Raw genomic sequence first — 57671 nt, 5'->3', positions numbered from 1 at the left:
TTAATTAACGGTTGTGGAATGGTGTAGATTTATGAGAAAGAAAATTCTAGAGTAAATTGAAGAAGATTAACAAGAAAGGATTCTAACTTAATCGGAAAAACATAAATCTCAATAACTTAAGTGATTAAATATAAAATTTGGGAGGAAAAAACTTGAAGAATCATTTATTATACAGGGCGACATCCATGTTAATTATTTTTTCTTAACAGCAATACATTATAATTAAAGGTCTGAAATATTGGCAACTTATCATGGGTGATGCAATTGTGGCTGTAACGTAGAGGAATTACTATATGACTATTATTGATGCAAGACCTACCTGTTTTTATCATCCGATAAAAGTCATTTTTTTAGATGATAACAGAGCATTTTTGGATGCGTTAGATTTAGAATTTGGCCAAAAGTTTAATATACTAACACTTACAAGCTCAGATATGGCTTTTCATCTTATTGATAACGATTGTCAAGATATCACCCAATCAATTTTCAAATTAATGAATGATGTGAATTTAGATACTACTAATGATCGAGTTATTGGCTTTGATGTTAGTAACATGTTAAATCAGCTTTATCATAAAGCAAGGTTTGAGAATGCACCATTGTTAGTTGTGGACTATCAAATGCCCGGTATTAACGGAATTGAATTTTGCAAAAAAATTAAAGAGAAAAAAATCTTTAAAATTATGCTAACGGCTGAAGCAGATAAAGATACTGCGATAAAAGCTTTCAATCACGGTTTAATTGATAAATTTATACTCAAGACAAGTGAAAATCTATATCCAGAAATTACATTAGCTGTGGATGACCTAACTCAGCGCTATTTCAGAGAGTTAACAAAAAATATAGTTAATGCGTATGAAAACTCCATTAATAATTTATTTGATAATGAATTATATCAAAAATTATTTGCTAGTGTTCTAATACAAGCACAGGCTGTTGAGTATTATCTAGTTGATAACTCAGGTAGTTTTTTATTTCTTGACAAAGACGCCAAACCTACATGGCTTATCCTTAGACACGTAAAAGAGCTGTCAGATCAATTAGATTTAATGCGGGGATATGAGCTACCCGAACAGACCATGGCCGCTGTTACAAAAAAAGAGAAAATATTATTCTTGTTATCAGAAAAAGAATATAAAAAACCAATAGCTGAGTGGATTAACTATTTATTTGATGCGCAAAAGCTAGATAACAATTACTACTACAGTATTACCAAAGATCATTTAACTGATTCTATAGATTGGGGAAGGGTGGTTTCATATTCCTCATATCTAGCAGAGAGATAATTTGTCACAATTATTCATTAAAAAGAGATAAAAAATAATTTTCAATCTTTGAAGTTTGCTCACGTATAGCGCTCATAGAATATAAAAATTTTTCCATCTGCTTTTGGTTAATATCGACGGTATCCATTGACTGTGAAATTGTATTCATGAAACTCGAAGCAGATTTTGTCATGCTGTTGATGATAACAATTGAGTTTAAAAAATCGTGTTTTAATTTATCTTTATCCGTAGAGTTCATGTTGAATTCCCGTGTGCAAATTGAAAAGGTGGCTCTTTACCAACAATTGTTTTAATCCATGGCACTTGGCGAAATCGATCTCGCGAATGGCCAGTGGCAAGATGAACGTCAATAAACCCCTTATCAAAAAGGAGTTTTGCGCAATCCTCGCCTCTAACATTGTTTCCTAGATCTGAGTCAATATAAATAAGAGTATTCTTACAATAATTATTTATTTCATTTACGAACTCATCAAATGACGAATAGGTTGAAATACTTTGTCCAGCCTCTTCAGCCGCAAAGATCCAAGTCATTCGCATCATTTCATCATCATCAATAAAAACCACCGTATTTATAAGTTCTTTCTCTGGAGTCTCAATAATTTTAATATAAGGTACATAAGATTTTGGTATGATTTTAACGCCAATATTTTCACATCGATTTCGTATAGCAATATCTTCAAAGCAACTGGTAACTAAAATAGCTTTACCATTTAAATTAAGCTCTTCAATCACATCTAAACCATTTTTAATATCAGCGAGCAACTCATAATCCACTAAATATAATATTGGAGTTTTTGGATCAACTTTATACTGAACTAAGTCGATCGCGTTATAAAAATGAAACATTTTAACGTGTGAAATATTTGAAAACCGTTCATTCCATGCGTCATGGATGGATATATCGTCATCTAATACGACAATATTAGTACCATACCTAATATTCATTGAGTCACAGAACCAACTAGGGGGGTTAGACCTAATTAGAGTGATATGAATTTTTGTCCCAACTTTTTCTTCAGAGTGAATATGCATTGAACCATTGATCTGCTCTAAATATTGTTTAGCATAAGATAAACCAAAACCAGCACCAGTTTTCTTATTAAAGCTAAATCCTTGCTCTGTAACCTTTGGCAAGATATCGGGAGGAATGCCGCAGCCATTATCTTCAATAATAATTTCGACATGCGTAGTATTGCATGTTAGAGAGATAATAATAGAGCCATTAGAATTAACTGCCTCAATACCATTATTAATGAGATTAGATAGAACGCGCTTAAAAGAATCAGGGTGTATCTTAGAAAAACAATTATATGAGTGGTCGGACCCAAGTAAGTTGATTTGGATTTTGGTTGCGTAATATTCATATCTTTTTTCTGCAACGATATTATCTAAAACTACAAATATTAATTCTGGAGAATTATTCATATATATTTCACTACTTTTACAGTCAAGCAAATTATTTTTAGATTGTAAGAGTAGGTTATTAGCAATATCATTGATTCTTTTAGCTGCATTTCTGATCATAATGCGTTTATTTTCAGGAATCGATGTTACATCTGATAGTGCGGTGTTTATTGCCGCTAATGGTGATCGGATATCGTGAGCAACAAGCTCAGCAATATTTTTTCTTACCTCGTAATAGGCTTTTTCTTTCTGTAAATTGATTATTTCTCGATGTTCATCAATAAATTTATTAGCAATTTGTCTATATTCATTAATTTCAACTTTTGCAAAATCAACAGCATTATTACTTTGATGTGATGAAATAAAATCAAGCAAGTATTCGGTATTGTTTGCTATTTTTTTTCTCATAGAAAGGAATAGAAATAAGAAATTAAAAAGAAATATTCCAAGTACGATCAATAAAATTAACAAAAGCCCATAGGACACTGGCAAAGTATAGATAGAATTATATTGCTTACTTGCAACCACCGAGCCCAATATCTTTTCATCATTTTTAATTAATGTTATACCGGAAATTTGCCCATTATCTTTTTTGCATAGAAGGTAATTATTTTTGCTGTTTTCTTCGCAAGTACCTACATCTTCAATTTTATTTTTTAAAGGAACAAATTTTATTGAGTCTAGTTTGCGTTCATTACCTAAATTGTATAGGACTAAATCAAGAGCATCCTTATTATTAAGAAGCTGATATCTACCAATTTCATCAGTGGTAAATGAGTCATTAATAATTAAATTTCTGGAAAAGACACTCATCTGATTATGAAAATAATCTTTTGCAAGCATGAGTATAAATCCAAAAATAATAAATTGGATTAGAGCAGAATATGCCATTTTCTTGATAAAAATTGCTTTGATTGAAGAGCTTTTATTTTTCATAAGCATATCCATTGCTATTAACTGATAAAATAACGTAATTGGTCGATCGATAAAATTGACCATTATTTAAATAAGCCCCGGTAATGCCAATATAATCAGTACTTAATATGCTGTTTGTATTGACGATACCGGTTCTATTCAATGCTTTCAAAATAATCTTCATCGAATCATAAGTGTATGCTGCCAATACAGTGGGTTTTTCATGGAATTTTTGAATATAAATATTTTCAAATTTAGTTAAAGCATCATAGGGCTGTATAAAATCTAAATTGCGGATAAAATGAGAGTGAATTACTTTATCATTTAGTCGCATAAAAAATGTTTGACTAACTGAAGAACCAAAGTTTTCTGTGCCAATAAAAACAGTGCTATGGTTATTCATAATATTGGCAATTTTTGCTGATGCTATTGCACCTGACAATAAAAAAACATATTGATATTTTCGTTCATTCAAAAAAATGCTCAATTTTCCCTCTATATCGCTGTCATTTTCTAGAAAATCAAATGTAGAATATTGTACGTGTTCCTTTTTTAGAATGCTGGAATACACTTCCTTATACTTTAGCATCTCATCACGGTTAATTTCCGTTATAAGCAACACGTTGTTTATATTTTTATAGCGCTCATGTAAGTAGCTCATCATTTTTTCAGCTTGGTAATTATAGCTTGGCATAAAGATAAAAATATTCTTAGGTAATTGATCAGAGTTGGTGGTGCTAGCGTAGGAAGTAAAAATAGGAATGGTGTCATTTTTCTGTTCTTTTACAGCTAATAACAAGTCTGATAGATATTCAAACCCAATAATTGCAGAGCAAGAGTCATTTACCATTTGATTATAAATATGCATTGGCTCCAATGGTCTGTTATTATAAAAATAACTCTTAATCACAACTTTGTTAGAGAGATCATTTTCTTCTTTGGCAAGATATGCTGCATTTAAAAAAGACTGACCATATGATTTTAAATTTTCTACAATCCTACCGGTCAAACATATTTTAATTTTAGATTGTGCGTGAACAACAGGGGATATTAGTATAGAAAACAATAAGATGATTGCCTTAGAGCTATTTAATAAATTCATTTAAAAGCTCACTAAAACGATCATTCTCTTCTAGATGTGGGTAGTGAGACGATTTATTGAAAGTTATAATTTCATGAATGTTCGACAATGCTATTTGGTGTCCGTTCATGACAAAATCGTGAAAACCATTTATCCATAATTTACGTATTTTAAGCTCATTAATATTAACAGAAAAATTGGCTTCTTTTGAATAAAGATCTTTTCTTACACTGATAAACGTGTTCATATCCAATGGTAGATTGATCTTTTTCTGTGCATTTTGAACCAAATTATAATATTCTAAATTGGCCCAATATAAATAAGGTCTGTCTTTATTTTCTTGGAAAACTGGAGTTAATTGTTCTGATAGTTCCCAGATTTTATTAAGGTCAAGATTATTAATTTCATTTAATATTTTGTTATATAACTCTAAATTACTTTTTTTCAGATAGGATAGGTCTAGCATTAAATTATTCAAACGAGGTGTTAGTATTGATTGAGCGGTAGAAACAAAAACACCAGGGATGGTCGACTCATAATTTTTGTAGTAATCAAAAAGAAGTTTTGCACCATAACTATGTCCAATCAAAGCATGGATGTTAAGATTAAAATGGTCATCAAGGTATAGAATTATTTTTTGCAAATCATTTATATTATCTTGCTGTAATACTAACTTTTTAATTTTATTAGATTTACCGCAATTTCGTTGATCATACAGAATAATATTGCACTGGAGAGAATTAAATAAATTATGATGATCAATAAGATACTCTATGGTTCCACAATTGAGACCAGGGCCACCATGAATGAAAAGAGCATAAGGTAGACTCGAGCTTTTAGTAAATCTGATTATATAAAATTCTTGATGTGGCAAAATATCTTTTTTGTAAGCTTTCATTAGTAATTATTTTCTCGAAATATTCTGCGGATCCATACAATTGGGGCTGCAAATTTAATGGCGGTATTTTTTATTTCTTTTTTCACTAATGTAGTTTTTTCATTTAAACAAACTAAGTCATAGCGAGCTGGTTCTTGTCCATGCCTTAAGATCCTGACAAATACTTCATCATTGTCCGCAATAATAATACAATCTTTGCCAATGGCACTCTCAATGTTGTTGACTATTATACCGCCAACATAATTCCCAGGGTATAAGAGAGGGATCATGCCATCATCTTTTATAACGGTGTCAATAGAGTGTTGTAGTTCTCTGAATAGTAGTAATTCTTTAGCTATGTGGCTTTCGTCACCCTCTTGGATATCTAAATCTTTTGTGATTTTTGTGGCATTTTTACCAATGCCATGCATTAACCATGATTCTGTGCAATAAATATTTAACTCTTTAGCTCGTTTAACGATTTTTACAGCCCCCTGCTGGGATAAACCTCCTCCCCATGCTAATTCCCATCCTTTTAATGATTGAGCAGTAAAATTAGAATCGCGACAAAAATCTTCTCGTGTAAAAGACAGGAGATGCTCGCGTATGAATCTTATTCTCTTGCCCCGAGACTCGGGGGATGAAACATTGTCTATTACAGGATTGCTCATATTTAAATAATTCAGTCAGGTGCATGTTTATTCTATGATATACCAAAATGGTTAATAAATCTTCGTAAGAATTTACCAAAAAAATAGTATAAAAAACATCAAAATACAATGCGTTATAGCATATTAGGTATGACAAATCATTATAAATTTACCTTAATGGTAAAAAAATTATTGTAATTTTTACCATTGGCTGATAGTCTTATCTAATAAATTAGATAAATAAAAGGATTTGTTGATGAAGTTTGATGTTGAGTTATACATTAATGCTAGGAAACAAATAGAAAAAAAGTTTCAATTATTACCCTATGGTCCTAGATTAATTATTTATGAACTATTAAATCTTGCAAATCCTCTTACGGGAATTGTATCTGACATTAGTTATCGTGATCTATCAAGATCCTTAGAGATTAAAACCGCTCCAGGTCGAATCAACAGTGGTGTTCCATCTAAGCAAACCATCAGAAATTTCATAAAGTCTATAGAACATGAGTGTAGCGAATACTTTCAAGTTATAACTGAAGGGCAAAATTTAAAATTTATATTCCCAGAGGTCCCTAAGATCTATAATCAATTGATTATAAAGAAAGAAGTTAACACAGATCTTAATTCACCTAAATCCCTTATAGATTCTGATAGAGAAGGAGATTCAGAGGGAAAATCTAACATAGAAGTTAACAGAGAAGCTAACACACTAAAGAGCTCTGCAAAGAATATTAATATATTTAATATAACTAACTCAAACAAACAAACTGAAATTGCGAGCAATGATTTTTGTTGCAGCAAAAAACCAATTTGCGATGACTTTTACCCAAACACAAAAACCATCGAAATGGCATTTTCCATGGGACTAACCAAAGTAACTGACAAAGAAGAAATTCAGGCGTTTATCAAGCACAACAAAAAACAAAACACTCTATGGGCTGACTTTAATCCAGTATTCATTAACTGGCTTGAGCGAGATGCCCAATACATGCAAAAACAACTACAAAAGGCACAAGGACAATTAAGGAGTCATCACAATGAGCGTGGTACAAATCAAAGCACTCTTAACCAAACAGCACTTGAGCGAGTCAGCGAACATCATGGCATTTCAATCGACTCACTCTGGGACACCTCAGGCAATGAACTCAACTCCGGTTCATTTATCGAAGGAACACTTGTCCAGCCTCTGGATGAAGCTGACTGCAATATACGGGCAACTTTTTATCAGTAAGCATGGAGTGAATGATACAGGAGTTTGGTTTGCTGCACTTAAAGATTTAACTCCAAAAGCATTAGACAGTGGTGTGGAGCGATTAATGACATTGAGTAAAGGCGACAAGTTTTGTGAATTTCCACCCAATTGCCTGCAGTTTCGAGCTTTGTGTCTTGGCTTTTATAGTGATTTGCGCCTGCCTTCTGCTGCCGAGGCGCATAGGGAGGTTTTAAACAGCGCTTATTCAACGAACCCAAACTGGAGTCATGCAGTGGTTAAATTTACTGCCAAAAGACTGGGGCTTAAATTTCTGGAAATTGATAATGAAGGCCATTCTTTTGCAGTATTTAAAGAGGCATATGAACGGGTATGTCATTTAATGAGACAAGGACACCAGATCCCGGAAATTAAAGAGAAGGTGCTGTGCACTTTGCCTCAATCAAAAGACATTGCAACAACACACCTTGCGAAAATTCGCCAGTTATTGGGAGTTGCATGATGAAACAAATTCCATGTTTAAAACTGTTTACAAAGGAAGAGCTGTACTGTCTTTTAAACGCCTGCTCTGAGTCATTAGCTCTGGCCTATCAGGAAATCCCTGAATGCGATTTCTGGCACATTGCAATGGAGGCACGATTGGCATGCGAAGCGCTTCGATTCGAGATTGATTCACAAAAAAAAGAATATTCAATTCACTAACCAATAAAAGGAACACAGCATGTTAATACTTACACGTAGAATAGGCGAAACCGTACTAATCAATGATGACATTTATATCACCGTGCTCGGTGTTAAGGGTAATCAAGTCCGCTTAGGGTTCGATGCACCACAAGATGTAATTATTCATCGTCAGGAAATACATCAAAAAATTAAAAAAGAACAATCTCTGTTTTTAAATAAGCCTGGTCAGTGGAAGGAAGCACGGGGCGTACAGACTCATTAACCATTCAAATCACCATACTAACGAGTTAAGGGAATAATATGAAACCATGCATTAACCAGATACAAAAGGCAATTACCACTTTAGCTTTAACTGGATCTTTTGCCCTGTTGGTGAGCTGTGCTGCAACATCAACAGTGATCGAACATCGTAACTTAGAAACAGATACAAAACTCAGCCAAACGATTTTTCTTGATCCTGTGGCTCAAAGTCAAAAAACGATTTACATCACAATTAAGAATACTTCTCAAGAGTCATTATCCATTGATAAGTCACTAAAGCAGGCATTAGAAGAACATGGCTATAAAGTGGTTGGAAATCCATCCAAAGCCCATTACCTGCTGCAGGCCAATATTCTTAAGGTGGGAAAAATGAGCGCGTCTGCAAGCCAATCCGCGCTAGGTGGCGGGTATGGCAGTGCATTGGCAGGGGCAGCAACAGGAACTGCACTGGGTGCATTAAGCGGTCATTCAAGCACCATGATTGGTGCAGGTATTGGTGGGGGAATTATTGGTTTGGCTGCAGATTCTCTAGTCAAGGCAGTGAATTACACGATGATTACCGATGTACAAATTTCTGAGCGCGTTGGAAAAGGTACTGTTCATGAGCAGTTTAATTCCAACCTTCAAAATGGCACTGCATCTGGAACCACACAGACATTGAGCAAACACAGTGATTACCAACGCTATAGAACGCGGGTGGTATCCAATGCCGATAAAGTCAATCTGAGTTTTGCAGAAGCACGACCCGCATTGGAACAAGGTCTGGTAAAAACATTAGCGGGCATTTTTTGATGCAGCCTGATTAGAGCTTCATGAAAAAAGTGCATAGGATTTAAAAAACAATAATGAGTTAAAGAGGGAATAGTAATGAGAATCAATGTAATAGCAGGACTTATCATCACCGCACTGGGTTCACCCTGTGCTGTTGCAACCAGTTCGAATCACTACGATTTAGAAAGACCAATTTTTGATACGTCTTATCAACTCAACCAGATTGCCAAAGAAAACAATTCCGATTTATGTTCTGGAGATGTCGCAATTGCTGCAGCCTACCTGGAATCAGCAGGAGCCCAATTGCAGCATCATAAAAAAGACAGTGCAGTTGTTTCTATGGCTTATGGATACAATGAATTAAAAGCAATCAGCAATGTAAGAAGCTACTGTACACATTTATCACCGAAGGTAAAACCCTATCTTGCACGAGTTATTGTGATGAAAAGTGAACTTGAGAACATCAACATACCAGAAACAGACCAAACATCGGACTAATTTTAAAAGCTTAAGTTCATAACAAAAATAAAAGGAGCGCTCAATGAACCCAATTAAAACACTCATGCTGTCGATGACCCTCATCGTTGTGAGTGGAGTTATTCATGCAGAGCCCACAACACTGCCTGAAAACAATTTTAAGATTAATCAGAATCTGACTGCCGTTTCAACTGAAAATGATGAACAGGATGTCGAATATTTTAAACACATTCTTTCCAGTGGAGCGCTTTTTACGCTTTTGCTAGCAATGGATAAGGAGGTTCCTGACATAGCAAAAGCAGTTGAGTATGTGGCTTTGTTCAAAAAACTGGATTCTGCAAATCACCTACTGACGCAAATTTTAGTTGAACTTAAAAAGAACAACCACCTATTAAGTCAAAGCATGCTTGATAAAGGAGTAACCATGGATGGATAAGCGCTCTTTATAAAACCACAAAAACACGATTCATTAAATAAAAAGAATAAAAAATGAGCACAAATTGGGGCTCAGGGGGATTTTTTTAACCAAAAAAGGAGAATGTGATGAACTATAGAACAGCAATGAACGATTTGAGCATTAAAGGATATCTGTATGCCAGGCAGCTGCTCCCTTTTTTAATGATTGGTTTGGCACTGTTGTGTTTGATGCCAGACTCCTGTTTTGCTGCTGAGAATCGGCTTTCTGGATTAAAAGAGGAAGTAAAGGCAACCTTTGGAGCGGATTCAGATCTCCCTTATTTTCTTTTGTTAGCAGAAGGGCTTGCAGGGGCTTATGCCTACATCAAAACCAAAAATATCGCAGTCCTTGCGGGTGTTCCTGTATTGATGGTGTTTACTCACTGGGCATTGAAATAATGGCTCGCAACTACCAAACCTTTATGCTCTCTGATGAGCCTAAAATTGCGGGTATTCCTGTTACCACAGGCCTGCCCATTTTTTTACTCACGGGAATTGGGCTTTTAACAGGACTTGCCTATCAGCTTTTTATGATAGGCGCAGCCCTAAGCGTTGCGATGCATATCAAGTATGGAGGACTGCCTCTGCGGAGTCTGTTTGCCATCGTATACTGGTCGCTGCCTCACAGGTTAACGTCCCTTGTATTTCGAGCTTTTCCCGATTCTGCCAACCGAATTTATATCAGGTGATTTAATGGATACTTCATTTCGTGATAATGCGATTGCAAAAAACAGACTGTTATTCAAGCTGACACTGATTTGGGCGCTATCGAGTACGTTTGCAATTATTGTCCTTTGCGCCTTAAATTTTTATACCTTACTGCATAAGCAGGTTCACTGGCTTCCAGTGTGTACTGGTCTAGAGTTTAGCATTGGTGATAAAGGCTATTCACCCGAATACCTGAAAGAAATGACGCAGAAAGCTGCTGACTTACGCCTGACCTACAATCCTGAGACCATTGATGCACGCTACACCATGCTGTCTCATCTGATTCCAGCGAAATACCAGGAATCGTTTTCCAAACTATTGGATGCCGAGCGAAAAACAGTACATGAAAAAAATGTAAGCTCAGTTTTTTATGTTGAAAAAGTATCCGTGGATGTCTCTAAAAATCAAGGTCAAATCGAAGGGCAATTGTATCGCACAAGCCATGGGCTTCAATTAAAGCCACAACACAAAATGTATCGAGTGCAGTTTTCACATCAATCAGGCCTTTTAAATCTTGTGTCCATTCAGGAGATACACCATGACTAACTCAATTTATGATCAAGTTAAAAAAAACATTCTTCTTATAAGTTGTTTGTGCTCAGGAATTGTTTGTGCAAGCACAGCTCCTTCGGTCATCGCTTTTGAAGAAGGAGAGCAGTTTAATCTGACCTTATCGAGTATTAACTTTAATCGTGTGTTTGTTGAAGGGGAATCGATCACTAAATTAAGTTACCCAGAGCATGCTATTACAGTAGATAAAAGTGAGATGGATAACCCTGAAAGCACGGATTCTTCGGTGTATATAAAGCCCAATTTTCAAGTTCCCATTACCCTGTTCCTAACTACAGATAAAGGACATCACGTATCACTTACCCTGACACCTGATGAATCGGTTGGAAAAACCTTAAGGCTTGTGCCGCGCGCTCAAACAAAATTGAAATTTGTGAAACTGGATACCCCTGATGCCAGTGAAGTAGATGAGGCAATCGCTGCCATGAAAGCAGGGGAGACCCCCAAAGAATTTAATGAGAAACGAATTACTCCACGTTCTTTTTACATTAAAAAAAACATTAAGGTAACTCTTGAAAAACAATATCAGGGGAAGCGTTTCACCGGCTTTATCTATCGGTTAGAAAATACATCAAATCATGAGCTGGCGCTTACAACCGCCTTATTTGCCCATAAGGACGCAGAATCCCTGTCATTAAGTGATGAGGCGCTCCCACCTAAAAAAATCGCTTATTTATATGGGTTATACAGCAATCAGGGATAAACCAGAAGCTGCTTAAAATGAGTTGGAAGGAGAGTAGGTAATGTTTAAAAAAATAAAACAATGGTTGACGCTAAAACCTCAAAACGCCAATAAACTGGCCAAAAAGGAACAATTGAAGCACGCAGCCATTTTATTACTGGTGGGTGGGGCATCCTATGGATTTTATTGTTACTCATCAGCTGAGAAAAAAAAACCAGTCCACCAGGAAGAAGCTCCGTTCGAGAGTATTTTTGAAAGTACTTTTAATCAGGGCAGTGACGAAGCACTCCTTCTGCAACAGCAGCAACAAATTGATTCTTTAAAAGAGTTAGTGGCAGAACATCATAAAAAACAGCAGGAAGCAGCACCTGTGAAAACAGAAAATTCGGAAACAAAAGCTTTGATCCAGGCCATGAAAGAACAGCTTTCACACCTTGAAGAAGAAAATAAAAAAATGAACGAACAATTACAGGTTGCACTGGTTTCTACCCGTCAGGCAAGCCTGGTCACCGTTAGGCCGCCAACTCGTGAAGAAATGGAAGCACAGCAAAAGAAAAAGCATCAGGCAGAGCGCGAACTGCTCGCAAAATCAGGACTGGAAACAGTGCAATTTAACAACCGGAAGAAAAAAAACAAGGAAGTGCGAACCTCTAAAAATTATGTTTGGGCGGGAACCTTTGTTGAAGGGGTGTTGCTGACTGGGGTTTTAGGTGATGCAGGAATAAACGGCTCAAAAAACATGGGAACTGCTTTAATCCGCCTTACCAGCGGAGGAATCATGCCCAACAATCAGCGTTCTCATCTGGAAGACTGTGTCGCCCTGGTATCCACTTATGGTGATTTATCAGGAAGTTCCGTGGTGATGCATTTAGAAACACTGTCTTGCGCAGGAAACAACATCAATTTTGAACAAAAGGCCTACGGCTCTGTATTTGATTTGGATGCCATGCAGGATTTACGCGGAACATCCATTCTAAAAACAAAGCCGCTCTTAACCTATTCGGCAGCGGCAGGCATGCTGGCAGGATTTGGTGATGGCTTAAAGAATTTAAATACCGCTCAAACAATCAATCCGGGGGCTGGCACCATTACGACCTACGGGCAGGCATCAACCCTTGCTCAATCGGCTGCTGGTGGTGCGCTTAGTAATCCTGCCAATCGTATTTCAGACTATGTAATGCGCATTGCTGATATTTATCATCCACTGGTTGTGGCACGTGCTGGTCGTCGTGTGTCCGTTTTATTTACTAAAGGCTTTTGGATAGACAAAGAACATCAGGTGTACGAGTCAGGACGCGCTATCAATGAAGGACATGCCCAAAACGAGTCTGGGGTTACAACCACTGTAAGCCGTGCCTATGAATTAAATACACACCCTGTGAATGGCGCTTCATTGATGCAGTCCAATAATCAAGAGCCCATGGTTCAAACCGTTAATCCTGTTGAGAATCCCCTCTTAAATCAACCAGGACAACCCTCTACCCCATTATTTTCAACCGTACAAAATGAGGAGCCACTTCATGACTAAACCTCTATTTTTATTGAGTACCCTTTTCTTAGTGTCGCAGTTATGTGCCTGCTCGAAATCCATCCTCGACAATCAGGATGCAAGATGTCCTTTTTCTGACAGGGGTGGTTGTCAAAGTATGGAAATGGTGAATCGTATGGTGCAGGAAAAACGCTATACACCCGATGGTCAATTCGTGCAGCAGGCAAGAATTCAAGATCTGTATTCAGATTATAAATAGGCGCTGGCACGAATACAGGAGAGAAGCAATGCTTACAAACGCTATAGAATGGGTTCAAGATACTTATCAGTTGCTAAAGGAGACCTGGAATGACAAAGGGCTAGCCGATAACGGAGCCGCTTTTGACCTCAAGGCGCATCAATATCCTTCTTTTACTGAGGAGCTATTACCTTATCAATATTTTGATGAGGAATCGAAGCTGTTTTTTAATGAACACAATGCGGGTTTAATTTATCGCATTGTCCCTTTAACGGGTGCGAATGAACACATAGCAGAGCAGCTGGATGCGCTGCTTCAATCTAAAGTGTCTCATGAGTTCACCTTGCAGTTGATTTGCGTCAAACACAATCAGGTAGGGAAAGATATTGAGGCATTTACTTCGCAGTTCACAAAAAGCGAATTTGAAAATTTAAGCCTGTTAGGAGAGAACCTTAAGGCATTTTATCAAAAAGCCGCCATACACGGTTTTAAAACCAACACGATGCTTGCACCTCGATTAACGCATACGGATTGCTATATCGTCATTGATAAAATCAAAAAAGAATCTGAGAACGATTTAAAAGCCTGTTTTGGCCAGTTTCGCGTTTCATTTGAAGCATCCTTAAGTGCTGCAAAAATTGGATTTAAGCAAGCAGATGCGACTGATTTTTTGCATTTGCTTCAGTTTTATCTGGATAATTGCCCTGATGCAATTACCCCACGCCCTGTTATATACGACAAAACCAAATTACTTAAAGAGCAGGCACTGTCTCATGACTTTGATATTGAAATTAAAAACAATGAAGTAGTAATTCAAGGGGCTAATGAAACTGGACATGCTTATGAAACAGCTGTATCTGTTCTGACCATTGATCGCCTCCCTCGTCAGTATTGTTTATGGGAGAACATCAATAATACCAGCAACATTTTTCATCCTGATAAAAGAATATCCTGTAATCACATCATCTCGGTCATCTATCTGGTTGAAGAGCAGGGACGTGCTCAGGGTAGAGCGAACCGCAAGACCCGTGATTTGGATAAAAAATCTAAAAGTGATTATGCCTTGAATGTAGCGGGAACTGAGGAGCAGGCAAGAGTATGGCGTACTTTTCGAGATGATTTATCCTCACAGAAGACTCGTTCTGTAAAGATGCTTTATAACGTGGTTCTTTTTTCAAGACCTCATGAAAAAGAGCGTGATGTGGAGGCTGCTCGCACGGTATTTGCGTTCAATGACATTAAATTGGCATTGTGTAAACGTATGCAATGTCCGTATTTTTTAGTCTCGATGCCGTTTTTTTTCACAGGAAATCTGGCTAAGGATTTTTCTCTTCCAACCATGATGTGGCCAATTTCTTCATGGAATGCAACCCAATACATGCCAATTCTTTCTGACTGGCGCGGGGTGGGCAAGGGTATTTTGTTGCCCACCATGCGCGATCAGTTTGCCTGCATCGATCCTTTCTCGGGTGCATTTGGCAGCAATTACAATATGGCTGTAACCGGAACATCGGGCGGTGGTAAAAGTTTTTTCATTCAGATGCTGATGCTCAATATTTTATTTAATGGCGGGGATATTTTTATTATTGATGTAGGTGGAAGCTACAGAAAACTGTGTGAGGCGCTTGGTGGGACTTATCTTGAATACAGCAATTTGGCGATGAATCCCTTTACCCATGTTACGGACATTTTACGAGAGATTGATGACATTATTGCCTTGTTTGAATTATTAACTTGCCCGACCAGCGGTGCTACAGATGACGACAGAGGCACTTTAAGAGAAGCCATTTTAACCGCTTTTGGAACAACTCAGAATCAAACGCGCATTGATGAGGTTGCAGGAGTCTTATTGTCATTGTACGAGCACGACCGCGAAACCTATCCTACAGCGCGCATTTTGTCTAAAAACCTTCAGCGTTACTGTTCTGCCTCAGAGCATGGAAAGGCGTTTAATGAACCATCCCAGTTATCGCCTGATGCCCGCATAATTGTAGTTGATTTGAAGGAAATTGAAGACAATCAAAGCATTCGCGCACCGGTTCTCCTGTCCGTTATTTCTCAGTTTCAAAGACGTATGTTCAACTCGGACAGGAACAAACAAAAGATGTGCATCATTGATGAAGCCTGGTCTTTTTTTACAGGGGATTTAATTGCAGTGAACTTTATTACCAAAGGCTTTCGTACTGGTCGGCGGCATAAAGCATCATTTGTCACGATTACTCAGGGGATTGAGGATTATTTTGAATTTTCAGAAGCTCGTGCCGCATGGGAGAACTCCGCTTTAAAGCTTGTTTTTTTACAAGAAGAATCACCGCTTTTAGAGCATCAAAAAAAGCATGAGACTTTTTCGGACTACGAGATGACTATTCTGAAATCATTCCCAATAGCGAAAGAAGCTGGTTTTTCGCAAGTTTTGTTGCGCGCCAACGGTATTTCCTCCTTTCATCGCTTGTTCGTTGATCCATTTACTCGCGTGCTTTTATCTTCTGATGGAGATGATTATCAGGCGGTCATTAATTATGTGGCACAAGGGATTGCATTTCTTGATGCGGTATCGCATGTCGCAGAACTGCATTATGGGAGGGGTTATGCCATTTAATCGCTTAAACACCACATATTGGGTCATTGCAGGAGTTTGTGGGTTCATTGGAGTCCTGGCGGGTATGTTTATGATGTGGCCTAAGCCGTTACCTCTTTTGGTGGTTGATATGAATCGTGCCATAGAGGCACCTTCGGTGCTGCTTGCCCGTTCTAAACTGACTCATGAAGAACAATTAAACATTATGGATCGCTTTTCACGAGCCCTTCCAGAAGTCATCAAGGACTATGGAAGGTCTCACCGGGTAACCTTAGTCAGTGCACCTGTATTGACTGGTTACAAACCCTCCCAAGTGGATGTAACAGACGAGCTCATTGCTTTGACCATAGCAAGGATAAAGCATGAAGCGCACTAACAAACGGTTTTTAGCCCTGATTCTTGGTCTGGCCTTCTTATTAGAGCCTGTAAGTCATGCAAAAAATATTGGTCAGTATGGCCAGACATTCCCTGTTAGAGAAGAGGATATAAGAAAAGTCATTATGAACAAACTCAATGCATTACAGCAAAGTGGTGATTTAGAGCATGTTCAGCGTGATTTAGAGCAGAAAGCAGCGCGTCAGGCGATGAGACCACACCCTTTGGCATTGAGCACGACTCGCACGCCTAAGACGTTTCGCATCTCACCGGCAGTGACTGTATCTCATGATATCTGGACTCCTGATGGGTATTTAATTGCAAAAGCAGGAACGCGGATAAACCCATTTGAGCGCGTTCACTTCCTCAAAACCCTGATTTTCTTTAATGCGGATGATGCAAGACAGGTTGCCTGGGTTAAGAACCATTACACCGATTTTAAGCACGTTAAGTTCATTTTAACCGGTGGTGATGTTCGAGTTGCTGCAGAGCTTTTTGGTCGAATTTATTTTGATGTGAACGGCATCATTTCATCTCGGCTGCAGCTTCAACACGTTCCAAGCATAGTCAGTCAGGTAGGTCTTGATTGGCAAATTAAAGAAATTGGAGTGAATGATGAATAAACGACTTTTCTGTTCAATTGCTGCAGGCTTATTCTTCATCTGTTCATTGCACGCATCGCAGTGTAAAGGGCATTTTGTCAATCCTATTACCGACATTTGCTGGGATTGTTTGTTCCCTTTAACCATTGGTTCCTCCGAAGTAGTAAAAAGCCAGTATCCTGATACTAAAAATCCTGGGAACCCTATCTGTTCCTGCCCAAACAAATTACAACTTTTAGGAGTTACTATAGGTTATTGGGAACCCTTTGCGTTAGTCGATGTGACACGAAAGCCATATTGCATGGTGAATCTTGGGGTGCAACTACATATTAAAGACCAGGGTCTTGGTGGTTCACAAATGCCCGATACGGATGGGCGAGGCGCATTTTATTACGTGCATTGGTACAAATACCCTCTGATGTATTGGCTGCAGGTACTTACATCCATCGGCTGTATGGAGACAGAAGATTTTGATGTGATGTATTTGAGTGAACTTGATCCAACATGGAATGACTCTGAGTTTGCTTTTGTTCTTAATCCAGAGGCCACCTTATTTACCACATCGCCAGTACGGGCGTCTTGTGCAGCAGATGCAACCAAAGCATTGGCAGGAACGGCCATGGATTCTCTATTCTGGTGCCAGGGCGCTCAAGGATCTACCTATCCGCTCAATGGTTTTGTGGCAAATCAGGCAAGTCCCATCAGTGCCGCAACGCTCCTGGCAGAACGCACCGACTTTAAGCTTCATCGCCTTGGAGCAATTAAAGATTCGGTCGGTAAAGATTGGCCTGCACTTTGTCGCACCTATCACTCTTCCATTTTGCCTAAAAGCCGGTATCGCTACCAGTTAGTCAATACATTACCTGATGCGAAACGCTGCCAGCCCTTTGGCCGTTCAGTCATTACCTGGGAGGCCGGACATACCTACCCTGGAGATGGGGATAATTTTGGCTTCATGATTTGGCGCAAGAGAAATTGTTGTTTTTTATAAGGAGGCCTTTAATGGCGCACTACATTAAAATCATTATCCTGTTTCTGACCGGGATTGGCGGATGTTTTGCAAACACTAATGATGAATTAAGGCAGTATCAAGAGGAGGGGGCTCACCAAGTATCAACCATTTCGAGTAAGACAATCGAAATGCTAAATCGTACGTCCTCACGGAATCAATCAGAGCACCAATCATTGATTGATACACTCATGCAACGCAGCGCGGACGGTTTACAAAGCAATCAAAAACCGCAGAGAGTAGAAGGTGCCATTTTATTTGTATCCTTTTCCATGCCCGACTCACTTCTATTTGCATTGAGCGATGAAGCAGCACGGTTTCATATTCCCGTGGTCATTAATGGCTTAGTGGATGGTGATTTTAAACAAACCATAGAAACATTTAAACGCCTTAATAGCGAAGCTCAAAAGCAGCATTTAAACTTTAAGGGAATTTCTATTGATCCGGTCTGGTTTAGTCAATTCCACATTACAACGGTTCCAGCGCTTGTAGTCACAGAGCCCTCCAAGTCTTGCGGTTCAGGGCAGTTCTGTGCCAATCAACCCTTTGATGTAGTCTATGGCAATGCAAGCATAAAAAAAGGACTGGAGCTCATCGCCCAGAAAGGAGATGCAGGAGCCACATTAGCGGCCACCATATTGGAGAAAGGCCATGTTTAGATGCATGTTGGCCATCGTCTGTATTTTTGGATTTGGCACGTTCTCAGCTGCCAATACAACAGCGCAGGACTTTCAGAAATTAAAAGAATACGCAAAATCTTTGGGGAATCAGCCACTGAGCGCCATGAATGAATTTAAGCCCCAGAATACCTTCAAAGACTATACGGAAAATCCCTCGCAATCGCTTCATTATCAGGGGGTTGAAACTGAAAAAACGGATTTAAGTACCTTGGCTGCGAATGCCTTAAAAAATGATGCCGGTGGACATACTGTGACCGAGCATTTTGGTCAGCGCCAGTTTGAAATCAATACTAAAAATGAAGCGATTAAAAACGCCAAATTAATTGAAGAAGAAAGTTATGCGATTACCCATGGACAATCTAATGAGCGGATTAAATGCGATGAAAAGCCACAGGCTTGTGAGATTAAGTCGCATGAGGAAATCTGTCATACATCAAGGCAATTACCAGAACAACAGTGTTTAAAAAAACGCAAAGTAACCGTGAACACAGAACGATGGAGTCAAAGAGCTGACTTTGAGGTATGGGTTCATAAAAAATGGACTGGACTCATAGCGGTTAATCTTATAACGGGTGCGATGACCAATAGCGCAGGAGGACATTTAACCAATCCTGTTAAATTAAATCATCCCTGCGAGGAGATGAAAGCCACAGTACACTCCATTCTAAATAATGGTGGTTCTGCTCATTGGGTGCGTGTTGTGGGACTTCCAACCTGCCAGAATGGAGGAGTAATCACCCTGTATATTTCAGATAAGTTCAGTCGCTGTTACCCAATTCAAGTGGCATTGACGATTAATGCTCATTCTAAATCCTATGTGGAAGAAGAGCACTGGGATAATGAATGCGCTGCTCTTGAGACAAACAACCTATGTCAAAAAACACAAGAGCAGTGTACTGATTCCAATCCAACCCGTGTCATTAATGGCCTGCCCGTCACCCGCGATTGCTGGGAGCTTAATGCACGATATCAATGCGCATCCGCTGCAGCTGATGAATGTAAAACGCAACGTGAAAAAGGATGCTTACAGGCAAGCTCGCGCTGTACATTAATGAACAATAATGCCTGTTCACTCTATGAGCAGGTATATCGTTGCGATGAGACAGTCTGCCCACAGCCTGTGGCTTGTGTGCGTGATCTCTTTTGTGCCGATGGAGACTGCACGGAACATGCTGCGACTCAGAATGATGGTTTTGGAGAGGCCATGGCACCCATGGCCGTTGCAGGAGCTGCTGGCGCTGAGTTTGGTAAAACGCAGGCCACCTTATTTTCAGGCCATCCCGTTCAGTGCAAAATCTGGGTTTGGGACATTATTGATTGTTGTTCGAATGAAGGCTGGGCTGACAAACTCCATATCGATTTGTGTCGTGAAGAAGATAAGGCTTTAGGCAAAGCCAAACTCAATTATCTGGCTCATTACGTAGGCGAATTCTGCAGTCAGAAAGATCCCATTTTTGGCACCTGTCTGGAGCACAAACGCACCTATTGTGTCTTTGACAGCAAAATGGCGCGCATTATCCAGGCCGAAGGACGTTTAAGACAATTAAATCCCAATGCTTTAGGAGATGCGGAGCATACACGCTGCGCGGGGCTCAGTGTGAATGAATTACAAAGCCTTGACATGGGGCGCATCGATTTTTTAAACCCTGTCTATCCATTTCCCCAAGGACAACCAACAAAAGAAGCAGGAATTGTAGGCGATGTCGTTTTAAATAGCCCCGACGCTTCAAAAGCAATGGATGAAATCAAACGGCGAGTCCAGAAAAAGGCAGAACAAAAATGAGATTATTTACTATTATTTTAATGTTACTTTCCATGCCGGCCATGGCTGATTTAGTAAGTCCACCTGCTCATGGGTTTCATTGGTACAGTACAGAAAACAAAGAACCTCAGATGAAACCTGTTCAAATTCCAAAGGTGTCAAAGCCTGCGCTGACTCCATATGAAGAGCTCATGGAAGTCCGCAAAGCCACCATGAATAAGCTCGCAACGGCATTAATTGCCCCATCATTTGATGCAACCTATGAGTACATGAAAGCCCAGCAGGTGTATGCCAAAAACAATCAGAAATTTGTCCAGTACTGGCAACAGGTGCTGTTGTCTCATCCTGAGCTGGATCATTCCTTAAATTTTCCAACTGACAATACGGCTGTGGCCATTCGCAATGATTCAATGAATCTTTTAATGGAGAGGGTAGTCCGAGAAGGGGCTAAACGTTATGGATTAATCCTTTTTTACAAAGGGAACAGTTCCATTTCGCAAAAATTCATCACTCATCTTGTGCCATTCGTCAATCAGACCCACTTTTCAATGATTTCGGTCACAACAGATGGACAACCCATTGAAGGTTTGCCTAATCCTAAAAACATACCTCTTCATGAAATACAAAAAACAATGAATTTACAGTCACGCTACATGCCCGCACTGTTTCTTGTTGATTTAAAAACACAAAAAATGTCGCCTTTATCTTATGGTTTCGTCTCCACAACCGAGTTAAAAGAACGCCTGCTGGATGTGGCGACTCATTACAAACGATACAGCTATGAGGGGTTTGAAGCATGATTGTCCGCATCATTTTTTTACTGCTTTGTTCTGTAATTAATCCATTGCACGCCAATGTGGCAGTTGAAGAACTCAATGCACTGTTATTGAAAAAGCAAGCCCCTAAAGCTTTTGCACAGAAGGAATCAGCTGAAGCTAAAGATTTATCCCAAAATTATTATTTTGCATTTATTTATCGAAGCACCTGCCCACATTGTAAAAAATTCTCCCCTGTTTTAAAGGATTTTTCAGAAACATTCCATATTAAGGTTCGTGCTTTTAGCCTGGATGGAGAGTCCCTGGATGGACTCGATACCACACCATTAACACCTGAGCTTTTTCAAACATTCTATGTATCAGGAGGGTATAAGCCTACGGTTCCCGCCTTGTTTTTAGTCAATCGACATACCCTGGAGGCCTACGCTGTCTTGTTTGGAGAAGCAACTCCTTATCAGCTGGCACAAAGAGTACATGAATTAAAGCAACACATTGAGGAGAAATTTAATGATTAGAGCTCTTGTGCTAACCGTTGTTGCGTCTTTTACTTGCGTGACAGGAAATGGTGTTCATGCATCAGCCAGTGCCGATTTAAATCATTTTTTTAATAATCTTGGTTATTCTGCGAATGTCACGGGTAGCCATTCCTATGAATCACAGGCAGCAGGATTTGCATCATTAGGCTCTGTCTATGCCAGAAATCAGGTGCGTTCCATTCAGATAGCTCACGTTGATGTACCTGGGTTTCGCTCAGGATGTGGCGGAATTGATATTTTTGCAGGTGGTTTTTCCTTTATTAAATCAGAGCAGATTGTTTCCTTCATGCAGAATATTTTAAGTAACGGGGCAGGCTATGCAATGAACCTTGCACTGGAGACCGAGCTGCCTGAAATTGCTCATGCCATGCAATACATGCAAAAGCTGGCAAATGACATTAATGGGACAAATTTTAATTCGTGTGAGATGGGAGAAAACCTGACTGCAGCGCTTTATCCCAAAAATAGAGCGGCACATCAGCGTTTGTGTGAGGACATCGGGCGTAATCGTAATGTATACACCGATTGGGCAGAAGCCCGACATAAATGTTCGACAGGAGGGGAGATTGAAAAGCGATTGGAACAGGCAAAAAACGATTCAGAATATAAAGACAGGGCTCTTTTGAATACCAACGTAGTTTGGGATGCATTACAACTGAATGAATTCATCAAATCAGATACAGAAATTTCAGAAGTCTATATGTCGATTTCAGGAACACTGGTATTTGATGCCAAAGGAGGGATGCAAACGTATCCCTCTTTAGCGACTAATCAGGATTTTGTAAAAGCCTTGCTCTATGGAGGCAAATTACCCAGCTATAAGTGCACTGATTCAAACAAACCCATAAAATGTGTTGCCATCAATGTGAAAGGAAGCCAGGAGATCAGCAGCAAAGATGCTCTGGTTTCTCAGGTACAAGCCATCCTGCAGGGAGTTTATGAGAATATCAAATCAGGGACGGCCTTAACGCCACAACAAAAAGGGTTAATTGAACTAACCCAGCCGTCTGTATTTCAGCTCATTTCAGCCAGTGCACAACAGAATATCGGCATACAAAGCAGTTATGAACTTGCTCAGAGTGTAGCAACGGATTTGCTTGCCCAGTATCTTGCAAATTCACTTGAAGTGATTCGAGCATCCCTTGCAGGGCGTGATTTAGGTAGTGATCATGAAGAGAAATTATTTAAAAACCTGCAGGTAGCCCAACAATTTGTAGATAATTTTAATAGCGAATCACGAGCACGTTTTAATGCCGCACTGACCACCAATCAATTGGTTCAAAACAACGTGAAGCAGGCGCTTAATGCCCTTAATCCCATCTTAAGAAAATCATATACCGGAGGGGCACAATGAGCCCATTATTAATCTACACCCCACAAAATGGGATTTATTTAAAAGAGTTGCTTGATGGTATGGCCGCTTTGCTTACTGAATCTACCTTTAGTACGGCGTGTGACATTATCATGATTCTATCCGTTGGTATGGTCGGTTATCAGTACGTGATGGGGAAAAAGCTCGAATCATTAACTCGCTTTGTGCTGACCACCTTTTTAGTCATGTATTGCGTGCTAGGCATTAAAGTGCCTGTGGCTATAATTGACATGCAGACAGCCGAAGGAGCAGGAGAGGCCTTAACAGTTGATCATGTGCCTTTAGGTGTTGCATTACCTGCAGCAGTCATTAGTGGCATGGGGTACGGAATAACAACTGCTTTTAGTGATGTATTTCACATGCCAGATAGCCTGGAGTACAACAAAACCGGAATGATTTTTGGTGCAAGAACCTGGCTTGCGGCAACCCAGACAAGGCTCTCCATGTCGCCTGATTTGGCACAAGACCTATCGTCCTATATCCGTCAATGCGTGTTTACGGCAAAACTTTTGGCAAGTCACCAATTAAGCCCTCAGGAGCTTACCCAAAGTGCTCATCTATCTAAAACCTATTTTGAGAGCCCATCGCCTATTTATCGGGTGATTCTGCACAATGGAGACAATTTAAGTTGTGCTGATGCAGCAGCCAATTTAAAAACTCGATTGCCCGTTGCAGCCAAATTAGAGTTGGAGCGTCTTAATCATCTGGTAACCACAGGTGCTTTAGGATCACGCAACACGGACAGCAGTTCTTTACCAGGCGAAAAGACTTTTGGTGACCGGCTGCAAGCTGCTCACAAATATTACATGAACATTACCGAAGATGCGGCTGAAACACTTACGCAGAATATCTTAATTAATGCGACCCGAGATGCTGCTGCCGATGCTTTTGCTTTTTCAGGAGCTGATGCGGCACTCATGAATTACACCAATACGGACAGCACTCAAAAAATGCACATTGCCGAAGCCAATAGCTTTTGGCTTGCAGGATTTCGCCTGCCTTACTATATGACCGTGATGTGGATGCTAACGCTGTGTATTTTTCCATTAGTTGTTTTAATTTCATTTTTCCCGACCCTGAGTAACGCTTATTTCTTGTGGGTACAATCTCAAATCTACCTTTGGTCATGGCCGCCGATGTTTATTATTTTTCATTGGTTTGTTTCTATGGCCTCAAGTACTACCATTACTTTGTTTGGTCAAAAAACCGGAGGTGTGACCTTCTCTAATATCGATTCATTAGCGAGCATGCACAGTAATTTCGCCTATACGGCAGGCGCATTGGCGGCAAGTGTTCCTGTTATTGCCCTGTACATCACGAAAGGATTGGGACAGATTTTAAGTACCTCCTCCCAGCATTTTGGTGGTATGGCACAATCTTTGTCAGTCAGTGAAGCACAATCTGCAGCTGCAGGTAACATCTCAATGGCAAGTTACAGCGGTTGGAATATGAACTATGAAAATACCAGCGCCAATAATGTTTCGGCTAACAAGCACGATACCAATTGGACGAACATGCATGGGATGCACACGGAACAATTGGGAAGTGGAGTGCTTAAGACGACCACAGGCCATGGAGATGCTGTTTTTGATGTAAGTCCTGGGATGTCACGAGGACCCGTACACATTTCAGATACAAAGGCCTTAAGTGGCTCTTTAAATCAGGCTTTTGAGGAATCCAGGCAGGCTGCAGCCAATGAAAGCCAGCATTATCAAACGTCCTTATCCAGTTTTGCGCACAGTGCCGTACAATTATCGAAAATGCAGGGACATGATATGCGTTTAGGCGATGGAGTATCTGAAAGCGAATCCGGTCAATACAGCCAGGCCTTATCGACCATGACGCATATTGCCTCGGATGTAGCTAAGCGCGAAGGGATAAGCCAAGAGGATGCGCTGGCTCATATGACCTCAGCTGGATTAAATGCCCACGTCGGAGTCGCAAGTGAAAAAAGTATGCTGGGAAGTATTGGGCGATTTGCTTTTGGAGCAACAGGAGGTGCTGATAGTCATGCCAAGTTCGATAGGTCATCAACGAGTAGTGATCGTTACCATGAGGGTACGGACAGCAGCATGTCAGCGAAGGAAGCAGAAGACTTTAATCAGGCGCTTAATTACGTGAGCCAGTTTGCACAAAACCATCATTTTGATAACAGCCATTCGGAAGGGGCAAGCCTTTCGAATCAAATGGGTACTGACTTGCGGGAAGCACAAACGGCAAGTCAAAACTACGATGCCTCGATGTCTAAAGCCGCTCGCATTAGCACGGCCAGGAGTTATGTGGAATCAAACTCCGATCAGATTACAACCGATCTTAATCAGGCATTTCCTGGCTTTGTGGCACACCGCATTGGAGAAAAGGCACGAGATGAATTGTATTCTAATCCTTCAGATCTGGCTTCATTAAAACAATTACAAATGCTAGCTAATGAGTTTATCAGTGAACAACGAGAAGGTTTAATCGCACGATACGGCAATGCTTCTAAAAATGCTCGGATTGACTCCTTTTATCAGGATGCAGCAAATCCATTAAGTACCAAAGAGTCACAAATGAGAGCGGACTACCACAAAAACAGTAATGCATTGGAGGATTCTGGAAGGACTCTGGGAGTTGGCATGGATGCATCAAGAGCCGAAAGCATGCAGCAAAAAATTAATAATCAGGTCGATGCGGCGGTAAATAAAACAAGCAGTGGAGGAGGGCGTTTAAAGAGTCAATACCAGCAAGCGGTTGAAACAACGAACAACGATGTAGGCGAGGGGAAAAAACTGGGGCAAAGTAACGTCAACGCAGTTATACCTCGCCTATTTTACTAAATGGGTTGATCATCATGATAAATCAGCCCCAAAGAAGGAGCTTATCCATGAATAATGAAGAAATGAATTCACAAGAATTAAAAGAGGCCATCGCCTTGGATATAGAAACATTAAAAACATTGGACGTGGATATTATGCCGGCCAAGGAGTATTACCAGGCGAACAGGCGTTTGTTTTTGCATGTTTTTTTTAAACTATATGGAACAATACTTCTAGGATTTTTACTTCCACTCCCTTTTTATTGGAACGTATTGATGGTGGAGATTTCAACGCACGAGCTCATCTACATGTTTTTCTGGCTGCCATTAATGGCTCTAGGACTATGCCTTTTTGTTTTTCTATTCATTTACAGCACATTAAATCAATACATTTTGATTGACTATCAATTGAAACACAAACTAAGAACAGGCTCATTGATTGTAAAACAAATAAGAAGGGCTGGAACTATAGCCTATCGAATATTTGCGGGGATTGTTTTGATTCCTTCACTGTTCTTGTTTCCCAGTGCTGCCTTCTTCATATCCTTTGGCGCGTTTTTCATCAGCGGGATTTTAACGAGCATCCTTGTTGAAATGGAGCTCAATAGGATAGGCATCAGCGTGCTGTTTACTCTCATAAAGAATTATTTTGATAAGGACAAAAATGCCAGTGCGGCAATACCCTTAAAATAAACAAAACACATCAAAAAGAATAATTTTTAACCACAAATACAAGCAGTGGAAGCCGCTGCTTTGCCCAAAACAAGCTGGAGGAAGATATAATGCGCCATGAATCCAATTACAAACATTATACACGGGGCGGCCAGATCTCATTCCATAATCTGCGGATGTGGTTTCAGATTAACAAAGCGCTCTTTCATGTTTACTTATTCATTTGGGCAGGGTTAAGCATTGTAATGACCTGTATCTTTGCGCCACATGGAATGATAAGACAGACTGTGTCCTATCATGCGGCTCATTTTTATCACCTGGCAGGGGTGCCACATGTATTTTCTATCCCTGTTAAAGGGGGGTATGCATCACAAACTGTCGAACAGCTTCTCCACAATCACTATTTTTCTGCTACCTCCGATCGTTTACTGACACTCCTGTTACAGTCAACTCTATGGAGTTTTCCCCTATCGTTGATTGTGGCACTTTTGGTGAGCCGATATTTCATTTATCGAGGAAAGGTACAAACACAAAACCAATTTATACGAGGGGCTAGTTTAGTCCCATCAGAAACACTTAAAAAACAGATCATAAAGCAAAGAAAAGCATCTGATTTACATCTTGATGGATTTCCCCTGTTGCAAGGTGCAGAGGTGCAGCATTTATTGGTTCATGGCACGGTTGGGATGGGGAAAAGTCAGTTCATTATGAAATTGATGGATTGTTTACGTGCACGAGGCGACCGAGTCATTGTCTATGACAAGGGATGCACGTTTACTCAGGCTTATTTTCAGGAAGATCATGATGTTTTACTTAATCCTTTTGATGCACGCTGTGCTAATTGGGATTTATGGCTGGAAGCCCCAAAAGATGAATTACTGGAAAACATGGCAGAAAGCCTCATCCCCATGCATGGAGAAAACGATCCATTTTGGGTTAATGCAGCACGCACCGTGTTTGCCTGTCTTGCAAGTCAAATGCGTGAGGATAAGGAACGTTCCCTATCCAAGCTGTTAGGGTTACTGGTAACGGGCGAGTTTAGTGAGTTGGAACCTTATCTCAACGGCACGGCTGCAGCGACTTTGGTCAGTAATAAAATAGAAAAAACAGCCATCTCCATTCGCTCCGTCATCACAACCTACCTTAAATCAATGCAGTCGTTAAGTGGGCTTGATGAATCTGGTAAGCCTTCCTTTTCCATTCGTGATTATCTGTTAAATAAAGATTTGGAGGGCTGGCTTTTTATATCAAGCAATGGGGAACAGCATAAATCTTTAAAACCATTGATTTCGATGTGGATTGCCATGGCATCCCTGACACTTTTGAGCTTGCCAGAAGATGCGAACAGGCGAATTTGGTTTATTTGTGATGAATTACCAAGCCTGCACAAATTACCCTTATTGGGTGAAACCATTGCTGAAGTCAGGAAATTTGGCGGCTGTTTTCTGCTGGGAATGCAGAGCTTTAGTCAATTGGAGAAGGTATATGGGCGTAGTGGGGCGGCTGAAATTTTTGACTTGCTGAATACCCGAGCCTTTTTTGCAAGTCCAAGTCATGAAATGGCGCAACTTGTCAGTAAGGAACTTGGGGATGAGGAAATTGATGATACCCGAGAAAATTATTCTTATGGAGCTAACTCCATTCGTGATGGGATTTCCTTAGGAAAAAACCGTATTACACGACCCTTGGTGACTTATCCTGAAATTATGGGGCTTGATCCGCTTACTTGTTATCTGCGATTGCCAGGTCAATATCCTATAACAAAATTGGAGCTTCATTATCAAAAAAGAAGCGCGAAGGCTTCAGGTTTTCTACCTCGTGCCATACCGTCTCTTCCTGTTTCTAATACCAGCATTAAACATGTGCCTGTTGTTAATGAGTCCTCAGACAGTCGCTTTAATGCGCAAGAGTCGACTAATTCCAAGCGTTTCCAAGGTGAATACGAGATTGAATCTATTTTTTGATAGAGGAATAAATTATGTTAAGTCTGCGAGTTAAACCGATTAAAATGCCAGGTTATTATTTTGATAAGGAAAATTATTACTTTTCAAATCAATTGACCACCGAATGGGTGGGGTTAAGTGCTGAGCGACAAAACCTTTCTGGAGAGGTTAACGTACTATCCCTTGAGGCCGTTGTTCGTGGTGCATTACCGAGCGGCGATGTCATTGGCCTCAAAACCCAATCCGGCGAAATCAAGCATCGTGGCGGATATGATCTGACCTTCTCCGCGCCTAAATCGGTGTCCTATCTTGGTTTGGTTTGTGGCCATAAAGAGTTTATTGATTTGCATTTAAATGCCGTAAAAACGGTATTAAAACTCATTGAGAAGGAAGCTGCCGAAGCACGCAAATCAGGAAAAGAGGGTATGGAGTATGAAAAGACTGGCAATCTGTGTTTTGCGACCATCCTCCATGACACCTCCCGAGAGCTTGATCCTCAGCTCCATGTGCATGCACTTTTGATGAATTTTACTGAACGTCTTGATGGCAAGTGGCGTGCTTTAGCCTCTGATATCAGTCGTAATCACGGCACTATGGAATGGATTATGGACAACCAAATCTTTTTAGGGCTTGTGTACCGGTCTGAAATTGCTCTTGGTTTAAAAGAAATGGGGCTCGAAATAGAACATACAGGCGATGCCCATGGTTTATTTGAAATCAAACATTTTGATAAGACATTGCTGGAACGAATGTCTAAACGCCGTACCCAGGTTGAAGAACACATTAAAGGGATGCACTCAAATTCGTTAAAAGCATATGACAGAGCAACTCTGGATTCAAGAAAGTCAAAGGAAGTGGTTTCCCCAGAGGAATTACGCATGCGATGGAAAGCAGAAAGTGAAGCGCTGGGAGTAAATCCTGCCACCTATCTGGCCACTTTAAAGGATAAAACCAAAGAATCGCATACGCCTAAAGAAGCCATGTCCAATAATCAAGAACTCGATAGAAGTGTTCTTGATGCAATTGCGCATTTAGAAGAGAAAAAACTTACATTTACCTATCAGGAAGTGTTACAGACAAGTCTCTATTTTTCCTTAGGTGAACAGGGCTTTGAAGCGCTGATGTCACGGATTGATCAAGAAATTGATGCACAAAATCTGATTGCTCTTAATGCAGAAAACTCCTCTTTTACAACGAGTAAGCTCATTAACAAAGAACAAGAGCTCATAAAAAAAATCGTGAACTTCACACACCAAAAAAAAGGCATCGAACGAAATATGGATAAAGTGTGCAAACTCACCGATAATGAGTCCATTCAAAAGGCAGTAACTCAAGCCTTATTTAATAAAGATGGAGTTGTACGCATCAAGCAGCAAAGCGCTACCTCGCGTGAGCTTTTAAGTACTTTAATTGATTATTCACAGGATTCCAAAATAATTCGTATCCTTTGTCCCTCTGCTTTTTCTGCCAATACAATCAATAAGGATATGGCCAAATCAGCGCCTACACTGTGGCAATGGATTTTATCTATTGGGAAACAGGATTTGTGTGAAACAGTAGCAGGCTTTAATTATCGTCATGGTTCAGAACATAAATTGCCCTTTTTTCATAGTAAAAAGGAGCGCGAAGTACTGATTGTGGATGAAGCACAGCGCCTGGCTCCTGACGAGATGAATACTTTATTATCTATTGCCGATAAGCGATGTGCCAAGGTCATTTTTCTGGAAAAATCACAATCTCTGTCTGGCTTTAAATCCGATATTCCCGACTTGCTTGATAAAGCCTGTATAAAATCATTTGAGGTTGATGACAGAAAGGTGCCGGCCACCAGCATCAATCTTATAGAAGCCCAAACCGTTGAGGGACGTATTCTTAAAACAGCGCAAATGTACTGTAACTTGCCAGTAATCCAGAGGCAAAATACAAAAGTCTTTACTGTCTCAAAGCTCGAAGCTAAAGAAGTCAATGAAGCAATCCGTACTCAGTTAAAAGAGCAGGGAGAGATTTCATCAGATGAAAAGACTATAAATACATTAACCCGTATTCCCTTGACCCTCAGTGAAAAAAAACTGGCTAAAAGTTATCAGTCCAATTGGATATTAATCCATAACACCCGTACGGAATCAAAAAAATTCACGGTACTCGGTATTAATGAAAAAGACAATCAATTGATTGTTCGTAATTCCAATGGGGCAAGATCACTACTTGCTGCTAAAAATATTACAGATTCCATGCAGATTTATGAACAAACACCTTTATCGGTAGGAATCGGGGATCAATTAGTGGCCACTGCCAGTTTATCCTTTGAAGGATTAAAAATAGGAAACCAATATGAGGTTACTGCATTTACCCGACATGGAATAAAAATAAGAGATGGGAAAAGAAGCATTCATCTTATCACGAGTAACGAAAAGCATTTCCCATTGAGCCATGCCTATGCCAAAACCATGTATTCCGATGATCTTAAACCCGTGAAACAAACCATTATGACACTGCCAGCCTATGCGCTCAAACAAAATACCATGTCGCTTTTATGCGAATCCAGTAAAGAAAACGTAATGATTATTACGGATAATGTGGACAAGGCAAATCGATTTGCCATGAAAAGTGCGACAAAATCCTCCGCGATATCGCTGACTTTGGATGCCGCCAAAACAAATCATGGTGCACAGATTATTGACCATAGAACCACGAGTGATCTACTCAGTTCACTAGAGCAGGCCTTAACCCTATTAACCGCTAAAAAACCCCAAAAAAGTGATGCGGAAAAAGCGCTGCACTTTGCAATTGCTCACCTTTCAGAACGAGAGGCAGCCTTTACTCGATCAGATTTACTTGAAGTGGCCGTTCATCAGGCTATTGGAAAAGCAGGTCTTAATGAAATAGATAACGTCCTGGGTAATGCCATAAACAGTGGCGACTTAATATCTGGAGGGAACGAGTTTTTGACCACCAAAGAAGCGGTGGCATTTGAAGAATCGATTATAAAGAATGTTAAAGCGGGTATTAACATTCTTAAGCCATTGATGAGCAGTGATGAAGCGCAAAAACAACTAGAACTGACAGATCTTACCAAAGGCCAAAAAGAAGCTTGTGAGTTAATCACGACTACATCCGATCAGTTTATTATGATTCAGGGGTATGCAGGAACTGGAAAAACAACCATGACTCGCAGTGCTATTGATACCATCAAGCATGCCCAATCAATGACTCATGAAGAGGTTGAACTAATTGCGGTTGCGCCCACTCACCAGGCTGTAAAAGAAATGAGGGCTCTGGGAATTGAAGCCCAAACATTAAAGAGTTTCCTTATTGAACAAGAACAGGAATCGACATTAAGCAAAAAAACACTTGTTCTTATCGATGAATCATCCATGGTCTCTAATCGAGATTGCGCAAACCTCATGCAAAAAATTCATCATTCTGGCGCTCGTTGTGCAATGCTTGGCGATATTAGCCAACATCAAAGTATTGAAAGCGGTAAGCCAAGTAAGATATTAATTCAAGAGGGAAGCATCAGGGTGGCCTGTATGGATGATTTGGTAAGACAACAAGTTATCGAATACAAAAAAGCAATCGAAACATTAATCGCCGGTGATATTGACAAGGCCTTAGCTCAGTTAGCCAATCAACCCTTAGACTCAATCACCCGCACTAAAGCGGATAGTCCTTACCATAGCATTACCTCTTCAATTATTGAAACAGGCGATTCGACCAAAGACTACCTGCAACTGGAAAACACACAACAGCAATCAATAGATCCATTCCAGGAAGAATTAAAGCAAAAGAACCCCATCGAAATGGCTGTAGGAGATTATTTATCTCGTACACCATCATGCCGTGATAACACGATTGTTATCATTCATGAAAATAAAAAACGGGAAGTTGCAAATGGTTTGATAAGAGATGCCCTTATGAAAGAATCTACTTTAGGCTCCGAAAACAAAGAATTTCCGAGACTGTTAAGCACTAATTACACTACTGCAGAGCTTTATTATTGCGAAACATATCGGGATTGCTTAAAAAAGCAAGAGGAGTATTTTTTAAAGAAAGCGGAGCACTATTTCAAAGTGGTTTCAGTAGATGAATCAGCGAAAGTGGTAGTATTAAACGATGCGAAAGGAAATAAATGCCTCTTTGTTCCTGAAAAAGAAAATAAAGACTGGAAAATTGAATTGTTTCAATCGATGCCAGGAAGGGTTTCAGTTGGTGAAAAAATTCATTTTAAAAAATCCGATAAGACTCTAGGTCGATTCGCTAATGAAAGGGTACAGGTGACGGCGGTAAATAATGAGTCATTTACCGTAAAAGACAGTAGTGGTGTGGAACACGTGCTGCAAAAAAAATTGATGAGCGACTCCCATTGGGATTATAGTTATACGGCTACCAGCTATTCAATTCAAGGAGCTTCATCCCCATTTGTTATTGGGGTTGCTGAGACTAAAAATGCGCAAGTAAATCACCTGCGGTCGTTTTATATTATGGTAACGCGAGGCTCCTTGCAGGCAATGATTTATACAGACGATCATAAAAAGCTGCAAAAACAACTTCGCGTTACTCCTGAGAAAACTTCTGCATTGGAATCACTTAACCATCTGAATGTCCAAACAAAGCCCCCAATACCCAATGCACCATCAACATCACTCAAAGCAGCGCAAAGAATGCCCATAATGAAGAACCAGGAGCCTCGTTATGATGCGAATATGCTGTCACAACACTTATCCGAGCAGGCAGAGCTGGTAATAGAATCATTGCTAGGGCAGCCTAATCAAGCGCTTTCTTCCAAAACAGAATATCGATATGGTACTCACGGCAGCTTAAGCCTCTGTTTAAGCGGAGAAAAAAGAGGAGTTTGGCATAACTTTGAAACACAAGAAAAAGGAAACATGCTTCATTTGATCCAAAAAACATTGAATCTAAATTTTAAAGAAAGCCTTGAATATGCCGCCAAATTAACAGGTGATGACCTAAAGGAACGTATTAAAATAGCAAACAAAAACCCCAATAATTTTCAAGTGAAAGACACTGATAAGAAAAGAAAAACATCAGATTATGGTTTGCAATTGGTGCGAGAATCCAAACCTATATCAGGCACTATAGCAGAAAGGTATTTAAAAGAAATTAGAAAGATACATAATGTATCTGGGGAAAATATTCGATTTCATCCTAATGTCTATACCAAAGATACTGAGGAAGTACGCTACAGGCCAGCACTGTTAAATATTGCACGAGACAAAGACAATAAAGTGGCCTGCGTTGAAGTGGTATACCTGGATAATGAAACAGCAAATAAAGCAATAATGAAGATAAAACCCAAGAAATCTTATGGCTCAAAAGCAGGCGTTGGCGTCGTTTTAAGCGAGGGTAAAGGACATGAAAGTGTCACCTACATTACAGAAGGGGTGGAAACCGGATTAAGCGTTAGAGATGCAGTTCAAAATGAACGGGTTATAGCGACTCTTGGGAAAGAAAATTTTGTAAATATCGATATGGCATTACTTACAGATAAAATAGTCATTTGTATGGATAATGATGGCAAATCAATTAAAGAAGATAAGGTAATCATTCAAACCATTGAACGATTAAAACAGCATGGAAAAACTGTAGAAATTGCCATTCCGTTACATCAAAAAGACTTTAATGATGTGAATAAAAGCAGTGGGGTTCAAGGAGTGGTAGATATATTAAATAAAGCAACGAATGTCGATAAATTTATTGGCTGCCCTAATAAAATAGATATGAATCAAGATCAAATTAAGAAGTGTCTTGAGAGCATTTCTCGACAAATGAATCTCGAACTTCCTGAAAATAAAAATAATCCAATTGAGAAACTGAAAACCCTGCAGCGAGGAGAAATGGAAATATATTAATTACTTGAACGCAGTGCATCTAGGAATTTTATATGAAAAAAATGTTTGGAGTAATTTCTCTTTTATTGATAAATGGATCATCGGTCTACCTCATTTATCTCTATGTTTCAATAGCGTGCTCCACCAAAGTGAATAACCTGCTTCAGGTTGCTTATGAGCCATCTGGAATGCAAATGATTTTTTACTTTATATCGTTTCCAATTTTTATGGTTTTAGCAATATTAAGTCGTATTCATTGCTATTATTTTAATGTAAAAAATGGATTGACTTTATGTTTATTTTTAATCTGGTTCTTGTATTTTATGTTTATCATATACATTGATCGAATAGTTCATTTTCCTAAAGGGAATGAACTATTTTATTATGGTAGTTTGGCTATTTCATTAGTGGCATTTGCTTTAATTGGATTGACAACATATTTCCAGATGAAACAATTAATGACTTATTCAGAGTAAAATTTGAAGCTTAAAATAAGCCATATTATTTTTAAATTTAACTGGTAAATACCATTAATACTAACTTAATTATTGATATATCCTTCAATGAAATTATCTACTTTCTTCTTAAGTTCTGCGATATGTTCTTCGGCATTATTTGATTCACCTGAAAGTTTATTTTTATCATAAACACAGCGAAAAATATCAGCACTTATTCCCAGTAATCTTAAAAGATGAGTCGTGTGTTGACGATTCAATTCCTCCTCTTTTTCTAAGCGTCTTTTTTCATCTTCGCTGATTACTGGATTATCTTTATTGTGTAGGTATACCTTAATTCCTAATTCGATCATTTCTTTCATGGTTTGGGATGATGAATCATGTCCTTCATCTTTTTTAATTGTTTCGAGCTGATCAATGATTCTTTGATTTAGATAACAATAAGCCTTGGGCATACAATCCTCTTTTAAATTTATAATGCAGGTTCTGTGCATTGTTTTTACCTGGTTTAGAATAATTGTATCATTTAATAATGGGTGTCGAATAGGTGTGTATATTCGTTCAATAGATATTTTTTACTCATTCAATAGGTGTGGATTAGGTGTTGATATTTTATAACTTATTGATTATTATTAAAGAGTGGATGCACACCTATATAAAATAGGGGTGTTAGCAGATCTTAAAATGCCAATCCGCACGTAAGCTACTGAATAATAATAAAATGTTTTAAGCAATAAACATTGCGAGGGGTGTGTTCTTTTTTATTTGGTTTTGCTTTTTTTGTGTGTGTTTCACTGGCCATTTTAGTATAGTTTATTTAAATTAATATTTTGGGAAGCGCATAATAATTGCGTACTTGTGATTCACGGATTCTCTTATCTATAATCGTGTCACTGAACAGGGATATTTATATCATGGGCATATTAAAAAAAATTCTGAAAAAAATTGCTAAAATCATTCATTTTCGACCATATAGCGAATGGACTGAAAATGAAAAAGCAAAGTATGCTAAACAGAATTCTTTTCGTTCTTGCTCCAAATCAAATAATACAGAAATTAATCCTGCTACAGGATTACCAATGATTGGAGCTTTAGACAGCATGGGAAATTCTTTTGGTTCCAGTGCATCCGATAGAGACAATTATTGGAATAATGATTATCATCATTATTCAACGTACAATAGCAGCAATTATGATCCATTTAACAATCGTTATTAAAAGACACTAATTTTTATATTAAATTGAGGATTTATTATGGCTTTAATCAGCGCAAGAAAAGCACCTGAAACTGAAAAAATTAAGATCGAAATCAGTAAAGATATTTACTCAGAAATAAAAGAATACTGCTTATGGGCTGGTATTGATAACATTAGCCATTTTTTTGAAGAATCATCTACGATGATTTTCTCTAAAGACAAAGAATGGAAGCAATACAGAAAAGAGAAAAAATTAACTTTAGCATAATCAATTTAAAAAAGGATATTCAAGTGAAAAACAGTATTAAAAAAACGTGTAAATACATAGTACCCATAGCTATTATTAGCATATTTGTTTTTCACTCTTATTCAGTCCAATCAAAACTAGAGCAGAAAGAAAAACAAACCTATATTACTATAAAAGAGTTATCCGAACTTGCCGCGAAAAATCGAGGTGTTGAGCCAACTTTTCTGGATAAGGCAGTAATTGCTATTATGGATTGGCTCATCCCTGTCGCTTTTATTAATAAGAATGAATATCTCAAATTACTGTCTGAACATAAAAAAGAAATTACCTCAGAATCAAAAAAAATTTATGTGCCATCAAGCAAGATGGGGGAAGTTGTAGTCATCAAAAAATTTAAATTTTCAACACCGGAGATTAAGGAATCAAAATCCATACCTATGGGCAAAATTTTTAGTGCATTTGTCATCGCTCCCTTTCATGATTCTGATAGTCCTAATCAATTACAGTTTAAAATAAATATCAACCCCATTTCGTGCACCGCAATCTCTGATTCCATTTTAAAAACTGATTATAAATCAGGGAAAATAGTCGCAAAAATTAGCGAGATAAAGTGTGCTGATGATGAGTCGAAAATCATACCTTTAGAAGCAGTCGCACTTGTGTCAGGTAGGGTATTATCCTAAAAATGAATATTCGATCTCTTCAAATAAAAGCACATTCTATAGTCTTATGTTTTTCTTTAATTAAACGGAAGTTGGCGTTTCTTTTATTCATTGTTTTTCTGATAAATAGTAAAGCTATTTTTTCTTACATAAAGAGCTCTTTAACTGTAATCATTAACAAATTGGATGTTCTTATTTTAGATCACCAAATTTTTTATTATTTGGTGATCTTATCAATCAACATTCTATTAATTATCAAAGCATATTCAAGGTATAAAACTAACAAGATGAGGCATAAAGACTAGCAAAAAACACCTCTTGCAATTCAAAGTAATTCCCAATCTCCAAAGTATCCCTCTTTGGTTTTGATTAAATCCTCATAAACGCACATTTCTAAACCATTCCCTAATTCATCCCACCCCGTTAAATCCATGGCCTCCTTCAATGCGCTCTCAGTAACAAAAAAGATCCTTGGTACTCCATAAGTCCATATAATCACATCAACATCATTAAGGGTTGCGCCTTCAAATCCCCAATCATCCATTTCTTGTTCTGGGGTATTGCGTCCATGATATAATCTTAATTTCATAATTGTCCTTTAAAATTGATTGATTTGCTTGTCATCCGTAGAATGATGAACAAAGGAATACTCCTTTGCTCATCAATGCCTGCTTATCTTTTTATTTCCATCATTTTTTCAGTAAGAGTCCATAACGCACGATTTAATTTCACATTTTGATCAATGGCTTTTACTTCTCTGGTTTTGGTTCGAGTGGTGTAACCGTATTTATTTAAACGATGGCCACGGATCCCACCTTTAATTAAGTTTTCTTGCAGGACATTAAACACGGTAAACAAATCATTATCTTTTTGATCTACATAACGCCTTGGTTGCAATAAACTCTTAGGATTAACGATAATACCCCCCTCTGTATCAGAGAATTTTAGTGAGTGAGCAGCTTCTGCAAAAATCATTTTTTCATCGTCATTCAAGTGAATGGAAGCCATATCATCGGATACATCAAGCATGTTATTTGCTGTCTCAATCACTTTGTAGGTGCCTTCAATGACATTCCCAAGAACATCCCCCTGATGTTTAATTCTAATTTCGTTATACGCTTGTCCAGCGATCATTCCATTACTGCACACAACCCGAAAAAGACCCGCCATTAAGCGATAAGAAGACAAACCATCATGAGAGTTAATAAGAACCAATTCGGGATAAAGCCCCTGATTATTTTGCAGGACATCATGGCGTTGAAAACGGAGCATGTGTTTTGCAAATACTTTCGCTTCTTGGTTCTGGCTTTTGGTCTGGGTTGCCCAAGTGGGGAAAAAACCTTCTGACATTAATTTATCAATGATTTGCTCGGTTGAAATGGGCGAGTACTTGGTACTCGTTTTATAAGAGCTGGCTTGTGTGAATATGGATGGCGCTAATTTGAATAATTTATCTTTTGATAATACTGGTAACATGTTGTTCTCCTATGTTTTTACTATTGTTCTCAAGGAACAAATACAGTATCGCAAAAAACCGACCCAAGGTCAAAATTATTTATAAATTTTCTTTATAAACTTTATTTATTACAAATGTTGATATTTTAAGATGCACTTGTTATACTGTTCTTGTCTTAGTGACCAATAGTAAAAACATAGGAGAACAGCATGACTATTCCAGAAATTATCCAACGCCAATTACTGCACACAAATAAAGCGATCGTCTGGTCGTGGGGTGTGTCCAAATGGTATAAAGTATCCAATACAATGCTTGCAATACGAGTTCATGCACACCGCCTCAATGGGTTTGTATGCATCACATTGGATGAGGCACATGATTTGTATAACATTACTTTTTATTCAAATAAAACAGTTCCAGAGATGCTTAAGCATCCTGTTTCTGCATATGAGGCGATAGAAGGGGTTTATTGCGATCAACTCGTTGAGTTCATTGATAATATAATCGAAAGAATACCAAACTATAAATATTAAACCTTATCCAGCCTCCAATCGCTGGGGGCTAGAAATCATTTGAGGTGATTTAATGAAAAAATTATCATTTGCCGTTAAGGCAAACATGAATAAACCCCCTAGAGTTCATGTGCAATCAGCAGATAAAAAAACAACCTATGGTTCATTTCAAGCCAATAACTGTGATGAATTTGATGCCTGGAATAAATTAAGCCCAGAAGAAACCATTGAATTAAAGCATTATATGAACAATATGTCGGCTATTGAGCATTACTTTTCTACAAAGGCTCTGTCCGAACAAAAAGATTTTAGAATCAAATTACCCAACAGTTTTATAGGTACTATAGATGAAATAAGCAAGCTATGCTCTGAGGAAGACATCAACTTAAATGTTTATGATGCCATGATTAGTGCAGCCATTGGGCAGCTTAAAATCAAGACAGCAAGCCTTCCTGATGACAAAAAGCAGCAAGCCCTGATGCTCCTTAATCAACTCGGACTATCTGAAAATGTAAAATCGGATGTTTCCTTAAAAATACAAGCGGTATTCTCTGAATTATTGTCCATTCATAATAAATCAGAAAAACTGCACCAAAAATCCATAGTCCTTTTTAATAAAGATAAAAGTATTTCTCCGAAAACCATTGAAGAAATCGCAAAAGGTGATTTATCAACCTCCAAATGGTTAGTATCTTGTGCCATAGAGATTTTACTGGAAGAAAAACCAGATATTGTGCAAAAAATATTATCTGATAACGATATCTTGTTTTTGTGGGCGACTCCTTCACTAAAAAATAATAGGCCAATCAAGGAATTACTCGATAAATTAGGGTCTTTGAATAACTCCGAAATGTTAAGCAGCAAACTAAATTCCATGACAGACTTTAGTTAAAGACTTTCCAAAATATCACATTTATGCTATAAATTACTATGAGAATAAAATTTTACCAAAAACAATCAGGCAAAAACCCTGTGGCGGAATTCCTAAATGATTTGCCATCCGATGAAATCGCGCGACTTGCCGGTTGTTTAAAGAATGTTGAAGAGCTTGGTTTTGATAGCCCAAGGGTACAATTCAGGCAAATAAAAGGCTCGCTTTGGGAAATTAAGATTAAAACATCACGCAGTGGTTATCGTTTTTTTTATGTGTGTATTCAAAAGGAAATCATTGTTCTTTTACATGCTTACAAAAAGCAGTCACAAAAAGCGCCAAAGCAAGAAATTGAACTGGCTGAAAAACGAATGATGGAGGTATACGACCATGAAAGCACTTACCTTAAATGAGTTTATTGACGACAAAATCAATAAGGACGAAGAATTTGCCAAGCACTATGAGCGTGAGCAAATCATTAATAACATTGCCGTCATGATTGTGAATGCCCGTAAAAAGCGGCATATGACTCAATCCGAGTTGGCCAATAAAATTGGAACCAAGCAATCGGTTATTTCTCGTCTTGAAAGCGGCAATAGCTCCTTTATTCCCTCATTAGAAACGTTGGTAAAGGTCGCTGATGCGCTCAACATGCACTTAAAATTGCAATTACAAGCCTAATAAACATTTGGCCAACATCAAATAACAGTACTTTTTAAAGGATATAAAATGGCATTAGATTTTTCCAAACTGAGTACAGGACAAACTGTTGATACAGTCTTAAAGCCAAGAGAAATTTTTAGCGCCTTACCAAATAAAAAACCAAACAAATTCCATTACCCCCGCGATGTGCAATCTCAAGTATGGAGCAAATGGTTTGACCGCAAAGAAGAACGCAACCTGGTTATAAAAATGAATACTGGTGGCGGTAAAACAGTGGTTGGCCTTTTAATTTTAAAAAGTTGCTTGAATGAGAAGAAAGGGCCTGTAGTTTATATAGTTCCAGATAATTTTTTAGTAGAACAAGTGTTATCCGAAGCCAAAGATCTTGGATTAAATGCCGTTGATAACCCTGAAAATGAGAGTTTTTTAAAAGGAAAAGCAATTCTAGTAACTAATATATATAAATTAATTAACGGGAAATCAGTATTTGGTGTTGGCGATGAGGGAGCAAAAATACCCATTAAGACACTCCTTATTGATGATGCTCATGCGTGCGTAAACACAGTCGAAGAACAATTCACTTTGAACGTGTCATCATCTAACCCAGCATATAAAAAATTATTTAGTCTTTTTGAAGAAGCAATGAAAAGGCAGTCGGAAGCAAAATATTTGGAGATTGAAGCGGGAGACCCCTTTGCTTACATTCTGATCCCATATTGGAACTGGCAAGAAAATCTAAGTAAGGTAATGCAGGTTTTAATTGAAAACAAAAATCATGAAGACATAAAATTTAAATGGCCATTAATAAAAGAAAATTTAGAGCGATGCAGTTGCGTTATTAGTAAGCATTCCATTGAAATTACTAGTAATTGTATTCCAATTGATGTGATTCCTTCTATTAGTAATGCATCAAGAAAAATATTTATGACCGCGACATTATCAGACGATAGCGTCTTAACGACCCATTTTGGTGTTAGCTCTCAATATCTTAATAACCCTATCACTCCAGATTCAGCGGGAGATGTAGGTGATCGATTAATCCTATTACCACAAGCTCTCAACACAAATATGTTTGATAGTGATGTTAAAGAATTATGTTTGAAATTATCCAAAGAATATAACGTGGTAGTTATTGTCCCATCTAACAAACGATTGGAGTTTTGGGAGGATGCAGCTGATCTCATTTTAAAAAAAGACACTATCCTTCAAGGAGTTGAACAACTTAAAACAACTCATATTGGCTTAACAATTTTAGTTAACAAATATGATGGGATTGATTTGCCCGAAAATGCTTGTCGATTGTTAGTTATAGATGGATTACCAGCCGCTCGAAATAATATTGATAAAATTCGCCAGAGCGAGCTTGCGGGTAGTTCGAACAAAGTAAATCAAATCGTTCATAAAGTAGAACAGGGGATGGGGAGAGGTGTTAGATCTAATGATGATTATTGCGTCATTTTTCTTATGGGAAAAGATCTTACTTCTCAGCTTTATACGGGCGAAACTTTAGAACTATTTTCACCGGCGACAAAGGCTCAACTAGAATTGTCAGAAAGGGTAGCAGATCAAATAAAAGATAAAGGAGTTGAGGAAATTAGATCCGTAATAAACTACTGTCTAAAAAGAGACCCGCAATGGGTTGAGTTAAGTAGAGGTATTATGGCTAACCTAAATTACTCCAATAAAAATACATCTGACTCAATAAAAATCGCTTTAAGAGAAGCTTACGATTTAGATCGCTCAGGGAAACCACAAGAAGCAGCAAACAGAATTTTACATGAAATCAATAACTCAACCGATGATCTTTTATTAAAAGGCGTATTAAAACAATACATGTCGGAGTATATAAACAAGTACGATAAGGTGGAATCGCAAAAAACCCAACTATCCGCTATTTCTGATAATTTGAGAGTTCTTAAACCAATCGAAGGCATCAGTTATAAACCATTAAAAACCCATACAGGATCACAAGCAATACGATGTTCTACCTATTTAAAAGACAAATTTAAAGATGGAAACAAACTTATTATCTATACAGAGGGAGTATTTTCAAAACTTATATTTAGTGAAGGTACTGCAAATATATTTGAGGATGCTTTTAACGAGTTAGCATACCTTCTTGGCTTTATAGGCCAACGCCCCGAAAATGATTATGGAAAAGGACCAGATAATCTCTGGCTGTTGGATGATTTAAAATTTTTAGTTATTGAATGTAAAAATGGTGCAACCACCGATTTTATTTGCAAACACGATTGTAATCAGCTGAATGGTTCTGAAATTTGGTTTAATAATAATTATGGCAATGGTGCTAAATGTGTACCTATTATGATTCATTTATCTACTTGTTTTGAGTATGCGTGTCCTCCAAGTAACAATATAAAAATAATAAATAAGAGCTTATTAGAAAAGCTAGTTAATAACGCCCGTAAATTTATACGATCTATAGCCACTGAAAATAAGTTTGAAGACAGTCAAGCTGTCAAACAACATCTGGCACAATACAAGTTAGAGGCTAATGATATTATCGCCAACTATACAACTGCTTTTAAAACAAAAAAAACCTGAGCACTACATACTAGGTAAAAAGATAAAAATCAGCATTTCGATAGAATACTTGTTGGGATTATTTTACTAACCTTTGAATTGGTTGAACAAGTATCGGCTTATCTCAAAATAAAGATCATCTCGATTAATTCGTATTCCATAGAGATCGGTATTGCGACAGAGAGTAACACCTTTAGAACTCACCCAAACAAATCACTATGTGATCCTGTTCGTGATAATCGCAGCAATTGTATGCGATCATCTTTAATGGTCTTATAAATTAATAACCAATCGGGGGTAATGTGACATTCACGATAACCATCCCAATTTACGGAAAGACTGTGATCCTTATGCTTTGGATCCAGGGGTTCTTCCTTTTGCAATTGCTCTACAATAGAGTCTAAGAGCGTCCTTCTTTTCCCTTGCTTCGTAATCTTTTTCAAATCACGCTTAAACTGTGTCGCCAACTCTAATTCAAGCATTATCTACAGAATCCCATACATCCTTCATTGTTTTAAATCGCTCGCCTTTTCCTGATTCCAGCTCTGCCATGGCCTCTCTTGTCTCTTTGTTCGGTATTTTTACCTCAAAAGGCAGGCCATTTTGGAGACAGACCTGGCTATAGAACAGTCGAATCGCCTCGGCTGTAGATAAGCCTACCTTATGCAAAATCGCTTCTGCCTGCATTTTAAGAGCAGGCTCAATACGAGCATTAATTGTTGCCGCCTTATTCATCTTAGTAACTCCCAAAATACTGATATTTTAATTGTATAACAAATGCATTACATTTTCAATTTTTCTATTTTATATGGGCTATCAATAAAGTACACCCTTGTGATAAATTTTGCCTTGCCTTTAAATCCCTTGTTTTTCATATCAATAGAATCTGATTTTTATTTATGATAATGTACTATCACTAATTTTAAATATTATTGATAGGAAAATTCATGGCGCTTGTTGGTTATGCCCGCGTATCTACAATTGACCAAAATTTGGACATTCAACTTGATGCTTTAAAATGCGCTGGATGTAAAAAGATCTTTTCCGAGAAAAAAAGTGGTACTTCAAAAAAAAACCGAACCGCACTGGATGAATGCATGGAGTATATTCGTGAAGGCGATACCTTGGTAGTTACACGAATTGACCGCTTAACCCGCAGTATTCTGGATTTACAGACTTTACTGCATTATTTAAAAGAGAAAGAGATCCACCTAAAAGCATTGGAGCAACCTGTGGATACCTCTAATGCCTCAGGTAAATTCTTTTTGGATATGCTGGGTGTCTTTGCTGAGTTTGAAACCAACCTTCGCCGTGAGCGGCAACTGGAAGGTATTGAGCGCGCAAAACGCGAAGGCAAATACAAAGGGAGAAAACCCACAGCACGCTCAAAAACTAATGAGGTCATGGAGTTAATCAATCAGGGATACACACGCACCGCTATTGCTAAAAAACTTAATATGGGTATTGCCAGTGTTTATCGTATTCTTAAAACCCAACGACAGGATAATCCAGAAAAATCAATTCCAGGCAGCCAGGGAACTCAAAAAATTGCCGTGGTTGAAGTTTGGCTGCGCGTAGAAAACAACAATAAGTTTGTGCGTGGAAAAAATGAATCCAGGCGGCAAATCGAGCAATACTGCTTTTCAGCCTTTGATATGGTGAAAAAAGACAAGGATGGATGGGAATACAGTCTTAAAATTCCCTATACCAGTGATAAGGATCTGGATGAAACTATCTATGACTTAATGCATGAAGCCGAATCGATTGCCGGCTGTCGCAATGGATTTACAGAAATGAGTATCACGGAACCTGCAACCGGTAAATCTTGGTGATGATTCCCCTGGTTCACCACCCTGCCATGGGTTCATTACCTTAATTTTAAACCCAAGGAATGTTATCATGCCGTCCGTTTTGAAAAGGCAACGCGCTATTACGTCATTCGCCTGGAACAGGATTTATTGGGTGACTGGACACTCTGCGCATCCAATGGACGTATCAAGTCCAGATTTGGGCAAAGCCATATTATTGCCTTTGCAAGTTTTTCTGATGCCTTGAAGCACTTTTGCGTCATGGTGAAAGAACGAAACCAACGCGGTTATTATCTGATCTCTTATCAAACCCATGATGTTCTATACCAACAAATACTACCATGGGCCTGCTTTATGGAGGATCCAGCACCTATGAAAAAGAGACCTCGGAAAAAGCAAGTTCGATCATTGCTGAATCAAAACTCAACCATTCAATCCCAATCTCAGGACTCTCAGCAAATGCTGCTTATTTTTTAACGAGTACCACCTTCCAATTATAAAAAAAGAGAATAATTATTTTCCACAATCAGAATAATTTGTCTTTAGATATAGGATATATTATATTATATATAGATGGAGATAATGATGAATAAAGTTTTAATATCAATACCCGATCAAATCGCTTCTAGAATGAGAGCAGCAATACCTCAGCGACAACGCAGCAAGGTGATTGCTCATCTTATTGAAAAAGAAATTGAACGACGTGAAAAAGCGCTCTATGAATGCGCTTTAGCTGTTGAAAATGATCATGGTTTACAAAATGAAATGAACGATTGGGATATAACGGTTCAAGATGGATTAACTGATGAATCGTGGTGATGTATATTGGGTAAACCTCGACCCTACTACAGGCTCTGAAATCAACAAACTCAGACCTTGCGTTTTAGTTGGAGCAACACCGATTAATCAAGCAAGACGCACTGTTGTCGTCGTTCCTCTTTCAAGCTCTGCTACAGCCAGACCACCAATTACCATCACTGTTTCTTGTCTTGGCAAACAAGTTACCGCAGTTTGTGATCAAATAAGAACGATTGATAAAAGTCGTTTAAAAAAAGTGGCAGGAAACCTTTCAGATAAAGATTTAAATGCCTTGGATGATGGGTTACGACAAGTTTTATGCCTTTGATTAAAACTTAATCTACTCCAAACCTTTAATGTTACGCCGTTATTCTGTCATGAACTCATAAAATAACCTTGCACCAATACCAGAGAGACTGATAAGGATTCTAAGCAACCACTTAAAAGGAAATGACATGGGTTGCGAATGCTATCAAGCTGCTATCGGAGCAGATAGAAAGGTGCTCTGTATGTAATAAAAGAAACATTTGAAATTCTGGGTGAAACTCATAAAGCACATCTTGAATCCAAGAAAAATTGATAGCAAGTCGGGAGAACTCATCAAGCAATCAGGCAATTTAAAAAATAGGTAATTTATCTCAACGCCACTGCAAATTAGAGTTTTCCTAGTGTAACTGTTAAGAAAATCAATCTTAATATACAGAGTAATTAAATTTTAAATAGTTTGCTCAATTATCGGCTTACTTGATTTAACTAGAACGTCTATCAAATAAAATCTAAATAGGAAAATCGATTGGGTTTAACATAAGCAGAAAGAACAACAAACCCTCCTTCCCCATAGCCTGGTTTACTCTCCTCTGGCGTTAATATAGTATCAACAGGAGAGAATAAAGTTTGATAAATTGCTTCTTCTTTAAAATTAATTTCATGAAGCAATTCAAAGACCTCCTGTACCGAATAAAAATGAGCGTATCGATAAAACAGATTATCTTGCTTGGTGGCCTCATATTGCTGTCCAATCATCGAATGTTTATCAATCATACCAATAATAAGCTTACCATTGGGCTTTAAAACCCGTTTTGCTTCAAGAAGTGCTACTAAAGGTAAATTCAAAAAACACAATACTGTATTGAATAAGACAAAATCAAATTGTTGTTCATACTTAGGAATCTCAATGTTAAATCGGGACAGGAGTGTTGGTAAAATATAAACAACCAAGGTGCTAAGGTGACACTGGATGCTATTTCGAGACACACTATGTCGGATTAAATTAAGTCAATACGCTTAAAGTTATAAAATAATTCCAAATTTTAGATAGATCTATCCTGGGAACGCCTATGCAACCAGCCTTTTTCTTTGTGCCAGTTTCTCGTGATTTTCATAAAAAACGCAGCGTTAGCACCAATTTTGCGATAAGCAAGTTCCATTTCGCTATGACATAGAATGCATTCCTTAGGATTAATCCCAAAGGTCTTTTGCATCAACTATGGGTATTTGAGATTGTAGGTTTTGGGCTCAGGTTCTTACCCCAATAAAGCACGAACTAATGGTAATTTCTCTCTCCGTACTCTATTTACAAGAAATCCATAATAGCGCAACATCCTGAAATGCTTTTTAGGGATATGTTGTACCAGTCTACGGATAAACTCCTCCGTAGAGCAGTGAAAATCTTCGTGTTGATTCGTCTTATGATTCAGGAAGTTAAAGGTTACATTTTGGCCATTGTAATGCCGTAACCTGCTGTGGCCAATCGGTGGCCTACGAATATAACGCCCAAGATAATTAATTGACGCCTGTGGGTTTTTTTGTGGTTTGGCCACATGAACTATCCACGGTTTGTTGAGTCTACGATTGAGCCAAGCGCTAAAATGACCCTGTGTCGGGCATAGGGCATTTAATACTTCAGGAAGAACAAGAACTCCTTCTCTATAGGCTTTTTTCAACATCTGTATCACACGATAACGCCACATCTCCATAATCACTTTCTTTTTGAAGTAGAACGTGACAAAACGTGTCTCTTTATCATTTATCCCTCCTTGGGTAGTCGAGATATGCACGTGCGGATTGAACTTTAAATCTCAGCCAAAGCTATGAAGCGCTGCAAACATTCCGGGTAAGACTCCTTTATGACTCGCTAACCGCAGCAAAATAGAAGCTGCTACTGGCAGCAGCCAACCTAACAAAATCCAGTTTTCTTTGAAAAACCTCCATAATTCCCGTGGCATCGTAAACGTAATATGCTGCCAGTCACAACTGGGTAACAGATGAATTTGTTTGCTTATCCAATTCTCGGTGGCTTTCTTCCCACACTTCGAGCAAAACCGATTATGGCAGGTAAACGCAACTTTTTTGCTATGAGTGCATTTAGGGTTGGGGCAGTCATAACAGGAAAATCCTCGCAAGGTGCTCCCGCAACTTAAAATGTTCGAGATTGTTTCCAAAACCTCATGGCGTAGCGTGTCTTTATACTTCTGGAAATAGTGATACCAGGAGTTATCTTTGAGCAACAAGTCCTTCAGGCTTCTCTTTTGTTCGCAGTCCAACTCTTTTTTACTTACAGCATAAAGCATTTACAAAGGCCAACCTCTTAATAAATTATCCTGATATAATCATTCATCTATCTATCCTTAATCGCTCTATAATGAAGACTCAAAAGAAACCACAAAAGCAAATCGATAAACTCCATGCAAAAAATCAAGGGCGCTGCTCCATATGTAAAATAGACTTTGGTGATGACTTTGCATCTTATACCTGGACTGGTTATGATTCTATAGGGCGTTTGCAAGTCACAAGCTAATGTTGTCATGAAAAAATAAGACGGCTCGTAAACATCGGATTATGTGGGTTTATTGATCCTGATGAGTTCAATGAAGCAATTAAAAAGCATCCTTTGTATGAACAGTTTTATAATGTCATTTTGTAATGAATTCTAAAGAAGGATTTTATTGCGCTGAGAGATGAATAATAATTTACGGTCTTATGATGATTAGAACTCCAATGCTTCTTTACCCCTGCCAACGCATTTGGCTCTGAGCGAAGCGCCTTGAAAACTGCGTAATTTGCCCCGATATTGGCTATTAAGTAATAAAATTAGAGCTATGAAACTTTGTGTAAAACGGTGACTAGAGTTTTTGATAAGCCAATCTTGAAAGGAGATTTAGATGAAAAAGAAACTACTTCCTATTTTAATCTCTGTTCCTCTTATCACTATGATGTCAGCAGGAGCCATAGCACTTGAAGCGAAACAAAATAATCAAGTACAAAAGAGTAAAGATTTATTAGCCTTAGATCCATTTGATAACGATCCCTTTTTTCAATCACCTTATGATGTTTTGAAGCAAATGGAAAAAATGCAACAGGCTATGGACCAGTTTATGAAGAGTCAATTCTCACAAATGCACACTAACCTTCTAAAACAACCCAATCAAATGCTCTTTGGTAATACAAATAATGTTGAAATTAAAGAAAGTAAAAATGAGCTTGTTTATAAAATAAAATTACCTAAAGGTGGGGATAGTAAAGTTGATGTTTCTGTTAAAGAGGGACAATTAGTGGTTAGTTCAAATATAACGCAAAAAATCACTCGTGAACAGGATAATAGTAAAAGTGTAAGCTATTCTCAGAGTAATTACAGTCAAACATTCCAATTACCACAGGGCTATGATCCCAATTCTATGAGCTCAAAAGTGAAAGATTCAAATTTAATTGTGACATTTAAAAAATCACTTTCGACATCTTCAATACTCTAAGGGATTGAGATTTTAAGCGTTGTAACGCCACATATCGATTTTGCAGATGATTGTTTTGTAATGTAATTGACTTGACAAAATGAGGTTGTGAGTCCAACTTTATAATCAGTCAGAAATGACAAACGTATCAATTTAAGGAGTGAAACGATGAGTAAATTAATAAAATGGAAAAAAGAAACCCCGATTGCCATTGAGCATACACATAATCCGTTCTTAAGACTTCAAAATGAAATAGATCGTGTATTTCATGATTTTAATGATTTTTTTTCGCCCTCTCGATTCAATTGGGAATTTGATAATCTAAATCTTGCCCCATCAATGGATGTTGTGGAAGATAAAGATCATTACAGTATTGAGCTTGAGATGCCCGGTATGGATGAAAAAGATATCAAGGTTTCTTTAGCGGATAATATATTGACCATTTCTGGTGAAAAGTCGACTTCTAAAAAGAATGAAGACAAAAAATATCTTTCTCGAGAAATTAGCTATGGGAAGTATGAGCGTTCTATTTCATTGCCTTCAACAATAGATGTTGATAAGGCTAAGGCAACTTTTAAAAAAGGAACACTTTGCATTGAGTTGCCGAAAAAAGAAGAGGCTAAAAAAAGTACTCGTGATATCAAAGTAGAAAAAGCGTAGTCTATTGGCCCTGTAGCTAACAGGGCAACACCTTGAGCGGATTACATCATACTCCTCTTCTTCCAGTGCAGTATACATATATTTGCTTTTTTCATCGACGTCTTGGTTTTTATTTAGAAAATTGACATTTATTTTTTTTCATTGCCAATGCGTTCAATGATTGCATGATTTGTATTGCTCATAAGAATTTCCTTATAAAGAGAAATTATCCTTTCTTCCTTATTGATCTAGAAATCAACAAATCTCAAAGAAAACATCATCAGAAAAGAACAAGAAACTCAATTACCTTACTTTTCTTATATTTATTGATGTATTTGAGAGATTTTTATTTATTAACTGTTGCAGAATTAATTATGCGAAGGCCAATAAGTTCTTTTTATTTTCCATGTGATATCTAATACGATATACAAATAATATTAAAAAATTTAAATTATTTTATGAACTTATTTTTAAGGACTTCTAAATAACTTCCCACATCATATTGATATTTTAGAAGCCCCTGATTTATTTTTAATATGCTTGTACTTCTGAGTGAATGTTATGATCACTAAGAGTGAAAGTGATCTTCTCTCGAATAGCCGGACACCTTGTTTAAGAGATATAATCTCATCAACAAGGAGTAATCATGGTAAGACAAGTTTATACAAAAGAGTTCAAAATTAAAGCTATTGAACTACTGGAATCAAGTAATAAGCCCTTAAGACAAGTAGCCAGAGAGCTTGTTGTAGCAGAAAATAACCTATATAACTGGCGCAAACAATACCTTCTCAAACAAGAGAAAGTATTCCCAAATCAATCTCAATTAAATGAAAAAGACTTAGAATTAAAGCGATTGAAAGCGCGTGTAGCGGAGCTGGAAGAAGAGCGAGAAATCTTAAAAAAGGCGGCAGCGTTTTTCGCCAAGGAAGGCCAGCGAAATATGCGGTAATAAAAGAACAATCGGCTTTTCATCGTGTACAAAAGCTTTGTTAGGCATTAGGCGTATCCAGTAGCGATTACAACAGGCATTGCGTAAGTTGGGTAAATATCATGGGAAAGCGAGGATCAAACGCTTAATGCAGCAGGAAGAACTCAAACCTAAAGCGGCAAGGCGTTTTAAAGTGACAACAGATAGTCGCCACTCAAAGCATGTGGCCGAAAATATCTTGGGAAGACCATTTAATCCTGTTGCTATTAACACCGTTTGGGCGTCTGATATAACCTACATTCAAACTGATGAGGGCTGGCTTTATCTAGCATAGATTTATTCAATCGACAGATTGTCGGTTGGAGCATGGGAACTCGGTTGGTTACAAGCCTTATTGAAGATGCTCTTATCATGGCGATTCACCGCAATAACCCACCTAATGGCGTTATTCATCATTCTGATATAGGATCTCAATATTGCAGTAATGCTTATCAATCGCTTCTCAAAGAACATGATTTTATTTGCTCCATGAGTGGCTCGGGTAACTGTTATGACAATGCAGTTATGGAAAGTTTCTATCATACTTTGAAAGTCGAAATGATTTATGGGGAACAATATAAAACTAGAAAGGATGCTCGATTAGCTCTATTCGATTACATTGAAGTGTTTTACAATCGTCAGCGCATCCATTCAACTTTAGGGTTTCAGACCCCGAATGACTTTGGGTTGGTTGCATAATGTTGGTGTCCTGTTTTTTCGAGGAAAGATCAAATGTGGCGTATTTTGAGGCGACTATAGGCATTTGTTCATTATTCTACGGGTGCTTTTTTAAAATGTCGAACTACCTTTGTCGTCGCATTGTCAATTATTTCGCCTCTAATGTCGCCGGGTGTATCACTAACTTCGGCTAACATCCAAATATATAATTTCTCAATATCATCGCCAGACTTATATTGTATTATTTTCTCATTGGAATAAATTCGTGCGGTATATTGTTGATTCATATCTCATTCTCCATTCAAGATATTGCTCAATAAATCCATTTCACAATTTCATCTTGAAAGACCTTCTTTTAAGCAAAATCTTATTATAAATTATAGCCTAGTTGGGGTGCTCGTTGAGATGTTTTGATACGTTTTGCTTGTCCTATTTGTTTAATCAGATATTCGTCAAGGAATCGGCGGTTTAACAAACCAGTCAAGAGCTCGCAGATTGATTGAGAATGCAGTATGGGGTAAGTCAGGATACGTGTGCAAAATGGGTCACTTCATTTTTATAGAGACCCATAACCCTTGCCGTGTATGGGTTGTAGCCTTTTGCCATAGAAATGGTTTTTAAGATAAAAATTAGAGTAAACTATTACTGCTCCCATGGTGGCTTTGGTGTGATTGTCAATGGGGTAGAACTATCATCTTTTTTCATTTCCTCCTGATTTGCAGTAAGATCAAGAGCGTTATGTCGCATTGTTGTTTTAAAATTTTGCATTCTTTCACGTGCTGCTAATAATTCTTCCTCTGATGGTTGCAGTGTAACCGATGACAACTGACTTTGCTCATCTTTATTGTATGGTTTATCAGCGCAAACAAATGGAAGTGCCTGGTTAGTTATAACATGAATTGTTGATAATTCATTATGCCCACTTGGTAGTGATATTAACTCAACATTATACCCGTTTCTTTGTAATTCTTGAGGGAATCTTTGGTTAGCTTCAAGTCGAGTTTCGCCTGTAACATTATATTTGATTTGGTTAGCAGGTGTTTGTCTCAGGGTTTCTAATTGGCCAATAGACATGAAAATATTCAAGCCTTGTGGTGAATAAATCTATTTTTTATCATTTGAAATAATCAAGTAGGAAGAAATGGACGAGTAAGTTGCTTTAGTTACCATCGGAACAGGTAGTATTGATACAGCTGTATGTCAGGAGATGTAAAAAATCGAATTATCAAATTTCATTGATTGTTATTTCAAAGAAGGCAATCATGGACCAATAACCATGGCGCGCAAGCGCGGATTGTCCTTAGGACATGGCATTAACCCAAATTTTTATTGGAAAAAATGCAATGTTATTTCATGTAGAAAGAAGGACAATCCTTTTGCGAAAATACATTAATGTGGTCATGAAAAAAATAGAGCCTATTATTGCAAGCGTCAGAAATTGCGGCCACACGATACCAAACCCTGCCCCTCTAAATAAAATCGATTGAGCAAGCATCACAAAGTGAGTGTTAGGCGCAACCAGCATCATGGTCTGGACAAATTCAGGCATGCTCTCACGAGGGGTCAATCCACCTGAAAGCATTTCTAGCGGGAGAAGTACCAGAATCAATAAGATACCAAATTGAGGCATGGAGCGGGTGATGGTTCCCATAAAAATACCTATTGACGTTGTAGCGAACAAATTGATTGCCGCACCAAGCAAAAACAGAAGAATTGAACCCTCAATGGGGGCAGAGAGTAACCCTTGTACCACTGTAATAAGCGAAACAGCACAAACGATGAGTACAATGGAAGCCATTGCCCAAATTTTGCTGGCCATGATTTCAAATGGCGTGACTGGCATCACTAATAAATGTTCAATTGTTCCATGTTCGCGCTCCCGAAGTAATGCGGCACCCGTTAGCACAATGGATAACATCGTTACATTATTAATCAACTCCATTAAGGCACCAAACCAGATCTTAGTTAATGTCGGGTTAAATCGAACGCGGACTGCAAGATCAACAGGCGGAGTTTCCACAGAACGATAATGTTCGACAAATTCATTGATCTCCCTCTCAATAATAGTTTGAATGTAGGCTGTTCCTGTGAACGCCTGACTCATGCGTGTAGCATCAATATTCAGTTGAAGGGTTGGCTTTCGCCCGGACAAAAGATTCCGTTGAAAATCAGGCGGGATATTTAAACCAAAGGTATATAAGCCTTCATCCATGCCCGAATCCATCTTTGCTTGTGAGGTGGTCACGTATTTTATAAATTGTGGGGGATAAAAAGCATCCCTGATACGTTGTGAAACAGCGGATTGATCGAGATCAACAATGACAATCGGTGCTTTGTGCAGCATTTCGGGCATGGCTGTGGCTGTTGTATAGATTTGTACAGTAAATGCAAAGACGATCAGTGCTATCATAATTGGGTCACGAAGCAAACTTCGATATTCCTTAAACCCAAGTTGCACAATATTACTTATTGTCACTTAGCGCTCCTGTTTTTTTAAAAATAAAAGACAACACCCAAGCAATACCGGCAAGGTGATGAGTAAATATAAAAAAGGATGGAGCAAATCTTGAAAACTCAGTGCCTTGGAAAAAGTACCTCGCGAAATCGTAAGAAAATGCGTTACCGGATAGATTTGGCCTATCATTGCTCCCAATCCTTCCAAAGAGGATACCGGCTCTATCATGCCAGAAAACTGGGTGGCTGGAAGAAGCGTCAGTATTGCAGTTCCAAACAATGCCGCCACTTGGCTTTTCATAAAAGTGGAGATTAGAAATCCCATCGAAGTGGAAAGAGTAACGTAGATTAAAGCACTAAAGAAAAGGATGGAAAAACTTCCTTTGATCGGTACATCAAATAAATAAATGGACAAGGCGATTAGCAATAGAAAATTAAATACGGCCAAAATCACATAAGGTATCAATTTTCCCAAAAGAAACTCAAGTTTAGTAATGGGCGTCACGTATAAATTAACGATGGATCCCAGCTCTTTTTCTCGCACCACAGAAAGTGCCATCAACATCGCCGGGATTAACATCAATAGGATAGGAATGACGGCTGGAACCATGGCAGGTAAACTTTTCACATCCGGGTTATAACGAAAACGAGGCTCAATATTGAAGAACTCCTCCGATTTTTGATGAGTCAAATAAGGCCAACTATTCACTAACCAATGCTGATGCATTCCATACACATAACTCTGAATGGTTTCTGCACGGGTAGGCATTGCTCCATCAATCCATGCCCCAACTTGTACGGGAGTCTCTTTATTGATGTCACGGGCAAACCCACTTGGGATTTCCAATGCCAAGCTTAATTTTCCGCTTCGCATACGTTGATCCATTTCTTTATAATCCAAGATGGGAGGGAGTTCTTTAAAATAGTGCGAGCTGGCTATATTAAGAACATAAGCGTGGCTGGCATTCGTTTGATCCCGATCAAGAACTGCAAAGGTTAACTGTTCGATATCCAGAGTAACTCCATAACTCATAATGATCATCAGTAGAATGCTTCCCAAAAGCGCAAGAGTTGCACGAATTGGATCGCGTATCAGTTCGAGCGCTTCACGACGGCTGTAGCTGAACATGCGTCTGATGTTGAAATATTTTTTTGCAGGAATGATTTTGGGGTGTTCAGATAAAGAGCTCATGATTGGTTTTGCAGGATGTTGCCCTGAAGGATTCACCTCCTTCTTCTTCATGGCCTCTTCTAGATAGCTGATAAAGGCTTCTTCTAGCGAAGAGGCTTGTCTTTGTTGGATGAGTTTGACTGGATTTTCACTAACCAATACTTTACCGGCATGCATCAGCGAAATGCGATCGCAACGTTCTGCCTCATTCATGAAATGGGTAGAAATAAAAATGGTTACTTTATCCTGTCGGGATAAATCAAGCATTAATTGCCAAAATATATCGCGAGCAACCGGATCAACACCAGAAGTCGGTTCATCAAGAATGAGTATATCGGGTTGATGGATAATGGCTACAGCAAGAGAAAGCCTTTGACGAAGACCTAGTGGTAATGAGTCAGGCCGTTCATTTTCATAGTCAGACAAAGAGAATTTTTCGAGCAATTGTTTGATGCGTTTGGGAATGCTATGGGCGGGCAAACGAAACAATTTGGCATGCAACATGAGATTTTGATGAACCGTTAATTCCGTGTACAGCGAAAAAGATTGGGACATATAGCCAATGCGTTGACGTATCATCAGATCGTTTGAATCAACAGATTGTCCAAATAGCGAAGCTTGACCCTCGCTGGCAGGAAGCAGACCGGTTAATATTTTCATAACCGTTGTTTTGCCACAACCATTCGAGCCAAGAAACCCAAAAATTTCGCCACGCTCTATACAAAAATTGACGTGGTCTACTGCGACAAAATCACCAAAGCGTTTGGTCAAACCGGTTGCTTCAATAGCTACTTCCGATTTTTGAGTGGATGAGCGGGGTTCTATTACCATGGGGTGCATTTGTCGCTGCTGCTCGGGTAAGAGGGCAACAAACGCTTCTTCCAGAGAATGAGTACGACTTTGCCTCAACAGGTCACTCATAGTCCCTGAAGCCAAGACTTTTCCAGCATTCATTGCAACCAGCCAATCAAAACACGCCGCTTCCTCCATGTATGCAGTGGCCACCAGAACACTCATTTTCGGCATTTCAGCACGCAACGTCTCAATGAGCTCCCAGAATTGACGCCTTGAAAGGGGATCCACTCCTGTCGTAGGCTCATCCAGAATTAACAGATCGGGAGTGTGAATCAGAGCACAACATAATCCAAGTTTCTGCTTCATCCCTCCAGACAGCTTACCTGCTGGCCTGTCTCGAAAAGGGAATAACCCTGTTCTATCCAACAAACGGGTAATGTAGTATTGTCGCACTTCACGGCTATGGCCAAAAAGACTCCCAAAGAAATCGATGTTTTCAAATACTGAAAGGGTAGGATACAGATTTTTCCCCAAGCCTTGAGGCATATAAGCAATGCGCGTGCAGAGGGCTTCACGATGAGAGCTACTCGCCATATTGCCACCAAGAACAAAAATTTGTCCGCGTTGAATGACGCGGGCTCCAGCAATGAGTGAAAACAGACTGGATTTTCCAACACCATCTGGCCCAATGAAGCCAACAATACAACCAGAAGGCAGTTTAAGAGTAATGTTATCCAGGGCACAAGTTTTACCATACCACAAACTCAGGTTATTGATTTCACAAACCGGTTTTTCAACCCCATTATTGGAGGCCTTGTTATTTGACATTTATTTTAACTTCCAACGCCGCGGGCCATTTGCTTTTGGGATCTAATTGAACATAAGCCATCCCTGGCAGCCCTGTCTTGACTAAGGCGATATATTTTTTCAGCAATTCAGGTGCAATACGGGCTTTAACACGGAACATCAGTTTTTCTCGTTCACTGGCCGTTTCTACGGCTTTAGGTGTGAATTGCGCCACACTGGCGACAAAAGTCACCTTAGCCGGTATCACATAGTTGGGTGCCGCATCAAGAATTAAATGAACTGGTGCGCCGATTTGTACTTTACCTGCTTGCTCTGTTGGAAGAAAAAAAACCATATACACATCACTTAAGTCAACCATGTTCAATACTCTGCCTCCTGCGCTGAGCACTTCTCCTGGTTGCGCAACCCGAAACTGGATACGTCCATCACAGGGAGCGATTAAAGTGCTGTCGTTGATATCTGCTGATATACGCTCGATGGTCGCTTGGGTCGCATCGACAGAGGACTCTAC

63 protein-coding genes and 1 pseudogene are annotated in these 57671 nt (G+C 38.6%); 46 read left to right on the top strand and 18 right to left on the bottom strand.

Features of this window, described 5'->3' with window-relative positions:
- The first annotated feature begins 293 nt into the window (after positions 1-293).
- Positions 294-1286, top strand: coding sequence for a response regulator (locus Lgra_RS00305; protein WP_014845164.1), 993 nt, complete (start codon positions 294-296; stop codon positions 1284-1286).
- Positions 1287-1296: 10 nt separating this feature from the next.
- On the opposite strand, the gene Lgra_RS00300 is transcribed toward Lgra_RS00305, so the two are convergent.
- Genes Lgra_RS00300 through Lgra_RS00280 form a run of 5 tightly spaced genes read right to left on the bottom strand, consistent with a single transcriptional unit; the run spans position 1297 to position 6234 of the window.
- Positions 1297-1524 carry a hypothetical protein gene (locus tag Lgra_RS00300; RefSeq protein WP_019350432.1) on the bottom strand — a complete coding sequence of 76 codons (228 nt, stop codon included), beginning with the start codon at positions 1522-1524 and terminating at the stop codon, positions 1297-1299.
- On the bottom strand, positions 1521-3626 hold the full coding sequence (locus tag Lgra_RS00295) for a sensor histidine kinase (RefSeq protein WP_041174156.1): 2106 nt from the start codon (positions 3624-3626) through the stop codon (positions 1521-1523). Before Lgra_RS00295 ends, Lgra_RS00300 begins: the two co-directional genes overlap by 4 nt.
- The gene (locus Lgra_RS00290; RefSeq protein WP_014845162.1) at positions 3616-4707 is read right to left on the bottom strand and encodes an ABC transporter substrate-binding protein; all 1092 of its coding nucleotides are present in this window, start codon (positions 4705-4707) and stop codon (positions 3616-3618) included. The genes Lgra_RS00295 and Lgra_RS00290 overlap by 11 nt, the downstream gene beginning before the upstream one ends.
- Positions 4691-5584: an alpha/beta fold hydrolase gene (locus tag Lgra_RS00285; RefSeq protein WP_014845161.1), complete on the bottom strand. Its 894-nt coding sequence runs from the start codon at positions 5582-5584 to the stop codon at positions 4691-4693. Before Lgra_RS00285 ends, Lgra_RS00290 begins: the two co-directional genes overlap by 17 nt.
- The gene (locus tag Lgra_RS00280; protein WP_014845160.1) at positions 5584-6234 is read right to left on the bottom strand and encodes a helix-turn-helix domain-containing protein; all 651 of its coding nucleotides are present in this window, start codon (positions 6232-6234) and stop codon (positions 5584-5586) included. The genes Lgra_RS00285 and Lgra_RS00280 overlap by 1 nt, the downstream gene beginning before the upstream one ends.
- Positions 6235-6469: 235 nt before the next feature.
- Between Lgra_RS00280 and Lgra_RS00275 the strand changes: the two genes are divergently transcribed.
- The 27 genes from Lgra_RS00275 to Lgra_RS00145 all read left to right on the top strand — a co-directional run bounded on the left by Lgra_RS00275 (position 6470) and on the right by Lgra_RS00145 (position 35186).
- The gene (locus Lgra_RS00275; RefSeq protein WP_014845159.1) at positions 6470-7447 is read left to right on the top strand and encodes a hypothetical protein; all 978 of its coding nucleotides are present in this window, start codon (positions 6470-6472) and stop codon (positions 7445-7447) included.
- A 7-nt stretch (positions 7448-7454) separates the two neighbouring features.
- Positions 7455-7928 carry a hypothetical protein gene (locus tag Lgra_RS00270; protein ID WP_223499707.1) on the top strand — a complete coding sequence of 158 codons (474 nt, stop codon included), beginning with the start codon at positions 7455-7457 and terminating at the stop codon, positions 7926-7928.
- Positions 7925-8128, top strand: coding sequence for a hypothetical protein (locus Lgra_RS00265; RefSeq protein ID WP_014845157.1), 204 nt, complete (start codon positions 7925-7927; stop codon positions 8126-8128). Before Lgra_RS00270 ends, Lgra_RS00265 begins: the two co-directional genes overlap by 4 nt.
- Positions 8129-8147: 19 nt before the next feature.
- Entirely contained in the window at positions 8148-8372 is a 225-nt protein-coding gene (csrA, locus tag Lgra_RS00260; protein ID WP_014845156.1) for a carbon storage regulator CsrA, read from the top strand.
- Positions 8373-8410: 38 nt separating this feature from the next.
- Positions 8411-9163 (top strand): complement resistance protein TraT, encoded by a 753-nt coding sequence (locus Lgra_RS00255; protein ID WP_014845155.1) that lies wholly within the window; start codon positions 8411-8413, stop codon positions 9161-9163.
- 75 nt (positions 9164-9238) lie between these two features.
- On the top strand, positions 9239-9640 hold the full coding sequence (locus Lgra_RS00250) for a hypothetical protein (protein WP_014845154.1): 402 nt from the start codon (positions 9239-9241) through the stop codon (positions 9638-9640).
- Between the two features lie 43 nt (positions 9641-9683).
- Positions 9684-10055 carry a hypothetical protein gene (locus Lgra_RS00245; RefSeq protein ID WP_014845153.1) on the top strand — a complete coding sequence of 124 codons (372 nt, stop codon included), beginning with the start codon at positions 9684-9686 and terminating at the stop codon, positions 10053-10055.
- A gap of 107 nt (positions 10056-10162) precedes the next feature.
- Positions 10163-10474 (top strand): type IV conjugative transfer system pilin TraA, encoded by a 312-nt coding sequence (locus tag Lgra_RS00240; protein ID WP_014845152.1) that lies wholly within the window; start codon positions 10163-10165, stop codon positions 10472-10474.
- Entirely contained in the window at positions 10474-10764 is a 291-nt protein-coding gene (gene traL, locus Lgra_RS00235) for a type IV conjugative transfer system protein TraL (RefSeq protein WP_014845151.1), read from the top strand. The genes Lgra_RS00240 and traL overlap by 1 nt, the downstream gene beginning before the upstream one ends.
- A 4-nt stretch (positions 10765-10768) precedes the next feature.
- Positions 10769-11329, top strand: coding sequence for a TraE/TraK family type IV conjugative transfer system protein (locus tag Lgra_RS00230; RefSeq protein ID WP_041174155.1), 561 nt, complete (start codon positions 10769-10771; stop codon positions 11327-11329).
- Entirely contained in the window at positions 11322-12056 is a 735-nt protein-coding gene (gene traK / locus Lgra_RS00225) for a type-F conjugative transfer system secretin TraK (protein WP_014845149.1), read from the top strand. The genes Lgra_RS00230 and traK overlap by 8 nt, the downstream gene beginning before the upstream one ends.
- 40 nt (positions 12057-12096) lie before the next feature.
- Complete coding sequence (locus tag Lgra_RS00220; protein WP_014845148.1) at positions 12097-13563, top strand: TraB/VirB10 family protein; 1467 nt, start codon at positions 12097-12099, stop codon at positions 13561-13563.
- Positions 13556-13783, top strand: a complete 228-nt coding sequence (locus Lgra_RS00215; protein WP_014845147.1) for a hypothetical protein — start codon at positions 13556-13558, stop codon at positions 13781-13783. Before Lgra_RS00220 ends, Lgra_RS00215 begins: the two co-directional genes overlap by 8 nt.
- 28 nt (positions 13784-13811) lie before the next feature.
- Complete coding sequence (gene traC / locus Lgra_RS00210; protein WP_014845146.1) at positions 13812-16361, top strand: type IV secretion system protein TraC; 2550 nt, start codon at positions 13812-13814, stop codon at positions 16359-16361.
- Entirely contained in the window at positions 16351-16716 is a 366-nt protein-coding gene (locus Lgra_RS00205; RefSeq protein WP_014845145.1) for a TrbI F-type domain-containing protein, read from the top strand. Before traC ends, Lgra_RS00205 begins: the two co-directional genes overlap by 11 nt.
- The gene (gene traW, locus Lgra_RS00200; protein ID WP_014845144.1) at positions 16703-17338 is read left to right on the top strand and encodes a type-F conjugative transfer system protein TraW; all 636 of its coding nucleotides are present in this window, start codon (positions 16703-16705) and stop codon (positions 17336-17338) included. The genes Lgra_RS00205 and traW overlap by 14 nt, the downstream gene beginning before the upstream one ends.
- On the top strand, positions 17331-18308 hold the full coding sequence (gene traU, locus Lgra_RS00195) for a conjugal transfer pilus assembly protein TraU (RefSeq protein WP_014845143.1): 978 nt from the start codon (positions 17331-17333) through the stop codon (positions 18306-18308). The genes traW and traU overlap by 8 nt, the downstream gene beginning before the upstream one ends.
- Positions 18309-18319: 11 nt before the next feature.
- On the top strand, positions 18320-18985 hold the full coding sequence (gene trbC, locus Lgra_RS00190) for a type-F conjugative transfer system pilin assembly protein TrbC (RefSeq protein WP_101901819.1): 666 nt from the start codon (positions 18320-18322) through the stop codon (positions 18983-18985).
- Entirely contained in the window at positions 18978-20789 is a 1812-nt protein-coding gene (gene traN / locus Lgra_RS00185; protein WP_058497411.1) for a type-F conjugative transfer system mating-pair stabilization protein TraN, read from the top strand. The genes trbC and traN overlap by 8 nt, the downstream gene beginning before the upstream one ends.
- The gene (traF, locus tag Lgra_RS00180) at positions 20786-21568 is read left to right on the top strand and encodes a type-F conjugative transfer system pilin assembly protein TraF (protein WP_014845140.1); all 783 of its coding nucleotides are present in this window, start codon (positions 20786-20788) and stop codon (positions 21566-21568) included. Before traN ends, traF begins: the two co-directional genes overlap by 4 nt.
- Positions 21565-22059: a type-F conjugative transfer system pilin assembly thiol-disulfide isomerase TrbB gene (trbB, locus tag Lgra_RS00175; protein ID WP_014845139.1), complete on the top strand. Its 495-nt coding sequence runs from the start codon at positions 21565-21567 to the stop codon at positions 22057-22059. Before traF ends, trbB begins: the two co-directional genes overlap by 4 nt.
- Positions 22052-23434 carry a conjugal transfer protein TraH gene (locus tag Lgra_RS00170; RefSeq protein WP_014845138.1) on the top strand — a complete coding sequence of 461 codons (1383 nt, stop codon included), beginning with the start codon at positions 22052-22054 and terminating at the stop codon, positions 23432-23434. The genes trbB and Lgra_RS00170 overlap by 8 nt, the downstream gene beginning before the upstream one ends.
- The gene (locus tag Lgra_RS00165; RefSeq protein ID WP_014845137.1) at positions 23431-26268 is read left to right on the top strand and encodes a conjugal transfer protein TraG N-terminal domain-containing protein; all 2838 of its coding nucleotides are present in this window, start codon (positions 23431-23433) and stop codon (positions 26266-26268) included. Before Lgra_RS00170 ends, Lgra_RS00165 begins: the two co-directional genes overlap by 4 nt.
- Positions 26269-26315: 47 nt before the next feature.
- Entirely contained in the window at positions 26316-26939 is a 624-nt protein-coding gene (locus tag Lgra_RS00160) for a hypothetical protein (protein ID WP_014845136.1), read from the top strand.
- An 89-nt stretch (positions 26940-27028) separates the two neighbouring features.
- Entirely contained in the window at positions 27029-28882 is a 1854-nt protein-coding gene (gene traD / locus Lgra_RS00155; RefSeq protein WP_014845135.1) for a type IV conjugative transfer system coupling protein TraD, read from the top strand.
- A gap of 14 nt (positions 28883-28896) precedes the next feature.
- A complete protein-coding gene (gene traI / locus Lgra_RS00150; protein ID WP_014845134.1) occupies positions 28897-34731 on the top strand; it encodes a conjugative transfer relaxase/helicase TraI in 5835 nt (1944 codons plus the stop codon).
- 32 nt (positions 34732-34763) lie between these two features.
- Positions 34764-35186, top strand: coding sequence for a hypothetical protein (locus Lgra_RS00145; protein WP_019350439.1), 423 nt, complete (start codon positions 34764-34766; stop codon positions 35184-35186).
- A 65-nt stretch (positions 35187-35251) separates the two neighbouring features.
- Here the strand turns inward: Lgra_RS00145 and Lgra_RS00140 are convergent, their stop codons facing one another.
- Complete coding sequence (locus Lgra_RS00140) at positions 35252-35620, bottom strand: hypothetical protein (protein WP_014845133.1); 369 nt, start codon at positions 35618-35620, stop codon at positions 35252-35254.
- A gap of 393 nt (positions 35621-36013) precedes the next feature.
- On the opposite strand from Lgra_RS00140, the gene Lgra_RS00135 reads away from it, so the two are divergent.
- The 3 genes from Lgra_RS00135 to Lgra_RS00125 are packed head-to-tail and all read left to right on the top strand — an operon-like array spanning position 36014 to position 37290.
- Positions 36014-36382 (top strand): hypothetical protein, encoded by a 369-nt coding sequence (locus Lgra_RS00135; RefSeq protein WP_255464430.1) that lies wholly within the window; start codon positions 36014-36016, stop codon positions 36380-36382.
- A gap of 36 nt (positions 36383-36418) precedes the next feature.
- The gene (locus tag Lgra_RS00130; protein ID WP_014845131.1) at positions 36419-36628 is read left to right on the top strand and encodes a hypothetical protein; all 210 of its coding nucleotides are present in this window, start codon (positions 36419-36421) and stop codon (positions 36626-36628) included.
- A 23-nt stretch (positions 36629-36651) separates the two neighbouring features.
- Positions 36652-37290 (top strand): hypothetical protein, encoded by a 639-nt coding sequence (locus Lgra_RS00125; RefSeq protein ID WP_014845130.1) that lies wholly within the window; start codon positions 36652-36654, stop codon positions 37288-37290.
- A 304-nt stretch (positions 37291-37594) separates the two neighbouring features.
- Here Lgra_RS00125 and Lgra_RS00120 read toward each other — a convergent pair whose 3' ends face one another.
- Both Lgra_RS00120 and Lgra_RS00115 read right to left on the bottom strand, forming a co-directional pair.
- Positions 37595-37858 carry a hypothetical protein gene (locus Lgra_RS00120; protein ID WP_014845129.1) on the bottom strand — a complete coding sequence of 88 codons (264 nt, stop codon included), beginning with the start codon at positions 37856-37858 and terminating at the stop codon, positions 37595-37597.
- A gap of 83 nt (positions 37859-37941) precedes the next feature.
- A complete protein-coding gene (locus Lgra_RS00115; RefSeq protein WP_014845128.1) occupies positions 37942-38745 on the bottom strand; it encodes a DUF932 domain-containing protein in 804 nt (267 codons plus the stop codon).
- A gap of 189 nt (positions 38746-38934) precedes the next feature.
- Between Lgra_RS00115 and Lgra_RS00110 the strand changes: the two genes are divergently transcribed.
- The 5 genes from Lgra_RS00110 to Lgra_RS00090 are packed head-to-tail and all read left to right on the top strand — an operon-like array spanning position 38935 to position 43336.
- Positions 38935-39258, top strand: a complete 324-nt coding sequence (locus Lgra_RS00110; RefSeq protein WP_014845127.1) for a hypothetical protein — start codon at positions 38935-38937, stop codon at positions 39256-39258.
- Positions 39259-39310: 52 nt separating this feature from the next.
- On the top strand, positions 39311-40129 hold the full coding sequence (locus tag Lgra_RS00105; protein ID WP_014845126.1) for a hypothetical protein: 819 nt from the start codon (positions 39311-39313) through the stop codon (positions 40127-40129).
- A gap of 38 nt (positions 40130-40167) precedes the next feature.
- Positions 40168-40521 carry a type II toxin-antitoxin system RelE/ParE family toxin gene (locus Lgra_RS00100; RefSeq protein ID WP_014845125.1) on the top strand — a complete coding sequence of 118 codons (354 nt, stop codon included), beginning with the start codon at positions 40168-40170 and terminating at the stop codon, positions 40519-40521.
- Complete coding sequence (locus Lgra_RS00095; protein WP_014845124.1) at positions 40499-40789, top strand: helix-turn-helix domain-containing protein; 291 nt, start codon at positions 40499-40501, stop codon at positions 40787-40789. Before Lgra_RS00100 ends, Lgra_RS00095 begins: the two co-directional genes overlap by 23 nt.
- A gap of 48 nt (positions 40790-40837) precedes the next feature.
- Positions 40838-43336 carry a DEAD/DEAH box helicase family protein gene (locus Lgra_RS00090; RefSeq protein ID WP_014845123.1) on the top strand — a complete coding sequence of 833 codons (2499 nt, stop codon included), beginning with the start codon at positions 40838-40840 and terminating at the stop codon, positions 43334-43336.
- A gap of 179 nt (positions 43337-43515) precedes the next feature.
- Here the strand turns inward: Lgra_RS00090 and Lgra_RS00085 are convergent, their stop codons facing one another.
- Positions 43516-43797, bottom strand: a complete 282-nt coding sequence (locus tag Lgra_RS00085) for a type II toxin-antitoxin system RelE/ParE family toxin (RefSeq protein WP_014845122.1) — start codon at positions 43795-43797, stop codon at positions 43516-43518.
- Positions 43790-44050, bottom strand: a complete 261-nt coding sequence (locus Lgra_RS00080) for a type II toxin-antitoxin system RelB/DinJ family antitoxin (protein ID WP_014845121.1) — start codon at positions 44048-44050, stop codon at positions 43790-43792. Before Lgra_RS00080 ends, Lgra_RS00085 begins: the two co-directional genes overlap by 8 nt.
- Positions 44051-44262: 212 nt before the next feature.
- Between Lgra_RS00080 and Lgra_RS00075 the strand changes: the two genes are divergently transcribed.
- From Lgra_RS00075 to Lgra_RS00060, 4 genes are all read left to right on the top strand, one after another.
- Complete coding sequence (locus Lgra_RS00075; protein ID WP_014845120.1) at positions 44263-45147, top strand: recombinase family protein; 885 nt, start codon at positions 44263-44265, stop codon at positions 45145-45147.
- A 21-nt stretch (positions 45148-45168) separates the two neighbouring features.
- On the top strand, positions 45169-45600 hold the full coding sequence (locus Lgra_RS00070) for a WGR domain-containing protein (protein WP_223499742.1): 432 nt from the start codon (positions 45169-45171) through the stop codon (positions 45598-45600).
- A 108-nt stretch (positions 45601-45708) separates the two neighbouring features.
- Positions 45709-45942 (top strand): hypothetical protein, encoded by a 234-nt coding sequence (locus tag Lgra_RS00065; RefSeq protein WP_014845118.1) that lies wholly within the window; start codon positions 45709-45711, stop codon positions 45940-45942.
- Positions 45929-46249: a type II toxin-antitoxin system PemK/MazF family toxin gene (locus Lgra_RS00060; protein ID WP_014845117.1), complete on the top strand. Its 321-nt coding sequence runs from the start codon at positions 45929-45931 to the stop codon at positions 46247-46249. The genes Lgra_RS00065 and Lgra_RS00060 overlap by 14 nt, the downstream gene beginning before the upstream one ends.
- Positions 46250-46686: 437 nt before the next feature.
- Here Lgra_RS00060 and Lgra_RS00055 read toward each other — a convergent pair whose 3' ends face one another.
- The 3 genes and pseudogenes from Lgra_RS00055 to Lgra_RS18550 form a co-directional block, all read right to left on the bottom strand.
- Positions 46687-47175, bottom strand: a complete 489-nt coding sequence (locus Lgra_RS00055) for a class I SAM-dependent methyltransferase (RefSeq protein ID WP_014845116.1) — start codon at positions 47173-47175, stop codon at positions 46687-46689.
- Positions 47176-47444: 269 nt separating this feature from the next.
- Positions 47445-47987, bottom strand: a pseudogene (locus Lgra_RS00050) (IS91 family transposase); the annotation flags it as partial.
- A 12-nt stretch (positions 47988-47999) separates the two neighbouring features.
- Positions 48000-48491, bottom strand: coding sequence for an IS91 family transposase (locus Lgra_RS18550; RefSeq protein WP_051009158.1), 492 nt, complete (start codon positions 48489-48491; stop codon positions 48000-48002).
- Positions 48492-48562: 71 nt separating this feature from the next.
- Between Lgra_RS18550 and Lgra_RS17660 the strand changes: the two genes are divergently transcribed.
- The 6 genes from Lgra_RS17660 to Lgra_RS17650 all read left to right on the top strand — a co-directional run bounded on the left by Lgra_RS17660 (position 48563) and on the right by Lgra_RS17650 (position 51954).
- The gene (locus Lgra_RS17660; RefSeq protein ID WP_154080667.1) at positions 48563-48718 is read left to right on the top strand and encodes a hypothetical protein; all 156 of its coding nucleotides are present in this window, start codon (positions 48563-48565) and stop codon (positions 48716-48718) included.
- A 364-nt stretch (positions 48719-49082) separates the two neighbouring features.
- Complete coding sequence (locus Lgra_RS00045; protein WP_014845114.1) at positions 49083-49670, top strand: Hsp20/alpha crystallin family protein; 588 nt, start codon at positions 49083-49085, stop codon at positions 49668-49670.
- A 147-nt stretch (positions 49671-49817) separates the two neighbouring features.
- Positions 49818-50309 (top strand): Hsp20/alpha crystallin family protein, encoded by a 492-nt coding sequence (locus Lgra_RS00040; protein ID WP_014845113.1) that lies wholly within the window; start codon positions 49818-49820, stop codon positions 50307-50309.
- Between the two features lie 625 nt (positions 50310-50934).
- Entirely contained in the window at positions 50935-51237 is a 303-nt protein-coding gene (locus Lgra_RS00035) for a transposase (protein WP_014845112.1), read from the top strand.
- A gap of 127 nt (positions 51238-51364) precedes the next feature.
- Complete coding sequence (locus Lgra_RS17655; protein ID WP_019350445.1) at positions 51365-51550, top strand: IS3 family transposase; 186 nt, start codon at positions 51365-51367, stop codon at positions 51548-51550.
- 32 nt (positions 51551-51582) lie between these two features.
- A complete protein-coding gene (locus Lgra_RS17650; protein ID WP_019350446.1) occupies positions 51583-51954 on the top strand; it encodes an IS3 family transposase in 372 nt (123 codons plus the stop codon).
- A gap of 71 nt (positions 51955-52025) precedes the next feature.
- On the opposite strand, the gene Lgra_RS00025 is transcribed toward Lgra_RS17650, so the two are convergent.
- From Lgra_RS00025 to Lgra_RS00005, 5 genes are all read right to left on the bottom strand, one after another.
- Complete coding sequence (locus Lgra_RS00025; RefSeq protein WP_014845111.1) at positions 52026-52220, bottom strand: hypothetical protein; 195 nt, start codon at positions 52218-52220, stop codon at positions 52026-52028.
- Positions 52221-52575: 355 nt separating this feature from the next.
- Positions 52576-53007 (bottom strand): hypothetical protein, encoded by a 432-nt coding sequence (locus Lgra_RS00020; RefSeq protein ID WP_014845110.1) that lies wholly within the window; start codon positions 53005-53007, stop codon positions 52576-52578.
- A 277-nt stretch (positions 53008-53284) separates the two neighbouring features.
- Positions 53285-54409 carry an ABC transporter permease gene (locus tag Lgra_RS00015; RefSeq protein ID WP_019350447.1) on the bottom strand — a complete coding sequence of 375 codons (1125 nt, stop codon included), beginning with the start codon at positions 54407-54409 and terminating at the stop codon, positions 53285-53287.
- Positions 54410-57181 (bottom strand): ribosome-associated ATPase/putative transporter RbbA, encoded by a 2772-nt coding sequence (gene rbbA, locus Lgra_RS00010; protein WP_014845108.1) that lies wholly within the window; start codon positions 57179-57181, stop codon positions 54410-54412. It lies immediately after the preceding gene.
- The coding region (locus Lgra_RS00005; protein WP_157068239.1) for an HlyD family secretion protein at positions 57171-57671 on the bottom strand (501 nt) is incomplete at its 5' end. The genes rbbA and Lgra_RS00005, both read right to left, overlap by 11 nt.

The sequence above is a fragment of the Legionella gratiana genome, assembly GCF_001467695.1.
GTDB classification, from domain to species: domain Bacteria; phylum Pseudomonadota; class Gammaproteobacteria; order Legionellales; family Legionellaceae; genus Legionella; species Legionella gratiana.
This window is presented reverse-complemented; position numbering and strand designations above follow the sequence as displayed.

Excerpts from the sequence above, each read along its gene's own strand:
- Lgra_RS00305 (WP_014845164.1), top strand. The coding sequence starts at position 294 with ATGACTATTATTGATGCAAGACCTACCTGTTTTTATCATCCGATAAAA.
- Lgra_RS00300 (WP_019350432.1), bottom strand. The coding sequence starts at position 1,524 with ATGAACTCTACGGATAAAGATAAATTAAAACACGATTTTTTAAACTCA.
- Lgra_RS00295 (WP_041174156.1), bottom strand. The coding sequence starts at position 3,626 with ATGAAAAATAAAAGCTCTTCAATCAAAGCAATTTTTATCAAGAAAATG.
- Lgra_RS00290 (WP_014845162.1), bottom strand. The coding sequence starts at position 4,707 with ATGAATTTATTAAATAGCTCTAAGGCAATCATCTTATTGTTTTCTATA.
- Lgra_RS00285 (WP_014845161.1), bottom strand. The coding sequence starts at position 5,584 with ATGAAAGCTTACAAAAAAGATATTTTGCCACATCAAGAATTTTATATA.
- Lgra_RS00280 (WP_014845160.1), bottom strand. The coding sequence starts at position 6,234 with ATGAGCAATCCTGTAATAGACAATGTTTCATCCCCCGAGTCTCGGGGC.
- Lgra_RS00275 (WP_014845159.1), top strand. The coding sequence starts at position 6,470 with ATGAAGTTTGATGTTGAGTTATACATTAATGCTAGGAAACAAATAGAA.
- Lgra_RS00265 (WP_014845157.1), top strand. The coding sequence starts at position 7,925 with ATGATGAAACAAATTCCATGTTTAAAACTGTTTACAAAGGAAGAGCTG.
- csrA (WP_014845156.1), top strand. The coding sequence starts at position 8,148 with ATGTTAATACTTACACGTAGAATAGGCGAAACCGTACTAATCAATGAT.
- Lgra_RS00255 (WP_014845155.1), top strand. The coding sequence starts at position 8,411 with ATGAAACCATGCATTAACCAGATACAAAAGGCAATTACCACTTTAGCT.
- Lgra_RS00250 (WP_014845154.1), top strand. The coding sequence starts at position 9,239 with ATGAGAATCAATGTAATAGCAGGACTTATCATCACCGCACTGGGTTCA.
- Lgra_RS00245 (WP_014845153.1), top strand. The coding sequence starts at position 9,684 with ATGAACCCAATTAAAACACTCATGCTGTCGATGACCCTCATCGTTGTG.
- Lgra_RS00240 (WP_014845152.1), top strand. The coding sequence starts at position 10,163 with ATGAACTATAGAACAGCAATGAACGATTTGAGCATTAAAGGATATCTG.
- traL (WP_014845151.1), top strand. The coding sequence starts at position 10,474 with ATGGCTCGCAACTACCAAACCTTTATGCTCTCTGATGAGCCTAAAATT.
- Lgra_RS00230 (WP_041174155.1), top strand. The coding sequence starts at position 10,769 with ATGGATACTTCATTTCGTGATAATGCGATTGCAAAAAACAGACTGTTA.
- traK (WP_014845149.1), top strand. The coding sequence starts at position 11,322 with ATGACTAACTCAATTTATGATCAAGTTAAAAAAAACATTCTTCTTATA.
- Lgra_RS00220 (WP_014845148.1), top strand. The coding sequence starts at position 12,097 with ATGTTTAAAAAAATAAAACAATGGTTGACGCTAAAACCTCAAAACGCC.
- Lgra_RS00215 (WP_014845147.1), top strand. The coding sequence starts at position 13,556 with ATGACTAAACCTCTATTTTTATTGAGTACCCTTTTCTTAGTGTCGCAG.
- traC (WP_014845146.1), top strand. The coding sequence starts at position 13,812 with ATGCTTACAAACGCTATAGAATGGGTTCAAGATACTTATCAGTTGCTA.
- Lgra_RS00205 (WP_014845145.1), top strand. The coding sequence starts at position 16,351 with ATGCCATTTAATCGCTTAAACACCACATATTGGGTCATTGCAGGAGTT.
- traW (WP_014845144.1), top strand. The coding sequence starts at position 16,703 with ATGAAGCGCACTAACAAACGGTTTTTAGCCCTGATTCTTGGTCTGGCC.
- traU (WP_014845143.1), top strand. The coding sequence starts at position 17,331 with ATGAATAAACGACTTTTCTGTTCAATTGCTGCAGGCTTATTCTTCATC.
- trbC (WP_101901819.1), top strand. The coding sequence starts at position 18,320 with ATGGCGCACTACATTAAAATCATTATCCTGTTTCTGACCGGGATTGGC.
- traN (WP_058497411.1), top strand. The coding sequence starts at position 18,978 with ATGTTTAGATGCATGTTGGCCATCGTCTGTATTTTTGGATTTGGCACG.
- traF (WP_014845140.1), top strand. The coding sequence starts at position 20,786 with ATGAGATTATTTACTATTATTTTAATGTTACTTTCCATGCCGGCCATG.
- trbB (WP_014845139.1), top strand. The coding sequence starts at position 21,565 with ATGATTGTCCGCATCATTTTTTTACTGCTTTGTTCTGTAATTAATCCA.
- Lgra_RS00170 (WP_014845138.1), top strand. The coding sequence starts at position 22,052 with ATGATTAGAGCTCTTGTGCTAACCGTTGTTGCGTCTTTTACTTGCGTG.
- Lgra_RS00165 (WP_014845137.1), top strand. The coding sequence starts at position 23,431 with ATGAGCCCATTATTAATCTACACCCCACAAAATGGGATTTATTTAAAA.
- Lgra_RS00160 (WP_014845136.1), top strand. The coding sequence starts at position 26,316 with ATGAATAATGAAGAAATGAATTCACAAGAATTAAAAGAGGCCATCGCC.
- traD (WP_014845135.1), top strand. The coding sequence starts at position 27,029 with ATGCGCCATGAATCCAATTACAAACATTATACACGGGGCGGCCAGATC.
- traI (WP_014845134.1), top strand. The coding sequence starts at position 28,897 with ATGTTAAGTCTGCGAGTTAAACCGATTAAAATGCCAGGTTATTATTTT.
- Lgra_RS00145 (WP_019350439.1), top strand. The coding sequence starts at position 34,764 with ATGAAAAAAATGTTTGGAGTAATTTCTCTTTTATTGATAAATGGATCA.
- Lgra_RS00140 (WP_014845133.1), bottom strand. The coding sequence starts at position 35,620 with ATGCCCAAGGCTTATTGTTATCTAAATCAAAGAATCATTGATCAGCTC.
- Lgra_RS00130 (WP_014845131.1), top strand. The coding sequence starts at position 36,419 with ATGGCTTTAATCAGCGCAAGAAAAGCACCTGAAACTGAAAAAATTAAG.
- Lgra_RS00120 (WP_014845129.1), bottom strand. The coding sequence starts at position 37,858 with ATGAAATTAAGATTATATCATGGACGCAATACCCCAGAACAAGAAATG.
- Lgra_RS00115 (WP_014845128.1), bottom strand. The coding sequence starts at position 38,745 with ATGTTACCAGTATTATCAAAAGATAAATTATTCAAATTAGCGCCATCC.
- Lgra_RS00110 (WP_014845127.1), top strand. The coding sequence starts at position 38,935 with ATGACTATTCCAGAAATTATCCAACGCCAATTACTGCACACAAATAAA.
- Lgra_RS00105 (WP_014845126.1), top strand. The coding sequence starts at position 39,311 with ATGAAAAAATTATCATTTGCCGTTAAGGCAAACATGAATAAACCCCCT.
- Lgra_RS00100 (WP_014845125.1), top strand. The coding sequence starts at position 40,168 with ATGAGAATAAAATTTTACCAAAAACAATCAGGCAAAAACCCTGTGGCG.
- Lgra_RS00095 (WP_014845124.1), top strand. The coding sequence starts at position 40,499 with ATGAAAGCACTTACCTTAAATGAGTTTATTGACGACAAAATCAATAAG.
- Lgra_RS00090 (WP_014845123.1), top strand. The coding sequence starts at position 40,838 with ATGGCATTAGATTTTTCCAAACTGAGTACAGGACAAACTGTTGATACA.
- Lgra_RS00085 (WP_014845122.1), bottom strand. The coding sequence starts at position 43,797 with ATGCTTGAATTAGAGTTGGCGACACAGTTTAAGCGTGATTTGAAAAAG.
- Lgra_RS00080 (WP_014845121.1), bottom strand. The coding sequence starts at position 44,050 with ATGAATAAGGCGGCAACAATTAATGCTCGTATTGAGCCTGCTCTTAAA.
- Lgra_RS00075 (WP_014845120.1), top strand. The coding sequence starts at position 44,263 with ATGGCGCTTGTTGGTTATGCCCGCGTATCTACAATTGACCAAAATTTG.
- Lgra_RS00065 (WP_014845118.1), top strand. The coding sequence starts at position 45,709 with ATGAATAAAGTTTTAATATCAATACCCGATCAAATCGCTTCTAGAATG.
- Lgra_RS00060 (WP_014845117.1), top strand. The coding sequence starts at position 45,929 with ATGAATCGTGGTGATGTATATTGGGTAAACCTCGACCCTACTACAGGC.
- Lgra_RS18550 (WP_051009158.1), bottom strand. The coding sequence starts at position 48,491 with ATGCTTTATGCTGTAAGTAAAAAAGAGTTGGACTGCGAACAAAAGAGA.
- Lgra_RS17660 (WP_154080667.1), top strand. The coding sequence starts at position 48,563 with ATGAAGACTCAAAAGAAACCACAAAAGCAAATCGATAAACTCCATGCA.
- Lgra_RS00045 (WP_014845114.1), top strand. The coding sequence starts at position 49,083 with ATGAAAAAGAAACTACTTCCTATTTTAATCTCTGTTCCTCTTATCACT.
- Lgra_RS00040 (WP_014845113.1), top strand. The coding sequence starts at position 49,818 with ATGAGTAAATTAATAAAATGGAAAAAAGAAACCCCGATTGCCATTGAG.
- Lgra_RS00035 (WP_014845112.1), top strand. The coding sequence starts at position 50,935 with ATGGTAAGACAAGTTTATACAAAAGAGTTCAAAATTAAAGCTATTGAA.
- Lgra_RS17655 (WP_019350445.1), top strand. The coding sequence starts at position 51,365 with ATGCAGCAGGAAGAACTCAAACCTAAAGCGGCAAGGCGTTTTAAAGTG.
- Lgra_RS17650 (WP_019350446.1), top strand. The coding sequence starts at position 51,583 with ATGGGAACTCGGTTGGTTACAAGCCTTATTGAAGATGCTCTTATCATG.
- Lgra_RS00025 (WP_014845111.1), bottom strand. The coding sequence starts at position 52,220 with ATGAATCAACAATATACCGCACGAATTTATTCCAATGAGAAAATAATA.
- Lgra_RS00020 (WP_014845110.1), bottom strand. The coding sequence starts at position 53,007 with ATGTCTATTGGCCAATTAGAAACCCTGAGACAAACACCTGCTAACCAA.
- rbbA (WP_014845108.1), bottom strand. The coding sequence starts at position 57,181 with ATGTCAAATAACAAGGCCTCCAATAATGGGGTTGAAAAACCGGTTTGT.